Consider the following 57,671-nt stretch of genomic DNA (forward strand, 5'->3'; position numbering starts at 1 on the left):
TCGAGGCATAGCGTTTGAGTGGGTGCTGCGGGTCATTCGGGATATAGGCGATCACGGGCGATGCCTGGCGACTGACTTCCAGGTCGGCGGCAATCAGTACCACGCCGGTCAAGGTGGCATCCATCAGGCTCAGGTCATGACAGTGCGCGGCCTTGCCGTCGAGCGTGAGGTTTTGCTGGCCCCTGACCAAGCCTGTGATCAACGCATGATCCAACGCCTGGATATCGCCCCTGATTAATGCCATGCGCGCAGCCACCTTGAGGGCGGCCTGCTGATTGAGCATCACCCGGGCTCGCAGCACGCCTTCGACCACCGGGGCGGTGCGGCCGAGATAGTTCTCAAGGTGCTGTTGGTACTGGGCGCCGATGTCCAGGCCGCGAACCAGCGTTTTGAACTGCTGGATCGACAGCCGGGCTTTCAGAGGGATGACATCGAAATGGCCCCGGGCGTCGGGCTGGGTGATGAATTGCGAATCGGCGGTAAACGCCTCGCTGTCGGCAAAGTTGTGCAGTGCCGCGTCCAGCAGCGACACCGTGCGGCTTTGCACACCACCGCTAAAATCTCCGACCCACCATGCCTGGTTGGCTGGGGCATAGAGCCGCAGGCAAGTGCTGCGGACATCGACGTCGAGGTTGTATTGCTGTTTCAGCGCGGCTTTCAACAACGGCTCGGCAAAGCCTTTGAGGTCGGTGACCGCGGCGAGTTTCTGGTCGACAAGGGTTTGGGTTTGCCAATGTTCGGCAATCGCGGTTTTCAATAATTGATGCTGGTGGGGCGAGGCACTTTTATACCAGGGCGCAATAGTTTTGCGGCTGGACTTCAAGGCGCTGGCGCGTGACGTCGACAGCGTTTTGACCCAGTTGGGGAGCGCGTCTCGGATGAGTGAGTAGTGTTGGCCTTTATCTTCGGGGGCAGAGGAAGCAGTCGCGGTCATGGTGGTTTTTGGGTGTAGTCAATCGGGCCCTCAGACTGGCCTGCGCCGGGGCTGTCCTGGCAGTAATTGTCTATCGTTGCCTATCAGTGCGTACTGACCACGGGCTGGCACAGCGTGTGGCTGCCTGGGTTTAGGTACGGCAGCAGAATTGGCGCCATGCCTTTGAGCACCTGCACTGGCAGCGCCGAGGTGAACTTGAAGGTTTGTGCCGAACTGCCTGGGACGAAGGCAGTGAGCGTGCCGAAGTGCCGGTCACCGATATAGAACACAAAGGTGGCAGTGCGGTTGATCGCCTTGGAACTGAGTACCCGGCCGCCGGCGCCGATGGCTTCGATACGGTTGTCACCGGTGCCGGTCTTGCCGCCCATGGCCAGCGGTGTACCGTCGTCCAGCTTGAAACTGCCGGCCACGCGTTTGGCCGTACCGGCATCCACCACTTGGGACAAGGCCCCGCGCAGTGCTCGCGCCACTTCGAGCGGCATCACCCGTTTGCCTTCGGCGGGGTCGTTGATCACTTGGGTTTCATACGGTGTATCAGCGGCAAAGTGCAGACTGTCGATACGCACCACCCGCGCACGCACGCCATCGTTGAGGATGATCCCCATCAATTCCGCGAGCGCCGCCGGGCGATCGCCGGAGCTGCCGATGGCCGTGGCCAGGGAGGGCACCAGATGGTCGAACGGATAGCCCACCGCCTGCCAGCGCTGATGAATATCGAGGAAGGCTTCGACCTCGAGCATGGTCCGGATACGACTGTCGCGGGCGCTCTGATGACGGCTCTTGAACAGCCAGCTGTAGACTTCCTGGCGCTCGAACTGGCTGGCTTTGACCACCTGACTGAAGGTTGCCTCGGGATGATTGAGCAGGTAGCCCATCAGCCACAGGTCCAGAGGGTGCACCTTGGCGATATAGCCCTGGTCGGGCAGGTTATAGTTGCCGGGGCCGTAAGCTTCGTAGAGATTTTGCAGGCGCTCATCGGTGAGTTTCTCATTGGTTTTGATGCCGTTCAGGTGCGCACGCACGAACAGGTCGAAGCTGCCTTGGCTGGCGTTGGGCAACAAGTAACGGTGCACGGCGGCCAGGCGGATCGGCGTGGGGCGCAGGCCGTCGAGAAAGGTGTCGAGGCGGTCCTGGGTGTCTTTCTTCTGGTACTTCTTCCAGAACTTGCGCAGGAACGTCGTACCCTCGCGGTCGGCGAAGTCGGCAAGGTATTCCTGGCGGCGCGGGTCACTGTCGTCCTTGAGCAACTCGGCGCTGTTGTTGGCGCCCGCATAGGTGCTGAAACGCACCAGGTCACGCATCAGGCGAATGAACGGCAGGTTGATCGACTCGCGCAGGGCGTCGCGCAGGGTCGGGCTGCGGCCGTTGTCTTCGTTGCGAAAATTGTGGAAGCGATGCATACCGCCGCCGGTGAAAAAACCTTCGTTGGGGCTGGCCGAGTAAGTGCGGTCGAGGGCGGCGTCGAGCATGTTGGCCAAGGATTTATCCGGTGTCTGGATCAGATAGTCGACGGCCCAGCGGCTGATGCGGTCCTGTTCGGCGATGTCGACTTTCTTCAGTGCGGCGCTCGTTTGGGTGGCGTACTTGTCGTGCAGCTCGGTGATGATTTGCAGGTAGGTGGTCAGCACTCGCAGCTTGGCCGTGGAGCCTAGCTCGAGTTTGCTGCCTTCGTTGATATCGAAGGGCTGGTCGGTATTGTCGGTTTGTACACGTACCCGTGAGCCGTCCGGTGTCAGCTCGAACAGGGTGAAGCTGTAACGTACTTGCGCGGTACTGGTTGGGGTCAGCAGGCGATCGCCGAGCAGGCCGACCTGGCGTGCGTAGTCCGGCTCGGCGAGGCGTTTGAGGTAATCGCTGACCTGGGCCTGCAACGGCGCTTGCAGAGTGCTGGTGGCCGAGAGATCGAGGCGGTCCAGATCGTACAGGGGGCGGTCGAGCAGGGCGGCGAGGCGGGCGCGGGCCATGCTGATGCCTTTGGTCGTCTCGATGGGTTGCATTGTGGGTTGTTGCACCCAGTCGCGATAACTGACCTTGGACGTCAGTGCTGCCTGCAACAGCGCAGGGGCAATCACACCGTTGTGGGCCAGCAGCCGCAGATGGCTGTCGGTGAGTTGGGCCAGCTCTTCCCGACCTTTGGCCAGGTAGTAAGAAGGGCGGCGCTGGGCAATGATCAACGACAACACCTGACGCAGGGCCAGACCTTGCTCGCTATTCACCGGGCCGACCAGCGCCTGATTGACCTGGTTGAAGTCGGCGCCGTACCACACTCGCAGCCCCTCGGCCAAACCGTGCACTTCGCCATGGCCGGGCACTGCCGACAGCGGCACGCTGTTGAGGTAGTCACGCAGGATATTCTGCCGCGCCGGTAAGGTTTGTGGCCCATTGCGATAGGCCCGCACGGCGGCAGAAAACATCTGTCGCAATTTCTCGGTGCCCGACACGGTCAGGCCATCCGGAGAGTGGCGGTATTTTTCCAGCTGCGTGGCCAAGGTGCTGCCACCGGCACTCTGTCCCGGCAGATGCAGCGCCTTTGCCACTTGCGACCACGCGGCGTTGGCAAAGCGCGGCCAGTCAACGGCAGGGTTCGCCTGGGGTTGACTGGGGTCGAGCAAGTCGCGGTTTTCAATGAACAGCAGGCTGCTGATCACCAGAGGCGGAATGGCGTCGAAGCTCTCATACAACTGTTGCGGGTACTTGTACTGGTAGAGCGGCACGGCTCGGCAATCGGTGATGGACAGCCCGGCCTGGATCTTTTCCGTGTAGGGCACGAACAGGCCCTTGGCGCTGTAGTCCATCAATTGGGGCGAAAAGCGTGCCTGGGCCTCGATTACATAGCCGCGTTTGAGCAAGCGCGGCAGGAAGGTGCCGAGGTCGCTGTAACCCAGGCGCCGGTCGAAAGGGCCGGCACCGGGATAGGCGATGGCATCGCTGGGGCCGGGTTGTACCTGGTAGGTGAGGGTACGGGCCAGGCGGCTGAGTTCCTGGGCCTGCAGGCGTGACGTGCGCATCTCTTTGGTGGCGGCAAACCCCAAGGCCACCAGCGCCATCAGCACGATCAGCCAGAACAGCCGCCGTACATAACGGGGCTGGGGTTTATTTTTAGGTAAAGGCGCTGGGTCCGGACTGCCTTGTAGTTTCGCAGCCTTGCTTGATTCGGTTTGCCACAGTGCGCCCATAGTCGATTGACCCCTGCACGCAGATTGATCGGACTTGCCTGAAGCTTAGTCGCGGGTAGCCGGTTGGGGGAAAAATGTGTTCATGGCATCGGATATTTAATGCTGGTCTCCAGTATGTTCAGCCAGGTCGGGTCATTGGCCGGTGCCCAGCGACGGCTCACGCCATCATGGAAAAACACCATCTTGTCCTCCAGGTACCAGACGGTCATTTTTATCTTCAGTTGCCGTATATAGTCCTGCGCCGGACACGTAATGGATGCCCAGGGGTCGCAGATAGACAGGTTCGCCCAGTCGGCACCCTGGAAATCCAGAGTCTGGGTCAAGCCCGAAGGGACCGTACCCACCACCACAAAGGTATGACCCCGGCAGTACCACACGTGAGCGACGCCACCATTGGTTCGGATCATTTCACACGCCACATGGGTCATCTGGTCACAATTGCCCGCACCGGTCTTGAGAATGACCTCGGTGTAGTTCGGGTGGCCGATCTTGCTGTATTCCCACATCACAACGGGTTCAGCTTCTTGCAGTCGCAGGATTTCAGCCGGGGTCGCCCCGACGACGTTGTTTGATCTCAGGCCGGTTCTATCCACCACCGCCTGGGTGCTGACGTTGGCTTGCTCTGCGAGGTATTTATTGAGCGGGCTACCCGTGGCGGAGCTGGGTGGCCAGATGTCCAGTTGCACCGGCCGCGAGACCACATTGATATCCAGGCGCCTTCCCTCGTCCGAGGCGTTAAGCAGCAGTTCCCGCTGCTTGATGACCCTCAGGGTGCTGGCCTTTTTGCGGATATTTTCGATTTTTTTCGGCAAAAACCCGCGCTTGCTCAACTGTCGGTACAGGACTTCGAGGGTCGGCAGTGTGACCAGCGGTTGGTCGGGAATCATCCCGCCGGCTTGCAAGAACTGCATTTTGGTGTCGCAGTAGGCCCTGATCAGCGCTGTATCGTCGCCGCCTTGGCTGAAATCCAATTGATGGAATTGCAAGGTGTCGGCGCCGCTGGGCGTTGCGTTTGTCCGGTAAAAAACACCCACATCGGGCTCGGCCACCCAGTAAGGTGTTGTCGTGTTGGGTAGGGTGATCTCCAGCGCCCGAAGGGTTCTGCGGTCATTGATGAGGTTCACCAGCCCATCGATTTCAACGACTTGGGTTTTACGGGTGAGCAGGTTGTCCAGGTCGTCTTCGGGCAAGCCGAACTGCGGCTCGCTGTCAATGCGCCTGCCGCTGACCTGCTGTTGGTAGATCAACGCTGAAGGTTGGGGGTGAGGGGTCAGCTCGAAGCCGTCGAAGTCCGGGGTGACATCATGCACGTTTCGGTAATAAACCAACTGGCGTTTGTTGCCGCCGATCATCGGCGCCGGCTGGATGCGAATATGGTCGAGCGCCTGGACTCGACGTTTATGAATCGAATCCTTAAAGGCGTACAGCCTTTTGGTGAAACAGATGAGGGGCACCCCCGGGCTGCGCTTTGCTCTGCCGACGGGGCAGACCGAGTCGAAGTGGTCGGTGAGCTTGGCATGGGCCTCTGAGGTGAGTTCGTCCAGCTGGCTGGGGTGTTTATGGGACAAACGCCAGACGCGGCCTTGGTCCAACATGTCGGTCGCGTCGACGCGTTGAATGAGCAAGGGCGCCGTGTCAAAAAAGGGCTCTACAACGAGCACCTTGTAGCCGTCGGCGAAGCTGACCGGTGTGACGGCCATCGTGGTGTCCAGTTGCAAACCTTTCAGCGCGGGACCGTACGGCCTTGCACTGAAGGGGTCAAAGGCATGCCAGGCGTTGGCGCGCCTGATCGCCAACAGAGGCGTCAGCCCCTCAGGGTGCATCAGAACGCCAGGCCTGACGTCGGCGCGGTTGATCAGCCGGGCGTAATCCATCGGCGTCCCATGGGCCAGACGTTGCTGGGCATGACGCAGTGCGCCCGCCAGTGCCCGCTGGCCTGAGTGGTTTAACCTGGCCAGGCCATAGGCCGTCAGGCGCACCAACGATGGCACCGCCTCCAGTGGGTTGAGCAACTCATTGATAAAGGTGGCGCTGAGTCTGGTCAGTTGCAGCAGTTTCAAGTAGGCCGGTGCGGGCTTGATCAGGCGGCCCCAGCCGCTGGTAATGAAGCCTTTGGTCGGCATGATCAGGCCAAGCATGTCGAAGAAACAGCCCAGTGTGCCATCGAGCACGCGTTTGATTTCCCCGGAGGCGAGGTCATGGCCGCAGGTCCAGAAGGGTATGAAGCCCAGCAGCGCCTCTAACAACTGCTCGCTGTTTTTTTTTCGCTCTTCAAGGGTGGTCAAGCCTTTGGCCTGGGCCACCCAGGTATCGATATCGATGAAAAAGTGGTGATTGACGATGGTGCTCGCCAATGTGAGGTTTCTTGGCGAGTCGAACACCAGCGGACTAGCAATGGCCGGGAGCCCCTCGAAATGCCAGAGTTGATCCACGATAACGGTGCAATACCTTCCAGATGTGGGTGGGGTGCCTTTGAAGTAGGCATCCTCATCAATGGCCAGGCGACTGCCCTCATGCAAATACGCGATCGGTCGTGTGCTGTGGGGGGAACCGGTGGTGACTTTGAGCGGGCGGCCTCCCAGTTCCAGGATGGCGGTAAGGCGGGTGTTTTGTTGCACTTGATTGAGCAGGGGAAACAGTTCGTAGTCATGGACGGTGTTGACTGCCGTACTACGCAGGATGAAGCCGAACCGGCCGGTACGGGCCATTTTCTCTCCGGGCCCTTCCTCGATCTGCGGCTTGCTGGCTGCTTGCCTCACCACGAGCAGTTGTACCGCCCCCTCGTGCAAGCGCTTGCGGTCGGCCAGTGGTAACTGCGACAGCAGGTAACTGATCGCTCGGATAAACGCCTCCTTGAGTCTTTGCGTGTAAGCACCAGCGGCCTCGCTGAACAGCGCGTTGACATCGCGCAACTGGCCAAAGTTTTTTTTCAGCAGGGCGAGGTCGAGTTCGGGGTCGGTTGAGCGCCATTTATCGTCAATGGGTTGCAGGTGGCCGCCCATATGCAGATCCGCCAACGACTGAAGCTTTACGCCCGTGGTCGGTCTGTAGGAGGGGAGCCGAAAGGGGCCTTGTCCTTCTTGCAGGCATTTTTTCTTCAGCCAGCGGTGGTTGGGGAAGACGCGTTTAAGGTCCCTCAAGGCCAGGCTGCGGCGCGTGATGAGCCTGCTGCGCAAGGTTTCGGCTGCGTCGTGCAAAGTCTTTATACGGGCCTTCAGGCGTTCTTTGATGGCGTCGAGTTCATCGGTTCGATAGGTCTGTGCAGGTCGCAGTTCGCCGTGGACGATTGCCCAGTCGATCAGAGTGGCGGTGGCGTAATGCTCGCGCCACAAGCGTTCCTGGTCCGTCGCCGGCTCCTGGATGGCAAGCGCGATGATGTCGCTGAACGCCAGCTGTCGTGTTGACCCGCAGGCGAGCTCTTCTGCCAGCATCACGCCTTGTTTGAACAGCATCCAGGCGTGGGAAGTCATGAAGTACAGCGAATCAGGGATGCCTTGCACCAAAAACTCCGGTGCGACACCCGCCAGCAACAGGTGTGCGGCCAACCCCGTGGTTTGGGGAGTAGCAACACCAGCCGCAATCAGGTGCAGCTCAAGTGAGCGGCGCAGGTCTGCATAACGATGCCCATGGTAATCGCTGTGGTTCAGGTTCAGGCCGGCGAGGGTGTATCGCGCTTGTGCGGCCTGCGGGTCGAGACTGAGGATCAGCGCGGCAAGGACCAATGTGTCTCGACTGGCGTTGCTGGTCGTTTCACCGGGGGCGTGTCCAAACCAGCCCACGGCGCCGAGCAACGAATCGGCCAGCTTCTGCGCACGGGGAGCGGCAAGCAGTTGTTGCAGTTGTTCATCCGGTGGCCCGGGCGGCAGATCGGCAGCCAGCAGGTTGAACAAACCGGAGCTGGGTTGTGGGACAAACGTGGCGCTGATATGGATCACCTTGGCGCGTTGTTCGGTTGAAAGGGTCAGCGCACCCGGTAGTGGCATACCCAAGGCTTCCCAGTAATTGCCCTGCTGGGGGCTAGCGAGCCGGGTGGTTTCGAGGCGTTGTCGATACTGGCGCAAGGCGACGTCGGAATGCGCCAGATCACTCACGGGCGGCACCGTCACCGGTTCGCTGCGCTGCAGTTGTTCCATCAGCTCCCAGGCCGCCTCGCGATTATCCGGCAACGGCAGGTCGTGCAAGCTGAGCAACTGTGCGAGGCTGAATTGGCCGTCCTGATGGACGAACAGGTTCATGGCCGCAGCGCAGGCTTGCAAGCGTTCAAGGCGATCGCCCAGCGGCAGCTGCGACAGTTGTTCATGGCTGATGTCTACCCGTTGACCCCAGGGGCCGGCGCCTCTGATCGAGTGTTGCTGGTGGTCAAATTCGTACAGGCCTTGGGTCAGTGCATCGGGGCGAGTCAAGGCGAGAAACTGCGGATGCTCAGTGATCTCCCCGAGTAACGTTGCGGCGGTCTGCATGGTCACGGCCCAGAACGAGCCGCCAGCCAGGGGGAAACGGCAGCGGTACACACTCAACAGGTTGAATGTGTGTTCGTTCAGGTCGTCTTCGATGATCTGTGCATGCAGTGCATTGGCTGCCGCGTGCAGATCCTGATTCAGTCGCTCGAACGCGTCCGCGAGCGCAGGTTCGGTCCTACCCAGTGCGTCAATCAGCACGCCGCGTTGGGCAAGCGTAGTCGGTTGGGGGTAGCCGTGGAACCGCAGCACCTGACGGGCGCTCAGTGACAGGTTTGCGGCAGGGTAGGCCAGGCCGATGGCATCCGGGTCGATGATCAGGGCGATGGCCCGAATGGGCGGCGCGAGCTGCTGCCAGCCGCTGGCGTCCTCATAGGTGAAGGTGGCACCGTTGGCATACAGAGTGCCGTTGCGCACGTTCACTTCCATCGGGTTGAAACGCCGCTGCCCGGCCCAGGCCACGAAAGAGGGGTGGCCGAGGGCTTGGCGATAGAGCACAAGCCAGCAGCCGAGTGCACAGTGGGTCGGCACCGGGAGTGAGTCTGCGGCAGCGTAGGGTTCGGTCTTGAGGTGTGCAATTAGGGTGTCCAGCATTTGCCGATCGCCGTCCTGACGCTGGGATGGAGTCGGCTGCTCATGCCGGGTGGTCAATTCAGTCATCCATGAAGTCTCGTTGAAGGTAATGACAGAGCGTGCCGGTTGCGGGCGCAGTCTTCACCGGGACCTTTCGCCTTTTTCCATGGTTTGTATCGCTATGGCGTGAAAGCCTTGAGATAGAGCCCCTCGCAGTGACCATTGGGCGATGGTAGGGGCATGACGATGCACCCTGGCTGTGCAATACTCGCCGCCGTTTCGCCCCGTGGCCTTTCACGCGGGATCAGCTAATGCCCCTCCATAAACCGGCTTTTTCCCGCGAGGTACCGCTGAAATTGGCGTGTTTTATAGTGAAAGGCCCTGTGTCGAGGTTTTTATACTGCACGGCCCGCTGATCTTGCCCGGCAAGAAGGGTCCGTCCATGAGGCGGCCCCGGTTTCGACAAGGGCACAGGCTTACCGGCCTGCACCCCGCAAACTCGACGGACAATCCAATAACAAAATGAGGTTGTACCTTTATGCCAGTCGGCAACCCACTGCCCCATGGCGAGACCGCTCAAGGCGGCCCGCTCAAACGCGAACTCGGTGAGCGGCATATTCGCCTGATGGCCCTTGGCGCCTGTATCGGTGTCGGCCTGTTCCTTGGTTCGGCCAAGGCCATTGAAATGGCCGGCCCGGCGATCATGCTCTCGTACATCATTGGCGGCCTGGCGATCCTGGTGATCATGCGCGCCCTCGGCGAAATGGCGGTGCACAACCCTGTCGCCGGCTCGTTCAGTCGTTACGCCCAAGACTATCTCGGTCCCTTGGCGGGCTTTCTCACCGGCTGGAACTATTGGTTCCTGTGGCTGGTGACCTGCGTGGCGGAAATCACCGCCGTGGCCGTGTACATGGGCGTCTGGTTTCCCGACACCCCACGCTGGATCTGGGCCCTGGCGGCGTTGATCAGCATGGGCACGATCAACCTGATCGCGGTCAAGGCGTTCGGTGAGTTCGAGTTCTGGTTCGCGCTGATCAAGATCGTCACCATCATTGCCATGGTCATCGGCGGCGTCGGCATCATCGCGTTTGGTTTTGGCAATGACGGCGTGGCGCTGGGCATTTCCAACCTGTGGGCCCACGGCGGCTTTATGCCCAATGGCATCACGGGAGTGTTGATGTCCTTGCAGATGGTGATGTTCGCCTACCTGGGCGTGGAGATGATCGGCCTGACCGCTGGTGAAGCGAAGAACCCGCAGAAGACCATTCCCAGTGCCATCGGCTCGGTGTTCTGGCGCATCCTGCTGTTCTACGTGGGGGCGTTGTTTGTGATCCTGTCGATCTACCCATGGAATGAAATCGGCACCCAGGGCAGCCCATTCGTGATGACCTTCGAGCGTCTGGGTATCAAGACCGCTGCGGGCATCATCAACTTCGTGGTGATCACCGCCGCGCTGTCGTCCTGCAACGGCGGCATCTTCAGCACCGGGCGTATGCTCTACAGCCTGGCGCAGAACGGCCAGGCACCTGCCACCTTCGGCACCACGTCGAGCAACGGCGTACCGCGCAAGGCGTTGCTGTTGTCGATCTTCGTACTGTTGCTGGGTGTGCTGCTCAATTACATGGTCCCGGAAAAAGTCTTTGTGTGGGTCACTTCCATTGCCACGTTCGGCGCGATCTGGACCTGGCTGATGATCCTGCTGGCCCAGCTCAAGTTCCGCAAAAGCCTGAGCCCGGCCGAGGCGGCTAGCCTCAAGTACCGCATGTGGTTGTACCCGGTCAGTTCCTACCTGGCGCTGGCGTTCCTGGTGATGGTGGTGGGGCTGATGGCGTACTTCCCCGATACCCGTGTGGCACTGTATGTGGGCCCGGTGTTCCTGGTGGTGTTGACCGTGCTGTTCTACGTGTTCAGGTTGCAGCCAAAGACCGTCGCTCAAGGGACGGTGCGTTCCGCGTCCTGATGTGTGTCTTGTGACAAAAAGCCCCACCCCGCTCTACCGCGGGGTGGGGCTTTTGACCGCCGTATTCTCTGCACGATCCTCTATTTGCGGTGAGGTGCTTGCCGCCCCTGGGGCCTGATATCGCGAGCACTGTGGCTGTGTATAACGCGGGGCATCCGGTTACGCGCGTTATCGCTTTGCCCTTATCTATCTACCCCTCCAACGATAATTCATTCCCTAGGCTGGCTGCTTCGACAGCAACCTTTGAAGAGTGACTTCATGCCTGAAAGAAACCCTCTGCTACTGCCCTACGACTTGCCACCGTTCTCTGCCATCAGAGCAGAACACTTGGTTCCCGCCATTGAGCAAATCATCGCTGATAGCCGCAACACCACCGCCACGATCATTGCCAGCCAGTCGTTATTCCCCACGTGGGACGACCTGGTGCAAGTAGTGGAAGAGCTGGAGGCACGCCTGGACGGCTTTCTCAAAATCATTGAGTTGCTTGACTCCGTTCCCCAGGAGCCGACATGGAAGCTGGCATCACATCGCAGTTATGAGCTTGCAAGGCAGTACTGCGCCGAGCTGGCCGCGAACAATGATCTGTACCAGCTTCACCGACAACTTGCCGATAGCCCGCCCGCAGCCCTTTTCAATCAACAGCGCCACAGTGCATTGCATAAAATACTGCGCAAGTACCAGTTGGCGGGTCTTGATCTTTCGCCTGAGAATCAACGACGGCTCAAAACGTTGAACCTGCAAATCGAGGAGTTCAGCCAAGAGTTCCTGCGGCGTGTGAAAGACTCCGGCGACGCATGGCGTAAGCACATTCAAGATAAGGCGATGCTCAGTGGGTTGCCTGGCGCGACCCTGGCACGCATGGAGGCTGCGGCTCGGGACGCAGGCCTGGATGGCTGGTTATTAACCCTTTCCGAGCAGTCCTTTCAGGAGGTGATGAGCTACGCCGACCATCGAGCCTTGCGCCAGGAAATGATGGTGGCTTACTACAGCCGTGCCGTGAGCACCGGTCGCGACGACATTGCCACCGACAATGAACCGGTTCTGACAGTGTTGCTCGACAGCCGTCACCAGAAAGCACAATTGCTCGGCTATGACAACTTTGCCGAACTGGCGTTGGTGGAGCAAATGGCGCAGACGACCGATGAGGTCACTGCATTTCTTTATCAGCAGATTGATCGGGCACGCACGACATTTGCCCATGAGGCACAACAACTGCAACGCTATGCCGCGCAACGTGGAATCGATGCGCTCGAACCCTGGGATTACAACTATTATGCGGAAAAGATTCGCCAGGACGTGGCGGGTGTCTCCCAAGACGCCGTGCGCAAATACTTCCCGTTGGAAACGGTGCTGCAACGCTTGTGCGCGTTCACCAAAACGCTGTTCGGCGTTGAGCTGATTGAACAAACCACCGTCGATACCTGGCACCCGGATGTGCGGGTATTCGAACTCAGGGAGTACGCCGAGCCCATTGGGTATTTGTTCATTGACCCTTATCGCCGCATGGCGGGCGGCGAGATTGGCGCCGCCTCAGGTTTGCGCAATCACCGGATGACCGCCGAGGGGCGTCCACAACGGCCTATAGCCGTGCTGCGCAGCCAGTTGCCGCGACCGACAGCGACCCAGCCTTGCTTGCTGGATCACTTGCAATTGAGGGTCTTATTGCATGAATTCGGCCACTGCCTGCAGCACCTGTTGACCGCCGCTCCCTACCGGGCGATTTCCGGTATGGGCCAATTAGGCCATGATACGACGGAGTTTTTCGGCCAGGTGCTGGAGCAATTCTGCTTTACTGCGTCGTTCCTGGTCTGGCTATCCGGCCATTTCCAGACAGGAGATCCCTTGCCTGACGATATGGCCACTCAAATGAGCCGATTTGCTCACACCCAGACCAGTCAGGAAACCGCCAGTATTTTGCTCACGGGTCTCGTCGACTTTGAGCTGCACCGTACCTACGGCGACGGGCGTACACCTCATGAGGTTTTCACCCATGCCAACAGTGAAATCGGGCATTTGCAGTGGCCTGATGGCACCCGCCCGATCAACAGTTTCGAACAACCGATGGGTAGCTATGGGGCCAAGATGTATTCCTACAAGTGGTTTGGTGTCTTGGCCCGCCAGGCTTTTGAACGGTTTGAGCGTGATGGCCTGTTCAACCCGGAGACCGGGAAAGCCTTCCGAGACGCGTTCATTACTGAGGGCGATACCGGTACGCTGTCGAGCGCACTTGCGCTTTTTCGGGGGGACGGCGTGGGATGTGTCGGGCATTCCACCGGGGCATGAAGCGCTGGTGCATATGTAGCCCCTCGGCTGAAACTTGAAACGCCAGAGTGATCTTCAGCAGCCAATCCGGCACGGAGAGCACTCGATGAGCACTGACACCCCATCGTATTTTTTCAGCGAAACCCAAACAGATCGCACGCAGCTAAGCGAGCGCCAACGCTCACGCAACTTTACCCTGAAGGACCTTGACTGGTTCGACTCGGTCTATCTGGCCACCGATGCTTTGCGGCGGGCGCACAAAGCGCCGATGCACGTCCAAACCCTGCAACTGAATGTGCTTGGTCAACCGGCTATTGAATTGGCGGGTGCATTCGTCATGAGCCCCGCCCCAGAAGGCGGGGTTGTTCTCTATACACCCGCTCGTGGTCTGGAAAAGCTGGAAAGCCATGAAATCCTCAAGACGCAACTGAAGTCGTGGCTCAAAGACTCGTCGCAGCGCCAAGCGTTGCTTGATTACCTTTCCATCTCCCAGCAAGTCACCCTGACGCCTACTGCAACCCTGACGATTACCGAACATACCGTGGCTGGCGCTGTCTTCGAAGCACAACATGCGACCCTCTCCAATAACCTGCTCGAAAATGCTCGTTTGATGCGCGAGGAGCTGCTCAAGCTGCCCAGTTTCACTTCTCTGCTGGATGAATACATTTCCTCTAAGTTGGCGCAGTCTTTTACGGGGGGCGATCAGCGCCAAATCCAAGTGCAGAGTTATGTCATCGACGCATCCAGCGAATCAGGCAATTCTGATTCGCCAACGTCCCGACACACGACCACCCGCTCCTTGAGCGAAACTGTCCTCAGGTATTTTGTCGCCAATGGCTGGCCTGTGGGTGAAACCCGGCGCTACCACAACCCCCAGCAGCCTACTCAGGAAGCTGATGATCAGTTGCGTTGGGACGTATCAGTCCAGGGATTGGCCCAGGGCTTGAAAGCATATATGAAGCAACAGCCCAAGACATTTTGGACGCTGCCGGCCGCCGCTGGGTTCTCACGGCTACAACTTTTTACCAACGCCATGGCCAATGCCTTTTTCACGGTGGCGCTGGAGCAACAACAGCAAACTACGATTACGGTTGAGCAGCGTCTGCAACTACAGGCCTTGCCGCTCAAGGCTGCGCTGCCTGCGACAACGCTTGCTCCTGCGATCGATGTTGAAAAGGCACTGCTGAGTGAGCCCGGACAGACCCCCGCCGAGCTGGCAGGCACACTTATCATCAGTAGTAACAAAAGCGACAATGGCTCGCCCTGGCTGCTCTATACCCCCCTCCAGGGCCTGCGATCGTTTACCGATCTGAGCGCCCTGAAAACCCACCTTCTCGATAGTCTCAACCCCCGGCAGCATGCCGATGCCTGGAGAAAGCATCTGTCCAGGCCGGAACGCTATAACGAAGTCGACCTGCTGGCCTGCGAAGTCACCAAAGGCCCCATCACCGGGGTTATTTTCCAACGCATCATGGAGGGCATCATTGAAAAACAAGGTCGCAACCTTGAATACGCCCTCGATCAGTATCGCCTGAGCCAGGGCACGATGGACCTCGATGCCCTGGTTGATCATGTGCTGGATGTACGTGGAATGATTGATCCAACATTACTGACCTTCGAACCCATGGGGCGTTGGAGTACCCAGTTGACAGAGACCTGGACGGCGACGGTGACTGAACCCAGGATTCCACCAACGCTTGCTGCAATGCGCACAACGGTGCATTTACTTGAAAACGTCACTGCCGAAATCGAACAACACCTATCGTTTCGCCCCTCGCTGGAGCGTTCCGTTATCACCTATCTCAATACCAAACTGTACGCTATCAAGCAGCAAGAGTTGCAGGCCGCGTGCCTCTCGGTACGCCAATACAGCAACCCTTCAAATGGCACTGACAAACCTCAACTGCTCTCATCGAGCAGTATGGTTGACTATTTTCTGGCGCGCTTATGTGGCGAAGTGGGTCCACTCATCGATCCGCTTAACACTCACGTCTATTCAACCCCTCCTGGCAAACCCGCCACCAAGGTCTCAGGTATGGACGCCGCTACGTTCAATACGCTGATCAACAGTGCAGTCGGTGGGTTTAAACAGTACCTGCGTAGAACCCACAGCGTGTCCCCCAACATGCAGCCCTTGCTGAGAAAGGCAATGGAGATGGGCTTGACAGGGGAAGTGCAAGTCAGGCTTTGGAACAACGCTTTATTGCCCCTCGACTACGAAGTGCTTTTGACCGTGTTAGGTATTTACGCCAGAGACTTACGCCCTGGCGTCAATGGGTTCCGCCCTGATGCGTTTTCTTTGCAGGTCGTACCGACTGGGCAGAATACCCCGCTGGTACTCAATAACTGTTTCGTGCTGACCGAGCGCGGCGGGCTTGATCTTCGATATTCGGGCCGCACGCTGCTGTGGACGCCCGCGTTGGGCCTGGAAAGCTTCTGCTCATTGAATGACTTCAAAGCAGAGATGGATCGACGCCTGGCAATCCCGAACGAGCGACAGGCTTTCCTGGCGAACCTGGCGCCACCGGACTGGGAGGCACAACCGAGCTATGCATTCAGTTCCCTTGAACTGATCGAAGACAACCTCGTTGAGCACTTGCAACGAACCTACGCTCAACAAAAAGACCGTGAACTGGCGCAAATCCTGTCCATGCAGCTATCGGTCGATCAGTTGCGTAAGCTCTGGCAGGTTCAAGCCACACAAAGCCTGGCGCCCACCAACGTGCAGCGTGCCAAGGACATGGTCCAGGCCATGATCCAGCAACAGGGTTTGCAATGGTTGGGCAAAGCCCATGCTGTGGATCAACAGCTGTACGTCGAATTGCTGGAGCAGTATCGAAACAACGTCACCGACCATCAGGATTACCTGCACGGGGTCGACTCACTGGCTCAGTTCACGCTCAAGAAACTCAGCACGTTACTCAAGGACCTTGACGTTCAGGACAGCGTCACACCTGATGAAGTCGAAGTCGGGCTACCGGCGCAGGGCAGTACACCTGCCCGCAACCAGTCGCTGCTGGACTATGCCTTGAGTCATCAGTCGTACTGGAAGGATGAGGTGCCCCTCTTCGCCAGCACCGGTACAACGCCGTTGCCATCCACCCTGGATGCGCAGACGCTGAAAACGCGGATACAGGCGTTGAACATCAACGTGGCTTACCAAACATACATCAAGTCCTTCCTGGGCCCTGCCAGCCCGGGCTTCGAGCAACGCTATACGCGATTCGCCAAGCAACTGCCGTGGCAATTGATGCAATACGCTCACGGCATGAGGTTGCAAGACCAGCTTTCACCAACGGCCTTCGGGCTCATTCAACAGATCATGGATATGCCCGATGCGATCGCCCGTGCGACAGTAGTGAATGCCAACGCCATGATCCGCCCTCTGGAACTGCTGGTGGATGACGGGAAGAAAACCATCAAGATTCCCGGGGCTTATTTGATCGGCTCCGCCTCCGGTGACGAGGGGCCTCAAATCCTTTATGCCCCCTATAGTCCAGGCTACACCCTCAAGGAATACACCGTTGAGGCCGCACTCCGTGCCGAACTGACAGCCGCCGGCGCATTACAGCGTTGGGTTCGGCTGGGGGTCTCGACCGTTGACCAAGCGGCACTGACAAGCGCACTGGAGCAACCCCTGGCCAGCACCACCCTGCAGCTGGCAAGCAACCCCATCAACACGCCGCTGTTCAAACAGCTGTTCACCGACAATGTCGAGCTGCTGACAACGCTGTTGGGCTGCCAAAAAGCCGCTGATGCAGGCACTGCCTGGGATACGGCCAAGGCCGTGTTCTCTGAGGGCGTGCAGGCGGCCACTGTATTTTTTGCCGGCAAACTGGCCTACCCCCTGGTGGTCTGGCAGAGCTATAAACTGTTCAAGGCTTCTGCCGAGGAGCTGCAAAGCCACCAATGGCATGAGGCACTGGGTCATTTCATCGGAGGTGTCGCCGCGCTGGCCGGTTTGAGCGATTCCATGCCTCCCGTATCAGAGGGCGGCATGCCCCCGGCACCCGAGCCAATCCCGCCGCCTTCCACACCTGCGACCTCTGTGGTGTCCTGGCCCGCGCTGGACATTACCGCTGCTTCCCGCACCCGGCTCCAGCGTTTCGAAGTCCTTGAGCCGAGCTTGGCCAGCCTGATCAAAGACACCTCACTCAACCTTTATCGATCGACCTCCAACCATTACTACGCGGCGGTGGCAGGGAAGGTGTTCGAAGTCATCAAGCATGGCCAGGGTTGGCGCATCATCGGTGATGGCGAAGTCGGTCCTGAGGTACAGCGCAACCCTCGACAACAGTGGATGCTCAGTAGCGCTGGCCCAGTGCTGACGGGGCGACGGACAATTGCGCGATTGCTTAATCGCTTCTACTCCGAGCCATTTGCGCGCTCGAGTATGAATGTATTGGCCAGCGGGATGCGCGAGATACGAGCGCTTTACGCTCGGGAATCCTGGCTTATCATCGATGCACTTGCCTTGGCGACGTTTTATGCAAAGAACGCCCAGGAAAATTTGCGCCTGATCACACAAACTCCCCTTGCTGCCCCTGAGCTGGTCAAACAGATCAAAATGTTTTTCGGCTTGCAGACGCTCGAGGTCGAACACCTTGAAAAAATTCAGGAGATCGTCGATACGGTCTGCACTGCGTTGATGGAGCCCTCACTGACCTCCTCGGACTCAACGCGATTTGTCATTGGCCGATCGCGGTTGCCGGCTCCTCAGGGTGGACACACGTTGATGGCCTTTACGATTGTCCCCGACCCCCTTCAACTGGTGTACTTGACCGAGACGTTTTTCAACCCGGGTCTGAAATACAGTCATTTGTTGACCAAGCCGTTCTATGTCAGCGCCCACGCCCGTGCGACCACCCTCATTCACGAAGTCACTCATCATGTCTGTGCGACGTTGGACTTGGCTTACGTGCATTCAGGCCATCCGTTTGATGACCTGATTGATCCGCAAACCCCTGAGGGCAGTAACACAAAAGCAGCCCTGGAAAAGCGCCATATTTCAAGACTGTCGCTCAATACTCCGACCCGTGAGTTGTTCCAGGTTGTCGATGTTGCAACCGGCCTCAAATCAGACCCTGCCCAGGGCACGTCAACACAGCATGTGCTCGACAGGCTGCTCAGCGTCACAGGCACCCAGACCCTCGTCGATGCCCGGCGAGTTTTCCGTACCGATCCGCTTAAACGCATCCTTACGGTGCTTAACAACGCCGACTCCGTCGCCTACCTGATTGCACAATTGGGGCGTCGAAAAGAGAAACCTGTTGGCTTATGACTACAACGTCAGATCATCGCCCGGGCCGTTTGCTCCTGCGCAGCGAGGCGGGCATTAACTATTTGGCTTGTCTCGCTTCAAGGGGCGTGGCGTCTGGTTGAGGTGTTTGTTGAACTCCATCCAGGCCGCGAGGGCTGACATCAGCACCACACCGAGCAAGGCGGTGAGTAGTTGCATGAACACGGCGTCATCCGCCTGGGCATTGAGCATGTCCGCCAGTGGCGCCAGCACCACGCCCAGGCAGAACACTTCCAGGGAATAACGGCCCATCTGGCAAATCCGTTCAGCCAGACGGTTTTGCGTCCATTGCGGGTTTGGTAACAGCTTGGCGGTGATATAGGCCAGCGCCAGAAAGTGCACGAGACGCACCGGTGACAGGTTGGTCTTGCTGATGGGGTACAGCAGGTTGCTGAGCGTGGTGGGCATCACCGCATCATGGATTTCAGGCCAGAGCCACGACAGCGTGATCACGCCGGCTACCACCACATACAGCGCCGCCGCGACGAACAGCGGCTGGCGCTGTAAGGGGCGTGTCTCGGGCGCGCTGGGCCGCTGGCTGTAAATCGCCGCGGCGCCCCCCAGCACAAACAGCAATTGCCAGGTAACAGGGTTGAAATACCACACGCCATCGGCAATGGCGCGCAGGTTCCAGCCCATCCACGGCGCCATCAGGTATACCACCAGCGAGACACTCACCACGGCCCAGGGCGCGCGAACCATCAGCGGCAGCACCACGGACAAACCAGCCAGCAAGACGATGTACAACGGCAACGGATCCATCAGGTTGGGCTTGAAGCGCAACAGCAGTTCGTCGGTCAGTGCCTGTTGCGGGTGGGTGACGAAGTGCGTCAGGCCCATCTCCGCCACCAGGTCGCGAGTTTCTACATGGTTGTTGGCGAAGAACACGATACCCATCAGCATGGCCAGCAGGAAAATATGCACCACATACAACACCCAGGTGCGGCGCAGGATTTTCAGGCAGGCCATCCAATAACCTTCTCGCTGCATGACCTTGCCGTAGGCCAGCACCGAGGCGAACCCGGCGAGAAACACGAAGACCTCCGCCGCGTCGCTGAAGCCGAAGTTGCGCAGAGTGATCAGGCCAAGAGGGTTGTGGGGGACGTGATCCCAGAAAATGAAGATCAACGCCAGGCCCCGAAAAAAATCGATGCGCGGGTCGCGTCCGTTCAGCATGGCAGCGGGCTCTTGAACAAGTAGTTGAATGACGATAGGTGAGCGCGCGCGTTGTCGTACGCGGCACGTCGAGCGGGCGCAGGTTGGCGGTATTTGTAAGCAATTGCAAAGGTTGGATATTACTGAATGTCTCAGTTGTAGATAAGGGCACCTGTCAACCTTGACAGTAGACGCAAAAGGCGCGCCGTGGCTTGCTAACACGCAACCGCAAAGGACGACGGTATGGCCCGGCTATGGAAAGGTTTCACTCGTTACACAGTGATCGGTGTCGCCAATACGGTGATCCATTGGCAGTTGTTTTTTATGCTGCGGGCAGGGTTTGAGTTCAGCCAGGCGCTGAGCAATCTTCTGGCATTCTGTGTGGCGGCATCCTTCTCGTTTTATGTGAATGCCTTGTTCACCTTTGACATGCCGGTTTCCCTGGGCCGCTACCTGCTGTTCATGACGTGCATGGGAGTGCTAAGCCTGGGGGTAGGTTGGTTGGGTGATCATCTGCACATGCCAGGGCTTATCACTGTGCTGGTGTTTTCACTGGTCAGCTTGCTGTGCGGTTTTCTGCTGTCACGGTGGGTGGTGTTTCGCGAGCGTGGCCAATGAAGATCTCGTTGGTGGTACCGGTGTTCAACGAGGAACAGACGGTGGCCGATTTCTACCGTGCGGTTCGGCAAGAACCGTCGTTGCAGGCCCACACCGTTGAAATCGTATTTATCAACGATGGCAGCACCGACGGTACTGCCGAAGCCGCCGAGACGCTGGCGTTGGTTGATCACGACGTGATGCTGATCAACTTCTCACGCAATTTCGGTAAGGAAGCTGCCTTGTTCGCCGGGCTGGAATACGCCACGGGCGACGCGGTGGTACCGATGGATGTGGACCTGCAGGACCCGGTGGACGTCGTCCCACGGCTGATCGCCGAGTGGCAGCGGGGCGCCGATATGGTGCTGGCCAAACGGCGCGACCGCTCCAGCGACGGTTACCTCAAGCGTAACACCGCGTCGCTGTTCTACCGTTTGCTCAACCTTATCGCCTATACCCATATCGAAGAAAACGTGGGTGACTTCCGGTTGATGGACCGCAAGGTCGTGGACGTGATCAAGGCGCTGCCGGAACAGCAACTGTTCATGAAAGGCGTGCTGTCGTGGGCGGGGTTCACGGTGGCCATCGTTGAATACGATCGTGCTCCCAGAGCTGCGGGGCAGAGCAAGTTCAACGGCTGGAAACTGTGGAACCTGGCGCTGGACGGGATTACCTCGTTCAGTACCTTGCCGTTGCGGTTGTGGAGTTATATCGGCGGCGCAATTTCGTTATTGGCGTTGGTGTATGCCGGGTTTTTGATTGTGGACAAGGTGTTGTTTGGCAATGACGTGCCGGGGTATCCGTCGTTGATGACTGCGATTTTGTTTTTGGGCGGGGTGCAACTGATTGGGATTGGGATATTGGGGGAATATATAGGGCGGATTTATATAGAGGCGAAGCATCGGCCGCGGTATGTGGTCAAAAATACCGTGCGCAGTTTGAACTTTCAGGATGCGTCAGTGCAACGGGAAAGGAACCATGAAATCCGCTAGTGCGAGTGTGCAATATGTAGGCAATATAACGTACAGGGCATTGCTTCTGTTTACGGTTCTGTGTGTCGCTGGGTTGGTTCGGTTTTATCATCTTACGGACGCCTCTATTTGGTCAGATGAAGGGTTTAGCTTGATTTTGGCTACATGCTCGTTGTCGGATATTTGGTTGTTGAGCGGATTTGACGTTCATCCGCCACTTTATCATTTGATCTTGCATGGATGGATCATGTTGGTGGGGGGGGATGAGTTGGTCTGGATGCGTGGTCTAAGTGCTTCATTAGGGGTCTTGAATGTAGCGTTGGGGATCTGGTTGGTGCGCTTGGTTTCTAATGGGCGAGCCGCAATTGTTGCCGGTTTGTTATTAGCACTTTTGCCAATAGCTGTACGTTATAGTCAGGACGTCCGGATGTATAGTCTGTTGGGCGTGGAGCTGACGAGTGCCACGCTGGCCTTGGTTTACTGGGTGCGTAATCCAGAGCGAGCACGTTATTTGATTGTTTATGTATTGGCCGTAGTGGCCGCATTTTATACTCATTATTTTTCCATATTTTGTGTCGGGTCCCACTGGTTATATCTCCTTCTAGTACGCTGCCGTATTTTTGGAGGACAGCGCTACGTTTTTCGCCTCGATTGGTGGATGGCGAATATAGCGATCGTATTGCTTTACATGCCGTGGGTACCCTCATTAACGAAACATATCGCCAAGGGAACGCTGGGCTGGATTCAACCGGTGACGGTTTATAGTCTGCCGTCTGCGTTCTGGCGATTTATCACCCTGAATGATGGGTTGACGTATAGTTCATTAGTTTATTGGTTGTTGCCGATAATCATAGTTTTTTTGGGGGGAGTGGTCGTGCGAGGGGATAGCAGTCATCATAAATTTGGTCTATTGATGGTGCTATGTCTGTTTTCGACCTTGTTGGGGGCAATTGGAATATCTTTGTGGACCCCACTATTTGTTGAGCGCTACCTGTTTTTTGCTGCGCTGATGTTGCCGATGGTTATCGCTATTGCTCTAGTGGGAATAAAAAATAAATTAGTCTTTTCTGTGGTTTTAGGGGTGTGTGTTTGTTTGGAAATTGCAGGGTTGAGGAATAATTATAATGGTTTTCATACGATGAATAACCCCTCGCGTGTGGCGGATAATAGGGTAGCTGAACTAATGGCAGATTTTAATAGTGGTGTCGCCGCTGGTGACATCTTAGTCGCAAGCGATGTCTACCTGTTTTATGCCGCTGAATATTATAGCGGGAAGTCAGTAACGGTACTGTTTTACACGCCACCGCTCAAGGAAGGTCGCTCAGGCCGTCCTGGCTTTAATGATTTTCACGCGCCCTTAATGAAGTTTAGTGATGAAATTTATCTCGATAACCTGCAAACATTGAAGAGCGCGCAACGAGTATGGTGGTTGGCTTTTGACCATGCATTTGAATCAGATGCAGCTCGTATTCCTGCAGATTGGCGCCTCCTCTGGAGTAAGGCTGCCGGAGATAATGTGCTTGCGCTCTATGTGATTTGTAGTGGCGAGCAAGCACAGTCCCAAGAGCGCTGTCGGTGAGTGATGAGAGGGTAAGGAAACAACCTGTGGGCATATTCAGTTTGGCACCGCCGGTGGGACTGATTGGCCTCGGATAGGCAACTGACGCGTATCGCTCACCTCGAAATGCGCCTGGTTGGCAGTAGTCGAATCCGGCCCGACGAAGACGGTAAAACCGCCAGCTTCGACCTTCGGTGAAAAATGCTCGTCGAGCAAGGCAAAGTCCTGTTGGCCCAGGGAGAAACTGACGCTGCGACTTTCGCCCGGTGCCAAATGAATTTTGCGAAAACCCCGTAGTCGGCGCACTGGGCGGGTGACGCTGGCAACGTCATCGCGCAGGTATAACTGGACGATTTCATCGCCTGCCCGTTTGCCGGTGTTGGTGACGGTGACCTCAACCCCCAGCGTTTGTGTGGACGCCAGTCGAGTGTGACTAAGGCGAGGGGAGGAGTAGCTGAACGAGGTGTAGCTCAGGCCGAAGCCAAATGGATAGAGCGGTGTCCAGGGCACATCGATATAGGCGGATGCGTAACTGCCATCACCGCTGGGTGGGCGGCCTGTATTTTTATGCGCGTAGTAAATGGGTATCTGCCCCACATGGCGAGGGAAGGTCATTGGCAGCTTGCCGCTGGGGTTGACGTCACCAAACAGCACATCGGCCACGGCATTTCCGGTTTCGCTGCCCAAAAACCAGGTTTCGAGCAATGCATGGGCTTGTTGCACTGAAGCATCGAGCACTAGGGGGCGGCCGTTCATGAGGACGATGACCAAGGGTTTCCCTGTCTCCAGTAATGAGTTTAGTAGCGCATTTTGCCCGCCCGGTAGACCGAGTTCGGCGCGGCTATGGGCTTCGCCGCTCTGTTCTGCGGTTTCTCCGAGTACGGCGATTATCAGGTCGCTGTCACGCGCGATTGTTTCGACCCGCGTGATGTCCTGGAGGTGCGGGCTGACGGGCGAAGCGCCGGGCAGGTAAGTAATCTCGGTGCCAGGGGCTACCGCATTGCGCAGGCCTTGCAAGACCGTGACGGAGTCTTCGGGGTTGGCAGCCCCGGCCCAAGGGCCGATGGTGGCGCTGGCGTCCGAAGCGAGGCTGCCGACCACCAGGACCTTGCCCGGTTGTTTGGAGAGCGGCAGCAGCGCGTCGTTGTTTTTTAGTAAGACGATAGATTTCTGTGCCGATTCTCGAGCCAGGGCACGGTGCTGTGGCGTTAGCTGGCTGGCCTGCTCGCGGGCTTCGTCGCTGTACCGGTAGGGATCATCGAACAGTCCCAGACGCTGCTTGGCTTTGAGGACGCGACGCACAGCGTCATCCAGGTTTTTACGCGACACCTGGCCGTTGCGCACCAGTGTCGGCAGGTGCAGGCGATAGGATTGACTGGCCATCTCGATATCCACCCCGGCATTGAACGCCAGTCGTGCGGTGTCGGCTGGCGTGCCGGCGATACCTTGTGGCCCCAGTTCCCAGACAGCATTGAAATCACTGACCAGCAAGCCGGCGAACCCCCACTGCTTGCGCAACAGACCGGTCAGCAGGGCGGTATGGCTGTGCATGGGAACGCCGGCCAGCTCGTTGAACGACGGCATGATTGCATCGACGCCGGCCGCGACGGCTGCCTGGAAGGGAGGCAAGTAAACCTCTCTCAGTGTCCGCTCCGACAGATCGGCGACGTTGTAGTCTCGACCGCCTTCGGCAGCCCCGTAGGCGACAAAGTGTTTTGCCGTAGCGAGCATGGATGAGATGTCAGGTGCACCTGCACCCTGGAACCCGTGCACAAGTGCGGCGGCCAATGCAGAGCCAAGGAACGGATCTTCGCCAGCACCTTCCACCACGCGGCCCCAACGTGGGTCACGGCTAATATCGACCATGGGCGCAAAGGTCCAATGCACGCCACTGGCGGTGGCCTCAACGGCCGCCACGCGAGCGGTTCGTTGGGCCAAGTCCGGGTCCCAGGCTGAGGCTAGCGCCAGGGGGACCGGGAACACTGTACGAAAACCGTGCACGACGTCATAAGCGAATAACAAGGGGATATGCAGCCGGGAACCGTTAACCACCTGCTCCTGCAACTGACGGGTAGCTTGCGCGCTGCTGGCCCCCAGTACCGAGCCCACGAGGGCCACTGGCATCTGCGTCTGTTCGCCTTGATCAATGACGGGGCCGGTAGGCGTGCTCTGGATACTGAGTTGGCTGAGCTGGCCGATTTTTTCTTCAAGGCTCATTTTCGCTAGTAGGTCCTCGACCGGATCATTCTGGGCTACGGCCACTAGCGGGAGGGAGACGAGTAGTAATGAGGCTAAACTTAAAGGCATGGTTGCGCCGTCCATGGGCAGGGTGTATGCCTTCAAGTATTTTGCATCCGAGCAGGATCATCTACTGTCAGAGTTGACAGTGCGGGGCTGTTTTCAGACAGGGGCCATCAGCAAAACCCGGCACGGCTTGGCCTGATACGCGTTGATCTGCGGCACCAACCGTTTGAAGTGCTCGGTCTGGCAGTGCGCATCCAGCGCCGCCTGATCAGGCCATTGTTCGATAAAGATAAAATGCCCTGGGTCTTTTTGATCGACAAACAGATCGTAGGCAACGCACAGCGGTTCCTGGCGGGTTTTTTCCACCAGTTCGGCGTACCACGGGCGCACGGTTTCCAGGTGCTCGGGCTTGATAAAGTCTTCAGCGATGACTTTCAACATGGTAGGCGTCCTTCAGGCAGCAGCGGTTTCATGGGGCTCAAAACTGTCTGCTCGCGCCATCTGCCACATGCGCGAATAGAACTCGCCGTTCACGTCTCCCGTGAGCAATTCGCCGGGCTTCAAGAACACATGCAGCTGCGAGAACAGTTTGATCTCTGTTGCCGACATGCGTCGCACCAAGTGCTTGGCCGACAACTGCGACGGATGATCCAGGCCCGCGGCGGCAAGCATTTCGGCCAGGGCGTGCAGCGTGTTGCGGTGGAAGTTGAACACACGCTGGGCCTTGTCCGGCACGACCAAGGCACGTTGGCGCAGTGGGTCTTGCGTGGCCACGCCGGTCGGGCATTTGTTGGTGTGGCATGACTGGGACTGGATGCAGCCAATGGCGAACATGAAGCCACGTGCCGAGTTGGCCCAGTCGGCGCCGATGGCCAGGACGCTGGCGATATCGAACGCACTGACAATCTTGCCGCTGGCGCCGAGTTTGATTTTGTCGCGCAGGTTCAGGCCCACCAGGGTGTTGTGCACAAACAGCAAACCCTCACGCAGCGGCACGCCGATATGGTCGGTGAACTCCACGGGGGCTGCGCCGGTGCCACCTTCCTTGCCATCGACCACGATAAAGTCGGGGAGGATGCCGGTTTCGAGCATGGCCTTGGCGATGCCCATGAATTCCCACGGGTGGCCCAGACAGAACTTGAAACCCACGGGTTTGCCGCCGGACAGTTCACGCAATTGGGCGATGAAGTGCATCAGTTCGATGGGCGTGGAAAACGCACTGTGGCGCGACGGCGAGATGCAGTCTTCGCCCATCATGATGCCGCGGGTGTCGGCGATTTCCTGGGTGACCTTGTGCTTGGGCAGGATCCCGCCATGGCCGGGCTTGGCACCCTGGCTCATCTTGATTTCAATCATGCGCACTTGCGGGTTTTGCGCCTGCGTGGCGAAGCGCTCCGGGTCGAAACGGCCGTCGCTGGTGCGGCAGCCGAAGTAGCCGCTGCCCAGTTCCCAGGTCAGGTCGCCACCGTTTTCACGGTGGTAGGGGCTGATGCTGCCTTCACCGGTGTCGTGGGCAAAGTTGCCGAGCTTGGCGCCTTGGTTGAGCGCGCGAATCGCGTTGGCGCTCAACGAGCCGAAGCTCATGGCCGAGATGTTGAACACCGACGCCGAGTACGGTTGTGTGCACTGCGGGCCGCCGACCATCACGCGAAATGCGCTGGGGTCGCTCAACGGTGCCGGGCGCATGGAGTGGCCGATAAATTCGAAGCCCGACTGGTATACATCGATCAAGGTGCCGAAGGGCTTGTCTGCGGTTTCGTTCTTGGCGCGCGAATACACCAGCGAACGCTGGGCCCGAGAGAAGGGCAGGGCGTCGCTGTCGGATTCGAGCAGGTATTGGCGGATTTCCGGGCGGATGCCTTCCACCAGGTAACGGATATTGCCCAGGATCGGGTAGTTGCGGCGCACCGCGTGGGGGCTTTGCAGCAGGTCGAAAATGCCGATCAGGCTGAGGATGCCGGTGACCAGAGTAATGGGCCACAACCATTCGTGTTCGATAAAGGGCAGGCTGGCGAGGGTGAAAATGACGCACACAGCAAAGAAGGCGTAGCGGCTTAACAAGGACAGGCTCATACGGTTTCCTTGGGTTCGGACTCTTCAGGTCGATCACCCATTCTGCACCTCTGGATTAAGCACGGACAAGGATTGATCGCTCAGTCGCGTATTTGTGCGTCTATGTATCAGTCCAGACAAAAAAAGCTATCAGCCTCATAGAGGAACTTATGACTGCCCAATCACCATTCATCGAATGTAAGACTAAGGACGCTGTTACTCAGAAGGAATGTATAACAACAGAGCAAGAGACTTACCTATATCGATATCGGCATCGAACAATACTCATCATGCCTCGATTTACATCCCGATCATTCCCAACTGGGATAAAAGCCAATTAACCGGCTCCCAACGAGAGCAAGTCGCCCAAGAACATCAACGAATGGAAGGTATCGAGAAACCTGAGCGGAATGTGAGTCGCAAGCCGGAAATCTCCACTGGCCGTCCACCGGGTGATACCCGCACTGCGGACGAAATCATCAACGACAATCCGATCCTCAAAAACCTCGGCCATCAAAAAGATATTAATCGTCCATTGGCTTACAAACTTCTGGGTGATTGGACGAGCAACAATAAAGACCCTGAGTCACGAGCGGATGCCGCATTCAACGCTGCGCGGGTGCTTAACTATATCGATACGTCTTTATCGACTACAGGCGAACACCGAGGCAAAGCCCATGACAATGGCGACCTTGAAGGCATCACCCGTAGCGGTGATGCGCGGCACGGCACGCCGGCAGGCATGTGGAAGGACTTTACGGAGCAAGGTTATTCAGCCCTACGGCACCATCATCGCTTGGACAGTACCAACGACCGCCATGTCACCCAGGGCGGCGCCAACAAAGATAACCTGCAGCATGTTTCCGGTAAGATCGGCAAGAGAACCTGGTTTATCCCGGGGCTGAGCAATATTCTCCTGGGCATCAGCGACTCAAATGCGGGGTTGGCGGAGGCTGTGAAGGGGGCCAAGAAGGGGTTCGATAAAACTCGGGCTGATGGTTTTGACCAGGCACTTTTCAGTGCTGCGAGGGGGAATTTGGTGGGGGTCGTTCAAGGCTATGTCAACGCAGTGAAGCACAACGAAGCCACGCCTGATTTGGTTAAGTCAAAACTCGGGGCGACCGGCAGTTGAGTCGGATTGGTTTGAACCGATGAGCTCAATCATGGATTAGCTCGATTTCCTGGAAAGGGACCTCCAGGAAACGGCTAGAACTTTTCCTGCTGGTATTATTGCAATCGGTTCTCGTTTGTAGGTGTTTTTAGTGTTACTGTATAACATGTCTAATGCACCCAAACGCCCCGGAGGCCTTATGAAAGCTGGTATCCACCCCGACTACCGCACCGTACTGTTCCACGACACCGCCGCCGACGTGTACTTCCTCATCGGCTCCACTGCCGACAGCGACCGCACCCACACACACAGCGACGGCAACACCTATCCCTATATCCCGTTGGATGTTTCAAGTGCTTCGCACCCGGTCTACACCGGCCAACAGCGCAAGACCCAAGCCGAAGGCCGCATTGCCGGCTTCAACAAGCGCTTTGCCTCGTTTGGGTCGACCCCGAAAAAAGCCGACGCGTGAGGATGATTCGGCGGCGTGCCCTACGCCGCCTTCTGGCGAATCGGCAACACCACGCGAAATGTCGTGCCCCTGCCCAGTTCGCTGCTGACGGAGATATCCCCGCCGTGTTTCTTGATGATGCCGTAGGACAGTGACAATCCCAGTCCAGTCCCTTCGCCCACAGGCTTGGTGGTAAAGAACGGGTCGAAAATCTTCTGTAAGCTTTCAGGGGCAATTCCGCAGCCGTTATCGGCCACTTCCAGCCAGATATTCTCGCCTTCCACGCCGTTGCTGATGGTAATGGTGCCACGCTGGGGCCCCATGGCCTGGGCCGCATTGATCACCAGGTTCATCACTACCTGATTGAGCTGCGAGGCCAGGCATTCGATGTCCGGCAGGGGCGTGTAGTGCTTGACCACGTCGGCCTTGTACTTGAGTTCGCTGGCGACGATGTTCAGGGTCGAATCGATGCCTTGCTGCAGGTCAGCCAATTGCCAGGTCTGATCGTTATCCACGCGTGAGAAGTTCTTCAGGTCTTTGACGATCTGCACGACACGGCCAATCCCTTCCTTGGATTCGCGGATCAGGATCGGTATGTCTTCCTTGAGGAAATCCAGTTCCAGGTCGGTGCGCAAAACCTTTAGCTGATCCCGCTGTTCTGGCGCCGCGAGGTGTTCCTCACTGCGTTGATAGGCGTCGAGCATCTGTTGCAGCTGCGTGAAGTAGCTGTCGAGCGTGCTGAGGTTGGAGGAAATAAACCCCACCGGGTTGTTGATTTCATGGGCGACGCCGGCGGCGAGCTGCCCAAGGGAGGCGAGCTTTTCCGACTGCACCAGTTGGCTTTCCAGATGCTTGCGCTCGTTGATTTCCAATTGCAGCGCCTGGGTGCGTTCTTCAACCAGTTGTTCCAGCAGAGATGTTTGCAGCGACGCACGCCGGGCCATGTCCCATTTATTAGCCAGGGTATTGGCCATCTGTTGCACTTCAATATTGTCGAACGGTTTTTTCAGGATCAGCAAACGGTCATGGGCCTGCAGGCGCAACAGCAGGTCTTCCCAGGAGTAATCCGAGTACGCGGTGCACACCACCACTTGCAACTCGGGCGCGACCTGCCATAACGCCTCGATCGTCTTCGCGCCGTCCCAGCCTTGGGGCATGCGCATATCAACGAACGCCAGTGCATAAGGACGCTGCTGCGCCATGGCGCTGGTGAGCAAGCCCAGACCCTCTTCGCCGCCATAGGCCGAATGCAGTTCGAACGCCTGGGCCTGGGGCTTGGCCGCGTCACCAAACAGTGCCGACTCCATGTCATCCAGCGCCTGGTTGGGCGCAGTATCCGGCATCAGGATCTTGCGAAAATCCTCATGAATGGACGGTGTGTCATCGATCAGCAGGACGCGCCGGTTGGGAGGTTGGTTCATGAGCTGCTTCCGGCAAGGGTCAGGGGAATGGTCAAGGTGAATACCGCGCCGAGGCCCGGCCCGTCGCTGTGAGCACTGAGCTGGCCGTGCATTTGCACCGCGGCCAGGGCGCAGCTGTGCAGGCCGAAGCCATGACCTTCTTTGCGCGTGGTAAAACCATGGGTGAAGATCCGTGTCATGTTCTCGGGTGGTATGCCTTCGCCATCGTCCTTCACACTGATCTTCAAGGTATCTTCACCCTGGGCCTCGACCTTCAGCGTGATTTGCCGTGGCCTCTCGGAAAGGTTGGACATGGCGTACTTGGCGTTGCTGATCAGGTTGACCATGATCAGCAGCAGGCGATGCTTGTCGCCGAGGATCTGCGGTACCTGTGCGTATTCCTTGACCACAGTGACGTGGTGACGGCTCAGCGCGCCGGCGTTCATGCGCAGGGCATCGTCCATCAAGGCGCCGATATTGATCGGCTCCAGCAATGTGGCGGCGCCGGCATAGGATTGCTGGGTCGAGACGATGTCCTTGATGTGATCGATGCTTTTGCTCAGTTGCGCCAGCTCATCGCTCATGCCCTGTTGCTCCACGGCGATCGCTTCCACCAGTTGGTTGAGGTAGCCGGGCAGCAATTTGCCCTTTGCATCTTCGGTGAGAAAGGTGCCCAGGTCGCCCTGGTGTGCGTTGATCAATTGCATCGCTTTACCCAGGCCCAGCGCTTTGCTGCCGCGCAGTTTACGGCTGACCAGCTCGGCAGAAATATTCACGCTGTTGAGCACGTTGCCGACGTTGTGCAGCACGTTGGTGGCGATCTCTGCCATGCCTGCCTGGCGGGCGCTGTCCAGCAGTTCGCTCTGGGCATCCTTGAGTTGTTGGGTGCGCCGTTCTACCCGTTGCTCCAGGGTTTCGTTGGCCGATTGCAAGGCGCGATTGACGCGGTTGATCTCGGCGAAACTGCGCAGCAGACGCACCGCCAGGTAGAGCAACAGCACCACCAGCAGCGTCGAGAAGATCAGCAGGTAGCGATGATATTGATGGTCAACGAGGTCCGCGGTCTGCTGGTCCTGATTGAGGTGGGTGGTCAGGTCATCGAGGCGCTCGGCCACCGGCACGGCGGCAATGCGTTCGAGGAGGCTGTTGACCAGCGGCTGCTCGCGCAGGATCAGCGAAATATGGTTGCTGAGGATATCCACCGGCGCCTGGAACTCACTGGGCAGGCTCTGTTTGTTGATCGCCAGTTTGCCCAGGCCCACCAGGATATCGGCGGCGCGTTCATCGCTGGTGACCTGGGCAAACTCCAGGCTGCTGAGCAGCAGGTCGTAAGTGTCGGTGGCCACGCCTTGCAGTTGCAGCCGGCCTTGATCGTCAATCTGGTTGAATTGGGCTTGAATGTCGTCTTCGGCGGTCGGCAAAAACGCCAGCGAGTTGCGCAACACGGCGTTGTGGGACTTGAACTGATCCACCAGTCGGGCTTTTTCCTGGATGGCGGCCACATACGCTGCCTGGCTGGCTTGCCAACTCGGCAGGTCGGCAGGGTTGTGGTAGGTGTCGCGGCCTTGTAGTTCAGACCAGATACGGGTCATGTCCGAGAGGGGCGTGACCAGCGGATCGTAGTTGTGGGTAATCGCGATCCGGGCCTTGAGCACTTCACTGTCCCATTGGGCATTGAGTTGCTGAAGCTGGCGGATCAGGTCCCGGGACTGGGTATAAGTGGCTGTTTGGTCGCGGGAAGATTTGAGGTACAAAAACACCAGTGTAGAGGCCAATAACAAGGCTATCAGGCCCAGCAGCATCTGGCTGGCACGACGGCGCGAGAAACGTCTCATAGCGGCTTGCCCGCCCATTCGCCGGTCAAGGTTCTGAGAAACTGGATAATCAGCTCCTTGTCTTCCTGAGAAGGATTGCGCCCCAACTGATACTTGAACATCACGTCAACCGCCTCTTCAAGCGTCTTGGCCGAGGCGTCGTGGAAGTAAGGTGCGGTGACGGCCACATTGCGCAGGCTGGGCACCTTGAACACGTGGCGGTCCTCTTCATCGCCGGTCAGCAGGTAGCGGCCCAGGTCCGATTCGACCGGGTTGCCTCGTGCCTTGAAGTAATCGTCCATCACGCCGAATTTCTGCAACATATTGCCGCCGATATTCACGCCCTGATGGCAGGCAATACAGCCGTACTCCTTGAAACGCTGGTAGCCGTATTTTTCCTTGATCGTCAGTATCTCGGTGTTGCCCAGCAGGTACTGGTCGAACCGCGAGTTGGGCGTCAGCAGCGTGCGCTCGTAACTCGCCAGCGCATCCTGCACGTTAGCGGCACTGACGCCATCGGCATACACCTGCGCGAAGGCGCGCTGGTAATCAGGGTAGGCGGACAGGTTGTATTCCACAGCTTTCCAGTCGCTGCCCATTTCCACCGGGCTGATGACCGCGTGCTCGATCTGCGCTTGAAGGGTGTCGACCCGGCCATTCCAGAACTGCTTGAAGTTCAGGCTGGCGTTGAACACGGTGGGCGTATTGAGTGGCACCGGCTTGCCATCCAGGCCAAGGGAGAAAGATTTGTTGTCGGCGCCGCCGGTTTCCAGGTGATGGCAGCTGGCGCAGGACAAGCTGTTATTGGCCGATAAGCGCGGATCATTGAACAGCCGACGGCCCAGCTCAACCTTGGCCGGATCCTGTAGGGGAACACTCGGCAACGGCTTTAGGGCTTCGTCCAGCGGTGCGGCCGCGAGTACTGCGCCGGTGCACAGGCCCAACGCGAGCACAAGGCTGAATCGGGTAGTTGAAACGTTGCTCAAGCGAGCACTCCTTGCAGGCCTAGGGCTATGGATGGGGCATCAGTGTCGCGCAACCCACTTGCAGCAACTGCACGAAATCCTTGGGGGGCAAGGCCTTGCTGAAGAGAAAACCCTGGCCCTCTTCACACTTGTGGGCCTTGAGGAAATTGAGTTGCTCGACGGTTTCCACGCCTTCGGCAATGATGTTCAGCTCCAGGCTCTTGCCCATGCCGATGATAGCGCTGATCAGTTGTTCGTCCTGGTTATTTACGCTGAGGCCGCGCACGAAGGACTGGTCTATTTTCAGCACATCGATGGGAAAGCGCCGCAGGTAGCTCAGACTCGAATAGCCGGTGCCGAAATCGTCCAGCGCCAGACGCACGCCCATGGCCTTGATTCTGCGCAGGGTGTCTACGGTCTCGTCGACATTCTGCATCAGTACGCTTTCGGTGATTTCCAGCTCCAGCTGGGCGGGCGGCAGGCCGGTTTGCTTGAGGATGGCGGCCAGGTTGTCGACGAAGTCCCGTTGGCGAAAGTCGATCGCCGAGATGTTCACCGACATGCGCAGCGGCGCCAGGCCCAGATCCCGCCAGGCTTGGGCTTGCTCGCAGGCCTGGCGCAACACCCACTGGGTCAGGCGCACGATCAGCCCGCTGTCTTCGGCCACCGGAATGAACTGCGCCGGGCTGATCCAGCCTGACTGCGGTTCAAACCAGCGGGTCAACGCCTCGGCGCCGACGATCCGCCCGGACGCCAGATCCAGCTTGGGTTGGTAATGCAGGACGAACTCATGACGTTCCAGGGCCTGGCGCATCGCGCTCTCCAGGTTTTGCTGGTGCTGGGCGCGGCGGTTCATGTCTTCGGTGTAAAAGCTGAAGTCGTTGGGGCCACGTTCCTTGCTGGTGCGCATGGCGGTTTCGGCGTGCTTGATCAGTTGCACCGCATTGGTACTGTCATTGGGGTAAATGCTGATACCCAGGCTTGCGGTGACGTTCAGGTCGTGCCCCGCAATATGACGCGTTGCGCTGACGGCGCTGAGCAGTTTTTGCGCAATGTGTTGGGTTTGCTGAGGGTGTTGGATATCGTTGAGCAGGATCACGAACTCATCGGCGCCGTAGCGAAACGTTGAATCCGAAGCGCGTACCGTCGCCACCAGGCTGCGACTGACGTGCTGCAGCACTTCATCGCCCACCGGATAGCCGAGGGCGTTGTTGATGCGTTTGAAGCGGTCCAGCCCGATAAACATCACCGCCAGTTGCGAGTCATGCCGCCGGCCCAGGGCGATGGCCTGGGTCAGCCGGTCGCCGAGTAACGTGCTGTTGGGCAACTCGGTGAGGGCATCGTATTGCAACAGGTGCGAGACCTTGAGCAGTTCCTGCACGCGTTCCTCAATGATGCGTTCCAGGCCGAGCACCTTGTGGGCCACGTCCTGGGCCAGTTGCCATTTCCAGGTCAGTGCGCTGGCCATCTGGCGGATTTCCAAGGGGTCGAAAGGTTTTTTCAGGATCAGCAACTGATCGCTGTATTTCAGTCGCGCTTCGATGGCCTCAAAGGAATAGTCGGAGTAGGCGGTGCACAGGGCGATTTGCAGGTTGGGGTCGACGTTCCATAGCTGTTCGATGGTTTGCAGCCCGTCCCAGCCGGGCGGCATGCGCATGTCGATAAACACCATGGCGTAGGGGGCGTTGTCCGCCAGCGCCTTGTTCACCAGCGCCAGCGCTTCCTGACCCTGGTAGGCGGAATCCAGCTCGAACGCTTGGCGCAACGGTGCAGTGGTACCGAACAGGGTCGACTCCAGGGTGTCGAGGGAGGGCTTGCCGTCTTCATCGGCGCAGAGGATCTTGCGAAAGTCCTGATGGATCGAGGCGGTGTCATCGACGATGAGGATGCGACGGTTGGCCCGTTCACCTTGGGTGTTCATGGCGCGTCTGGCCTAGGCAAAAGATTTGATTGCATAGCGATTCCTTCCCTGGCTGGACTGCGTAGCTCGGTGCCAACTGGCAGTGACAGCATAGTCGAACTCCTTGATATCGACGGCCACTTGGCGTCAAATCAACAGCGCTGTGCGCCGGGAGCCGGTACGGCACGCCCCCGCGTCAATCTAGCTTAACTTCGTTCAATTTGAAGGCAGAGTCACCATGGATGAACAACTCGCTACGAAGTGTGCCGTTTTGCTGGTTGACGATGAGGAATCGATCCTCAATAGCCTGCGCCGCTTGCTGCGCGGCCAGCCTTACGAGGTGTTATTGGCCACCAGCGGCACCCAGGCGCTGGAGATCATGGCCAGTCGGCCCGTGGATTTGGTGATGAGCGATGCGCGTATGCCCGGTATGGACGGGGCCACGCTTCTGGCGCAGGTTCACCGCCTGTATCCCGCCACCGGCCGCATCCTGCTCACCGGTTACGCAGACCATGACACCATCATCAAGGCAATCAATGATGGGCAGATCCACCGCTACATCAGCAAGCCCTGGAATGACGCAGAGCTGATACTGGTGCTGCAGCAGTGCCTCGAACACCAGCGGCTCCAACACCTGACCCGCGAGCAGAACGAGCAGCTCAAAGCGCTCAACGCCACCCTGGAAAAACGCGTGACCGCGCGCACCGCCGAGTTGCAGCAGACCGCCGATATGCTCGACCTGGCCTATGACGAGCTCAAGCGCAGCTACGTGACCGGCACTGAAGTGTTTTCGCTGTTGGCCAACCTGCGTTTGCCCAAGAACAAGCAGACCAACCGCGCGTTGATCGAGCTGATCCGCGTGTGCTGTTCCGCCCAGTCCCTGGACGAAGCCAGCACCCGCGACCTGACCATGGCCGCCGCGCTGTACAACATCGGCAAGCTGAGCTGGAGCGACAGCATGATGGTGTCGCCGGCGGACAAGCTGCACAGCACCGACCGCGCGCAGTATCGCGAGTACCCGACGCAAAGCGAATCACTGTTGATGACCCTGGAGCCGATGAAGGATGCAGCGCGGATCATTCGTCATCATCAGGAACGGTGGGACGGCTCGGGGTTTCCCGACCACCTCAAGGGCGAGGCCATTCCGGCGGGGGCGCGGTTGTTGAAGCTGGCGGTGGATTTCATCGAGCTGCAAAAGGGCTTGATCCTGGAGCGGCACCTGAACAGCGACGAAGCGCTGCTGTATATCCGCAAATACGCCGGGCGTTTGTATGACCCGACGCTGGTGGAAGACTTTGTGCTGGCCTGCGCGGCTTTCCTCAGTGACGTGACCCTGGGCGACCCCACGGTCAAAGTCCTCACTACCCGCGAACTTGAAGCCGGGATGGTGCTGGCCCGCAACCTCAATGCCGACAACGGCATGTTGCTGCTCAACGCCGGCAAGGTGTTGAACCTGCCGCTGGTAGACAAGCTGATTGCCTTCGAAGCCATGGAGGGTGCCAAATACAGCATATTCATCAAACAACCGGACGAGACCTCGATTCCTTCATGAGCCATTCAACTATCCGCATCGCCGCCGCCGTCCTGATCGATAAAAACGGCCAAACCCTGCTGGTACGCAAGCGCGGCACCCGGGCCTTCATGCAGCCTGGCGGCAAGATCGACGCTGACGAAACCCCGCTCCAGGCGTTGGCTCGTGAGCTGCACGAAGAGCTGAACCTGCACATCAATCCGCAAGAAGCCGTGTACCTCGGCCAATTCTCGAGCCGGGCCGCAAACGAGCCGGGTTTTATGGTTCAGGCCGATATGTACCAGCTGCATATCGACGTGGCGGTCGAACCGGCGGCTGAAATAGAAGAAATATGCTGGATCGACCCCATGGGCGACGGTGGCCTGGAGTTGGCGCCGCTGACGCGTGAGTTCATCCTGCCGCATTATCGTGCTTCCTTGCTCAGTGCATGATGATTCGCCCGCTGCAGGCTAGCGATGCCCTGGCGTATCGGGCGTTGATGCTTGAGGCTTATGGCGCTTATCCCCAGGCGTTTACCTCCAGTGTTGCCGAGCGCGCCGCGATGCCCCTCAGCTGGTGGGAAAAACGCGTGAGCAGCGCGCTGGATCACCTGCTTGGCGCATTCGAGGGCGACCAATTGGCGGGTATCGTCGGCCTGGCGTTCGAACCGCGGGAGAAGGCGTGGCACAAGGCGACATTATTCGGCATGTATGTGAGCGCGGCTTATCAACAGCGAGGCTTGGGCCGGCAACTGGTAGAGGCCGCGCTGGAGGAGGCCCGCAGGCACCCGCGGCTGGAGCTGATCCAACTGACTGTCACTGCCGGGAATGAGGCAGCGTTTGCGCTGTACCAGCGTTGCGGCTTCATTCAGTACGGCTTGGAGCCGTTGGCGGTGCGGGTAGGTGAGGAGTATTTCGACAAGATCCACATGTGGCGTGAGTTAAAAGATCAGTGATATCCAATGTGGGAGGGGCGGTGCGACGGTTCGACTTGCCCCCGATGGCGGCCTCAGGGTTGGTTGGGATGCTGGATCAGACTGAGTACATATCCGTTATTTGGGTAACGGCTGCTATTGGTTCCGCTCTTACAGCGGGTCACTTTGGAAAAGAGCCCCAAAGTAACCAAAGGGCTCTTGCCCCACCACTCGGCACCTCGCCCAGGCTCGGTGTGCCCGTAATCCGCCAGGGATTAGGGGGGCCGCCGCCACGCGCCATCCATGGCGCGGGGCGGCTAAACCGGCATCCCTGCCGGTTTACCCCCCAAATCCCTGTCGAATTCCGGCCAGCGTGGTTTAACGGGGCGCCTGAGATCAAAAGCAGATCAAGAGCGGCTCGCTTCGCATCGTGGTTAGGGGGGCTGCGAAGTCGCTTAACGCACTGCGCTGACCCCATCCAGGGTGGAAAACGACGTGTCCTTGGCCGTCAGCAAGAAGTCGCGCATGTACGGCGCGTCCAACATGTCCGCCCGAATGCCCGCGTACAGCGTGGCGAACAGACCTTTCTCGCCCAGGCGCTTGGCCTTCACATACCCGCGTGAGCTGTACTCATGCAGCGCCCAGTGGGGCATACCGCAGACGCCTCGGCCGCTGGCCACCAGTTGCATCATCATCACCGTCAGCTCCGAGGTGCGTACCAGGGCGGGTTCCACGTCGGCCGGTTCCAGGAAGCGGGTGAAGATGTCCAGGCGGTCTCTTTCCACCGGGTAGGTGATCAGGGTTTCCGTCAGCAGATCTTCCGGCACGATGTATGACTTGTTCGCCAGCGGGTGCTGGTTGGCCACGGCCAACATGGCTTCGTAGGTGAACAGCGGCACATAGGTGATACCCGGCAGCTCCAGCGGGTCGGAAGTCACCACCAGGTCCAGGTCGCCACGGGCCAGGGCCGGCAGGGGGGCGAAGGCAAAGCCGGAGGCCAGGTCGAGCTCGACCTCCGGCCACGCATCGCGGAACTGGTCGATAGTGGGCATCAGCCACTGGAAGCAGCTGTGGCATTCGATGGCCATGTGCAGGCGCCCGGCGGTGCCGCCTGCCAGCCGTGCGATGTCGCGTTCGGCGCCACGCAGCAAGGGCAGGGTGGCGTCCGCCAGTTGCAGCAGACGCAGTCCTGCGCTGGTGAAGCGCACAGGCTTGGTCTTGCGCGCGAACAGCGGCATGCCCAGGCGCTCTTCCAGTTCCTTGAACTGGTGGGACAAGGCGGACTGTGTCAGGTGCAGGCGCTCGGCTGCCTCTACCAGGCTGTCGGCTTCACGCAGGGCATGCAGTGTTTTTAGATGACGGATTTCCAGCACTGTCGCCTCCATGAATAGTATTTGCGCACAATGATAATTCATTGAAAGCTCTTCATGTTGGCCGCCCACCTATTGGGCTTACTTCAGCGCCTGGAAGTGCATTCTGGCGAAGGGCTTTTCGATAGATCCACGCCAGATTTTAGTGTCTGCAAATGCCAGTCCCTCTGCTGCGGCTTGCCATTTCATTCCCAGGTAGCGTTGTTCAAAGCGCTTTAAATGCGCCTTGGGGAAACTGTCGAACGAGGACTGCAGCGCGTCATAGTGAAAGTGCGCGTACCAGATCGGTTGGTCAGCCTTAGCCTGCCGGTTCGAGTCGTAGATCTCGTATTCCTGCAGGTAGTCGTCTTTGCCGTCAGGGCGTTTGTCCCTGAGCTTTTTACGCGCGCCGATTTTTCGAATCACCACTCGGCCTTTACCGGCCAGATAGTCCAGGTAGCCTTCAGTCGGCGTTGGGCTTTCCAGGCTGCGTTGGATCCGTAAGGCTTCGCCTGCCTGTTCAAGCGCAGTTGCACGAGTGCGTAATTGATCGACAATCGGGTTGCCCGCGTCCAGGCTTTGCACGTTGTTGGCGCGAATCCTGAGTTGTTTGGCTTCGGTGACCAGCCTGTGTTCGAGGTTGATCGGCTCCATGGTTTTGTACCCTCGCACCTGCTTTTCAAAAGCATCCACTGCGTCCAGGCGGGTACGGGCATCCGCAAGCGTGGCGCGGCGGTCGGTGGGCAGCGCAGGCGGGGCGGCGGCAGGTTGGCTCTGGGTCGGGTTCAAACGGTAGGTGTTGCTGTCGCCAACCCTATCCCATACCTCAGTGGGATTGCCGTCGGCGTCGCTGATGATGAATTGTCGCGGTGATTGTTGCCCGGCGGGTTTTTCGGTGCCTATCAATAGTTGCCCGTCCTCGGTTTCAAAGGCCTTCCGAGTAGCGTTTGGATTGGGCTCGGAGGCGGGTTTCTTGATGGCCCGTTCGGCTTTTCGAATCAAGCGGTCAAGGTCTTTTTGCATGAGTTGGAAAAAGTTCGGATCGAAATGATCTGGTGACCTCTCGTTCCAGGCACTCAGATCACGTGAAAATTCTTCATAGACCTTGATGCAGTTCTGCAATATTCGATTGCGTTCGACCCGGCTGATATTGGCTTCGGGTAGGGTCATGTGCGCGGTTAGAGCGCGGCTGACGTTGTGCCTGGCCTGATTCACCGCAGTTTCCTGGTAGATCCAGTCAATGCCCACGGTTTGCTGTCGGCGGGTGATGGGGTGCAACAGTTGGCCGCTGCGCATACTGGTAATGCGCAGGTCGGTAAATTTCTGCTTCCAATGAGCCAGGTTGGCCGCGACCTCTGTGCGCGCCGCTCTGGCGGTAATGCGTTTGCTCCAGGTGCCCATGTCCTTCATCGAGCGCTCTATCACGTTAAGATCATCAAGTATGTTCAGGCGGCATTGCCTCACTTCATTGAGCAGTGTTTGAGTGATGGGGGAGGCTGGAGACAGGTTATCCAGTTGCTGGGTGATCGCGATGGATCGGTCAAGTGACGCCACGGAACGGTTGCTGGCATGGTGAATCAGGTGATTGAGTCGGTCCGACACAATGTGGGCTGTTTTACTCAGTTCTGCTGCATAGTTGAAGTCGGGTAGGCGGACTTGCTGTTGCTGGGCCAGTTCGAGCGACGTATACATCTTCTTGGCGCTTTCGATGTCCCTGGCCAGGTCGACATCCAGGGCTTTGCTGTCTGTTGTTCTTTGAGTGGACGTGGTTGAGGGGGTTGGATAGTCGCTTGCGTATTTTCTTAACTTTGCGGTGCTGGCATCGACTTGGGTCTTAAGGTTGTTGTATTGGGTTGTCACATCGTTACCGAGCGTAGCGCGCTGCGTATTGACCTCCAGCGCGGGTGCCGGGAGTTGCCGATTGACCGCCGGTGGAACGCTGCCCGGCTGGGCTTCCCCACGCCCTCTGCGCCGGCTGCCACCGCCATAAACGGTGTTGCGACCACCATGCAGCGCTCCGTAAGTGTCCCATTGCAGGGCAGGGTCCAGCTCAACGACCACACTGTCGTACCTGTTTCTGGCAATCAGGCGCATTTCTCCGGTGCCGGCGTCGTACCTGACTCTGTAATAACGCCCTTCACTGAAGATGAAGTAATCGCCGGACACGTTATGGCGCAAGGTGTGGCGATAGGGCCCGGTCAACACCGGTTGCAGGCTGCCGCTTGCAAGGGGGTCGGGGTGTTCGAAGCCAGCGAAGCGCTGGCGAGTGGTGGTGCCCTGGCGGCGTTTCAAGGATCGCCAGAAGCTTGGGCTTGGCGCCTGTTTGCCTTGGCGTGCTGCGGTCAGTTGGCGGGCGGTGCTGGCGCGTGCGCTGGGCACCGCGGCCATGGCCAGGGCATCCATGGCCGCATACAACAGGCTTTCGAACACCGAGGCCAGCAGGTCGATGCCATCGTCGATATCACCGCGCCGGAACGCAGCAACCGCCTGATGTAGGCTGATGCGAGCGTCTACCAGGGATACGGCGGTACCAACCACCGGGACAATACTCAGGGCAATTTTGATGCCGTTGAACACCTTGGCGCTTTGAAGATGGTACCTCTCATTGGCCAGATCATCGTTGGAGCGCGAATCATTACGATGGGCTTCGAGCAGGCGGCCCCTATGGGCATTCAACTGATGGACAGCCAGCGAAGTGGTGGCCGGCCAAGCAAAGCCTGCCTGGATCATCGCGTTTTGGTCTTTGTCGATGGCCTGGCCGATGCGGCTGATGTGTGCCCGTACGTCCCCCTTGATTGCACGGCCCGCGACATACTCCAACATGCTGTCGAGCCGGCACAGTTCAAACAGAGCAAGGCGCGCCTTTTCAAGGCTGGCATAACCGCGCAGGTAGCGTTGGTCGGGGGCGTCGGGTAGGTAGAGCACGATGCTCCCGCTGTTCTGTTCCTCAATGAATGTGATACCCGATAGTGTGATCGGGCTTTCCTGGTTTGTGTCCTTGCCGCCTATGCTCAGGTGGGCCGGCAACAGGCGGATGCGCTTGCCATCGACATCCCAGGCGCTCTGGGTATCGGCATCGATCGCTGTATTGAGGGTACTCAGTTCGTCGCTGTTGATATGGTTTTGCATGACCGCCAGCAGGCCTTGGGCCTTGAGCATCAGACGCAGGGGTTCGACCAGGCATTCGCGGCGGTACTGTTTTTGGAATGTAGACTCCTCCGGTGAACCATCGAAGGCCCTGATAATCCGCGTTTCATAGCGTTGCGCCAGATTGAGGTCCTTGACCATGGCCGCCAGATAGTGGCTGGTGACACCCGCCTTCAGGGTGTTGCCTTCGAGGGGATCATCGGCCGTCACTTCGACGCTCACGAACCCCAGGCGCAGACTTATATCAGAGCCGATGTTGAGTAAGGCCAGGGTATCCAGGGGCATCTTGCTGCGTTTAGCGCTGGGGACATCGATCATTTTGATTGGCGAGCCCGGCGCGGCACCGGCAACGATATCGCGCTTTTGCGCCACCGAGTCGGGCAGCTCCAGCTCCAGGGTAAAACCTTTTTTAATGCCGAAATCCTTGCGCAAGCGTGCATCCAGCTGTTGGCTGACAAACACGTCACGTGCTGGCAGCGAGCGTCCAAACAAGGCCTGTGAACGGGTCAGCGCGGGGATATAGGCGCTCAGCAGTTTCTTTAGGGTTTCGTGTTTTTCTGTGGACTGTAGGCGCATCCACGGTTGCATGTCGTTGGCCAGCACCTGGGCATTGTACTGCTCGATGAGTTGCAGGTACGCGGCCTCGCGTGCCGCGTTATCCGGGATCAGCAAGCTCGGCAGCGTTTGTGCACGCAGTCTTTCCAACTCACCGGCTAGCGTTGCGGCGTCTTCCGGGGCGGACCAGGTTTGGCGCAGTCTCGCGGCTTTTTCTTCGAAGGCGGTTTGTTGACTGCTCAGGCTGTACTCGAAGGGATCTTGGGCCAATGGCTTGAACTGCAGGGCCAGTACCTCATCTTGGGGATGGATGGCGAACAAAGCTTCTTCCAGCGCCTGTCGGGAGGCGAAGCGTTGCAAGCCGCCGTCGTTACCGGGCCAGTAGACGAAATGCGTGCCGCTGCCGGTGGTTGGGGTTTGCGGGTCCTGGGGGGGAAGCAAGACCAGCGGCCCGTTGAGTTCGGTGTGTGTCGGCTGGAGATCGCCGGGCCGCTTGACCGACAACACCAACGTCATGACGTCAGGCTCAGGCGTATCCAGGGCACTGGTGATCTGTAGCAGTTCGGCTTCGGTGATCTGGTCCAGGGCCCGCTGAATGTTCGCCTCGATCCGCAGCCCCTGCAGGCGCGCCTGGTAGAGCGCGGAGTAGTGGGTGTTGAGTGCGGCGAAATCCAAGTGTCTACGGTTCAGCATGGCGCGTGCCGCGTCTTCAGCGGCGCGTTGCTGCACTTTCAGGTTGTCCAGTTGCTGTTTGAACGATTGCCAGACTGGGCTCGTCGGCGTGTTGCTGCCGAACAGTTTTTCCAGGGCGCGGCGGTGCTGTCGTATCAGGACCTTGCGTTGGCTGGCCTGTATGCCGTTATGCAGCAGGCCGAACTGTGGCAGGTTACTGTCGACCTGTGCATCGACGGTCGTCCCCGGTTGGTCGGGCGCTTGCGCAAAGAGTGCCTGGGCCCGGCGCTGAACATCGCGTTGGTCAATATGCTGGCTGGCCTGGAAGGCATCGTGGAGCTTGACGTGGGCCAACGGCTTGATCGCGTCCTGGTATTGCTGGTTGGCCAACTGCTTGAGCCAAAGGTTGAGGCCGGCTTCCAGCGGGTTGTTGTTGATCTTGTACTCGATACTGGCCAGGGGATCGATGTCGCTGGCTGCGAACAATGTGGTTTGCCGGTCGAGCAACCAACGTTCCAGGTCCAGGCGCCGGCTAAAGGTATGCCAGGCAGGCGCCTGTGTCGGCAGGTACACCAGTTGGCTGACCGGTTGTTCTGTATCCAGGGTCAGGACCCAGGCGCCGGGCAGCGCGATGGCATTGGCCCCGGTGCGCTTGAGCAACAGCTGCTCGGCGCAGAATTTTGGCGCGTCGGCCGTGGGCGCTACCGGGTTGATCAGCGAGAACAACGGTGTGAGCACTTCGGGATGGATCTTTTTTTCGGCCAGCAAGTGTTCACCACTGGCTTCGAAGTGGATCCGGTAGAGTTCGATCGCCCGGTTGAGGCAGGTCAGAGGCGTATTGGGGGCCCGCTCCGTGCGCCAATAGCGCAACCAGTTGTCCTCGATCGCTTGCTCCAGATCCAGGGTTTTAAGCTCATCGAGCAGTTGGGCAACGGTGTGTTGCGCCAGGGGCGGTTGCGCCGGCAGGTAAAGCAGGTTGCATTCCGGTATTTGCGTCGTGTCCAGGTTTGGGTGTTGTTGCAGGTAGAGGCAGGCATCGGTCAGGCTGATCAGGCTGCGGCCGCGTTGTTCGGTAGCGGGGAATTGCAGCATCACGCGCTCGCCGTCCAGTTGCAGATCGGTTTGGAGCAGGCGGTTGATCGAACTGCGAACCGTCGGAATGCCGGCCATCAGCGTGAGCATATCGCGGCGGCAGTCTTGCCAGCGTTGGGTGGCGTCGACCAACAGGTCTTCGTCAATGCTCGGTAGCGGCAGTGGAGACCAGACGCCGAAATCGGTGGGGCCTGTAGTGTGGGTCATGGTTTCAATCCTTGAAGTAGGGCGTTGGAGCGCACAGGCCGCTACGTTGCGGACTGTGCTGAAGTGAACAAGCTTTATTCGCTGGCGACCCAAAGGGGACGGTGCTCACGAAAAAAGAGAGCCTCATTAACGTTGAGCAAGAGGAAGGTTGTGGCCTACATAGTTAGAGGCCGATGACCGCTCGGCGTCATTCATCAAATTGTCACGCAACTGTGGCAGCGCGCTTGAACAAACTTCATCAGACTCGCGCTCTACTGGGGTTCTGCGTTTCGGTGTTTTTCATGCGTGTGTTGCTTTTACTGGCCGCTCTGCTATTCGGCCTGCCGTCCTTTGCGGCTTCTCGATGTGATGTCAATGTCCCGACCCAAACCGTCGACCTGGAACAGGTGAGCATCGCCTACCAAAGTATCGGGCGGGCGTCGGACCCTGCCTTGCTGCTGGTGATGGGCCTGGGTGGGCAGTTGATCCATTGGCCGGATGAAGTGGTGGTCGCCCTGTGCGAGCAAGGGTTTCGGGTGATCCGTTACGACAACCGTGACGTCGGCCTGTCCACCTGGCGGCAAGCGCCGGCCAGTGCCAACCTGACCTTCGAGGTGCTGCGCTACAAGCTCGGTTTGCCGGTGGCTGCGCCGTATACATTGACCGACATGGCCGACGACGCGCTGGGCTTGATGGATGCGTTGCAGGTGCAGCAATTCCATGTCCTTGGCGCAAGCATGGGCGGCATGATCGCCCAGCACCTGGCGGCAATGGCGCCGCAGCGGGTGGAAAGCCTCACGTTGATCATGACCAGCTCCGGCGCCGAGGGCCTGCCCGCCCCGAACGCGGCGCTGGTGCAATTATTGTCACGGCGCAGCGCGCCCAATCGTGAGGTGGCCCTGGAGCAGCAAGCCGATTTGCTTGCGGCGCTGGGCAGCCCGAATGTGAAGGATGATCGTCAGGCGTTGCTACATCAGGCGGCGCTGTCCTACGACCGTGCGTTCAACCCCGAGGGCGTCAAGCGCCAGATCATGGCGATCCTCGCCGAGCCCAGCCGCGTGCCGTTGCTCAACCAACTGCGCGTGCCGACCCTGGTGGTGCACGGCACGGCCGATCCGTTGTTGCCGGTGATGCACGGCGTGCACCTGGCCGCGCATATCCAGGGTAGCCAGTTGAAACTGATACCCGGCTTGGCCCACCGTTTCCAGGAAGCGTTCAAGGCGCCGTTGCTGGCGGCGGTGTTGCCCTACCTGCAGTCTCATCGTGAAGATACCGCGCACTGGGCGCAGATCGACTTGGGTGAGCCTTCGAAGGTGTTGTGAAGTTGGTGTATCGTGCAACCTTTGCGGCGCATTCAAGCCAGCGAGGTTGCCTACCATGAGTACTCCCCTGAAAATCGATTTCGTCAGCGACGTGTCCTGCCCCTGGTGCATCATCGGCCTGCGCGGCCTGACCGAAGCCCTCGACCAGCTTGGTGCCGAGGTGCAGGCCGAGATTCATTTCCAGCCGTTCGAGCTGAACCCGAACATGCCCGCCGAAGGTCAGAACATCGTCGAGCACATCACTGAAAAATACGGCTCCACCGCCGAAGAATCCCAGGCCAACCGTGCGCGCATCCGCGACATGGGCGCAGCGTTGGGCTTCGCTTTTCGCACCGACGGCCAGAGCCGCATCTACAACACCTTCGATGCGCATCGCCTGTTGCATTGGGCCGGGTTGGAAGGCTTGCAGTACAACCTCAAGGAAGCACTCTTCAAGGCGTACTTCAGCGATGGCCAGGACCCGTCCGACCACGCGACCCTGGCGATCATTGCCGAAAGCGTCGGCCTGGACTTGAAGCGCGCCGCCGAAATTCTCGCCTCTGATGAATATGCCGCCGAAGTGCGCGAGCAGGAAAAACTGTGGATCACCCGCGGAGTGACCTCGGTGCCGACCATTGTGTTCAACGACCAGTACGCTGTCAGCGGCGGCCAGCCGGCTGAAGCCTTTGTGGGCGCGATTCGCCAGATCATTGCCGAAGCGCGATCCTGACGCCGCTCTAATGTGGGAGCTGGCTTGCCAGCTCCCACACTTGATACTCATTGTTTTCAAAAACGGCGCTCATCCAAACGCTGGCCCATCCCTTGCATTACCCCCCTAAAGCCCGGCCGGCCTGCGGTTGGGCGCTGCCATTAGGGGTGAAACACTACCTTGAATATACTTGACCTCGACCACAGCCTTACCGGCCAGGCACCCATTGCCCGACGGTTGGCCAACGGCCGGGCCACGCGTCTGGACCTGCTCGATCTGGGGCCGAAACTGCGCCTGTGGTCCACAGAAAAAACCTGGAAACGATTCACCGAACGCCTGGCCCAACGGCCTCGGCCCAGGGATGCGCGCCCGGAAATCCTGTTTGTCGGCTCCGGTGACTATCACCACCTTACGCCGGCCTTTTTGGCTGATTTGAAAGAGCCCGTCAGCCTGATCCACTTCGACAACCACCCCGACTGGGTACGCTTTGCGCCCAAGCGCCACTGTGGTTCTTGGGTCAACCGCGCACTGAAGATGCCGGCGATCAAGCGCATCGTCACCCTCGGCCCGTGCAGCGATGACCTGCATAACCCACAACTGCGTGGCGGCAACCTTGGCGCGCTCAAACGCGGGCAATTGCAGCTGTTTCCCTGGCAGCACCCGCCGTCGAAGGTCTGGGGTCGGGTCGGTGATGGAGCGGGTCACCAGCAGCAGGAAAACCACCTGCACTGGCGCAACCTGGCAGAGCTCGATTGGGCGAAATTCCTCGACCAGATGATCGCCAGCCTGCCCACCGAAGCGATCTGGATCACCATCGACAAGGATGTGCTGGCCAGCGAAGACGCCGCCACCAATTGGGATCAGGGCGGTATGCGCCTGACCCATCTGCTCCAGGCCCTGCGGGCGTTGGCGGCGCACAAACGCATCATTGGCATCGACGTGTGCGGTGAGTTCGCCACGCCGGAGTTCAGCAACGCGTTCAAGCGCTGGGAAGCCAAGTCCGACCAGCCGCCGCCGCAGCGCTGGAGCGTGCAAGATTTGCAGCGCAATGCCGCGACCAATGAGGCCTTGATCAACCTGTTTGAGGAGCTGTTCCCGTGACCCTGACCGTGGTGTTGCTGCTGGCGTTTTCCATTGTTCTCGATGTGATTGGCCAGCTGTGTTTCAAACTGGGCGTGGACCGCTTACCGCAACTCGATGGCGGGTTCAGCCTGCGCGCATTCTGGGGCCAGGTGTTCAATGCACCGTTGCTCTGGGCCGGTGTGGGCGCCTATGTCATCGAGTTTTTCGTCTGGCTCGAAGCCCTGTCCCGTGCGCCATTGAGTCTGCTGTTTCCGTTGGCGGCTTTGGCCTATTGCCTGGTGGTTCTGGCGGGCAGGGTGGTGCTCAAGGAAAGGGTCAGCCCAAGGCGTTGGTTGGGCACGCTGGTGATTACCTTGGGTGTGATGTTGGTCGCGATTGCGGGGAGCCAGGCATGACGACGCAGACAGTCGATAGCGGTTGGTTACATGGGCGCCTGGGCACCCTGGTGCTGTGGGCGCTGCTGATTGCCACCGAAAGCGCCGGGCAATTGTTTACCAAGGTGGCCGGTGATCAATTGGGGCAGATGGATTTCACTTGGCAGTGGCTGGCCGACGTGGCGCGTAACCCGGGGATCCTGGCGGCGATTGCCAGTTACCTGGGGGCGTTTTTTGTGTGGATGCTGATCTTGCGGCGCAGCAGTTTGTCGCTGGCGTTTCCCCTGAGTTCACTGGTGTTTGTGGCGGTGCTGCTGGGGTCGTGGTTGGGGTTGGGTGAGCACATCAGCCTGTTGCATTGGGTGGGGGTGGGGGTGATTATCGGTGGTATCGCGCTTTTGGCTGAGGGCGAAGAGCACTGAAAACTGTGCTGCGAATCACAGGCAAAATGTGGGAGGGGCGGTGCGACGATTCGACTTGCCCCTCCCACATTTTGGATGTGCTTACTTAAGGCAGAACTGCATCGGGTTCTAATCGAAGGTGTAGCTGATCGCCGTCTGCACCTGCCCCTGATTCACCTCGCCGGCCTGCTTGACGATGCTGCTTCGGGCCGCCGAGCCAACCAGATGCACCCAGCTTGCGCTGGTCAGCAGCGACCAGTGGGGCGCCAGGGGAAAGGCGAAGCTTTGGCTCAACGTCACGTTCTGGAAGCCGCCGCTGGCGTTGTAGGGCCGAAAGCCGGTGGCGGCGGCTTCGTTGTTGTCTACGCCAAAGAAGGTATTGGCCTGGCGTGCATCGGCAAAATGCGCCACCAGCCCACTGCTGCCGATAATCCCGCCGCCCAACGGGTAGCCCAGTTCGCCGCCGATCTTACCCAGGGTGCCGCTCTGGGAATGCCCGCCGCCCACGGCCTGGCCCAGTTGCGCGTAGACCCGCCAGAAGTTGGCCGGGGCGTACTGGATGAAACCGCCGACCTCAGCCATGTCCGACACATTGCGCAAGCCCTGCAACTCACCGTTGGAGGTACGCCCTGCCAGGTAATTGATATAGGGGCCGGCGGTGATGCCGTGGGTGTTCAGCGCGCTCCAGGTCAGGCCGTCGTCGGTGCTCAGGCTGACGTCGCCCCAATCCAGGTCCAGGTAGGGCACGGGTCGGGTTTCGTAGCGGCTGCCGGTGGGGTCATGGGGCTGATAGCTCAGGCCCGCGCCCACGTCGCCGCTGATGCCGTCTGCCCAGGCGGCACTGGAGCAGCCCCATAGGCCGAGCAAACCTGCGAATACGGCAGAAGTGATGTTGGTCATGGTGTACGTTCCTGAGGTGACAGGCGCGCATGAACGCGCAAACCCTCGCGCCTGCGCAAGCACTCATGTTGTTTGTAGCAAGCTACAAAAATTGTAGCTTGCAGCACGTCTATCACTGCGACTCTGCCGGCAAACCCCCAGCCCCACTGGGTTTTGACTAGTTGGCACACTCCCTGCTCTATCCCTGTTGCAAGCGCATACAGCGCGCTCTCTCAGGTACAGGTAGATGATCCACTGGCATATCGTGTGTGACTTCGATGGGACCATTACCCCCACGGATGTCATCGACAACGTCCTCCAACGCTTCGCCGGCCCCGAGTGGGAAACCATTGAACAGCAATGGCTGGACGGGCATATCGGTTCACGCGAATGCCTGAGCCGCCAACTGGCGCTGATCAAGGCCACCCCAAGCGAACTGCTGGCGTATTTCGACAGCGTCGAGATCGACCCGGACTTCCCGGATTTCGTTGATCACGTCATGGACCTGGGCGCCTCTATCGAGGTGGTCAGCGACGGCATCGAGCAGGGCATCGCGCGCATCCTGTCGCGCAATTACGTGACCTTGTTGCCGATCCTCGCCAACCGCCTGCGCCAGGTCGACCAGAACAGCTGGCGTATCGACTTCCCCTACGCCAGCGATGCTTGCCGCGCCGCTTCCGGCAACTGCAAGTGCAAATCCACCCCGCGCAACAAGCGCGTACTGGTGATAGGTGACGGCAAGTCCGACATGTGCGTGGCTTCCACCGCCGACTTCGTGTTCGCCAAGGGCAGCCTCGCCGAGTACTGCGTCGCCAACCAGATTCCTCACGCGCGCTTCGACACCTTTGCGCAAGTGACCGCACTGCTGGCCAAGCTGCCCCAAGGCATCGCCGCCAACGCCACCACCTTCAACACCTCTTCTGACACTCAGGAACTCTTCCATCATGTCTGATATCCGTATCGCTACCGCCGAAGACCAGATCCTTCTGGATAAAGAAGCCAAGTATTGCTCCTACGGCGACACCGTTCACTACATCGAGCCTCCGCGTATTTTCAGCCGTTGCGAAGGCTCCTACGTGTGGGACACCGAAGACCAGGCTTACCTCGACCTGCAAATGTGGTACTCGGCGGTCAACTTCGGCTACGCCAACCCGCGTCTGAACAATGCGCTGAAACAACAGATCGACACCCTGCCGCAAATTGCCAGCCAGTACCTGCACAAAGGCAAGATCGAGCTCTCGGAAATGATCGCGGTCGATGCCAAGAAGAAGTTCGGTCTCGACGGCCGCGTGCACTTCAACGTCGGCGGTTCGCAGTCCATCGAAGACTCGTTGAAGGTGGTACGCAACGCCAGCAACGGCAAAAGCCTGATGTTCGCCTTTGAAGGCGGCTACCACGGCCGCACCCTCGGCGCCTCGTCGATCACCTCCAGCTTCCGCTATCGTCGTCGCTACGGCCACTTTGGTGAACGCGCCAACTTCATCCCATTCCCTTACCACTTCCGTGGCCCGAAGGGCATGACCAAGGAAGAATATGGCAGCCATTGCGTGCAGCAGTTCGCCCGTTTGTTCGAGACCGAATACAACGGCGTCTGGGACCCCAAAACCAACCAGTGCGAATACGCAGCTTTCTATGTCGAGCCGATCCAGGGCACCGGCGGCTACGTGATCCCACCGATGAACTTCTACCGCGAGCTCAAGCACGTCCTGGACCAGCACGGCATCCTGATGGTGTCCGACGAAATCCAGATGGGCTTCTACCGCACCGGCAAGCTCTGGTCGATCGAGCACTTCGATGTGCAGCCGGACGTGATCGTGTTCGGCAAGGCCCTGACCAATGGCCTCAACCCATTGGGCGGTATCTGGGCCCGTGAAGAGTTGATCAACCCGAAGGTGTTCCCGCCAGGTTCGACTCACTCCACCTTCGCCTCCAACCCGTTGGGCACCGCCGTCGGCCTGGAAATGTTCAAGATGACCAACGAAGTCGATTACGGCGCGATGGTCATGGCCAAGGGCAAGTTCTTCCTGGAAGGCTTGCAGGACCTGCAAAAACGCTTCCCGATCATCGGCGATGTCGACGGCCTGGGCCTGGCGCTGCGCTGCGAAATCTGCGGCCCGGACGGCTTCACCCCAGACAAGGCGACCCTGGACTACATGGTCGAGGAAGGCATGAAAGGCGACATGGTGGTGGACGGCCAGAAGCTGGGTCTGATCCTCGACGTGGGCGGTTACTACAAGAACGTGATCACCCTGGCACCGTCCCTGGAAATCAGCTACCCGGAAATCGAATTGGGTCTCAAGCTGCTTGAGCAACTGCTGGTGCGAGCGACCAATCGGTGAATGCGCAAGGGATCGACCTCGGTGAAGGTACCGCCGGCTTCGTTCTCGGTGAAGGTCCGGTCGGGATCCTGTTGATCCACGGCCTGACCGGCACACCGACCGAGTTGCGCCAGGTCGCCAAGGGCCTGGCCAAGACAGGCAATTGCACGGTGTATGTGCCCACGTTGGCCGGGCACTGCGGCGATAACAGCGACTTGCAGGCTACCGGCTGGCGTGACTGGTACGAAGGCGTACGCAAGACCTTCCTGCAGGTCAAGCAACGCCACGGGCAGGTGTTTGTCGGCGGCTTGTCCATGGGCGCGGTGATGTCCATGTATGTGGCCGCCGAACACCCAGGCCAGGTCGCCGGGCTGCTGATGTACTCCACCACCCTGAAGTACGACGGCTGGAGCATCAACAAGCTGGCGTTCCTCACGCCGTTGCTGATGAAGATTCCATTCGGCGTGCACGTTTGCAGCTTCGAAGAAAAGCCGCCCTACGGCATCAAGAATGAGCGCCTGCGGGCCATCGTCGAGCGACAGATGAAGGAAGGCGAAAGCAGCGAGGCCGGTTTACTGACCATGGAAGGCATTACCGTGCGCGAATTGCACCGCATGAACGCGGTGGTCAAAAAGCGCATGCCCGACATCAAGGTGCCGGCGCTGGTGCTGCATTCGATCGAAGACGACATCACCAGCCGCTGGAACGCCGACTACGTGGAACGCCACCTCGGCGGCCCGGTGACCAAGATTTTGCTGGATAACTGCTACCACATGATCACGGTCGACCTGCAATACCGACGGGTGATCGAGTTGAGTGCCGAGTTTGTCGAGCAGCACACAGCCTTCAGGTCAACGCCGGTCAAGGTGGGCGCTGGCTTGCCAGCCATGGCATCACTGCGGTCTGCCTGACGCACCGAGGCCAGCTCTCACATTTGATCGGCGTTCGCCATAGAAATAAGGGCAATCTGTGATAACCACCCAAGCCTTCCCGACCATCCGGGCGATCCAGCGCGATGCCTGGAATGATTGTTTTCCCGGTGCCCTGGAGGATTGGGACTATTACCTGGCTGTAGAAAACGCCGCTATCGATGATTTTCAGTGGCGTTACCTGGCGGTCTACGAAGATGAAACGTTAGTGGCTGTGGCTGCTGCGTTCATTACCCATTATCGCCTAGACACCACGGTGTCGGGGGCGGGCAAGCGCGTGACCGAACGCCTGGCTCGCCTGTGGCCGCAGGCTTTGCAATTGGCGCTGTACGCCATTGGTTCGCCGGTGGCTGAGCGTTGTGATGCGGGGGTCGCCAGCCATGTGCCCGAGGCCCGCCGCGCGTTGTTGTTGCGCCAGTTACTGGCGGCTGCGCGTCGGGATGCCGACCATTTCGGTATTGGGCTGGTGGCGGTCAAGGACGCGCCGACCAACGACCCGCATTGGGCCGACAGTTGTCGTGCGGCCGGCTTTCAGACCATGCCGAGCTTGCCGACCGGGGTGTTGCCGTTGCCCTATGGGTCGGTGGATGCGTACCTGGGCTCGCTGGGCAAATCCACGCGCAAGGACCTGCGTCGCAAGCTACGGGCACCCGGGCCGCGCATCGAGTGGCGGCACAACGTCGATGATGTGCTGCCCCAGATCATGCGCCTGTACGAGGCCACGCTTGCGCGCGCAGATCTACAGTTCGAGCGCCTGCCTGCCGCTTACTTCACCGGCGTGCTTGAACACCTTCACGAACGGGCGGTCTGTGTTCTTTACTGGGTGGACGAACGCCTGGTGGCGTTCAACCTGATCCTGCTGGATGAGCAGCGGCTGGTGGATAAGTTCTTTGGCCACGACATCGAATTCAGCCGTGAGTACAACCTGTACTTTCGCAGTTGGCTGACCAATGTCGACTATTGTATTGAGCACAATATCCCGGTGTACGAGTGCGGCCAGGCCGGGTATGCCAGTAAACTGCGGCTGGGGTGCGAGTTCGAGGGCAACAGCCTGTTCTTCCGCCACCGCAACCGGCTGGTCAACGGCCTGCTCAAGCTTGTAAAACTGTTTATTCGACCGGATCGTTCCGACCCTGCCATGGCTGCTGCGATAAGCGAAACCTGATGATCACCAAGACCCGCCAGAAAGCCCGCCCCTTTGCCATTTCGCGTTGGAGCGTCCAGCGCAAGCTGGTGCTGGCGTTCTGGCTGGTCAGCGTTATTCCGACCATGATTGCCGCTGAGCTGGCCGCCACCACGCTGTCGCAGATTTTCGACAGCAACGTGCGTATCTGGCTGCAAGAATCGACCAAGATCGTCAAGGATGAGATCGGTGACATCCTTCATGACAACGCGCGCATGGCCAAGCTGTTCTTGCGCTATACCAGCCCACCGTCGTCCAAACAGGCGGCCAAGCATGACCGGCTGACCGCCGACATTGCCGATGCCACCGATATCGACGTGGTCGCGCTGATTCGCACCAGCGACCACAAAGTGGTGTTCAGCACAGCCGCCGATGACATCGTCAGGCAGATCAACCTGACCAGCAATGCCGTGCTGCAGACCGTGCAAGTCGCGGGGGTGAGCACGGGGCTGGTGGTGTCAACCTTCGAGACCAGCCGCGATGGCGTTGATTACCTGTTGTTGGTGGCGACCTACCTGGACAGCAGTTTCCTCACCAGCGTGGCCGATGTGCACTCCCTGGACCTGCGTTTGTACCTGGCCAACCCGGCGGGTTTTTCCGAGATATTTTCCACCCAGCGTTTCGAGAATCACCCTTCGCGCATCCCGAAGAACGTCGAGGCCGCGCTGCGCAGCACCAAGCAGCCCAGCGAGCAATTCACTAACCAGTACAGCGGTTTGTACTGGCCGATCTTCAATGATGCCGGCGAACTGCAAGGCGTTATATTCAGCGGCCTGTTGCGTCACACCAGCCTGGTAGGGCTGGTGAACCAGAGCAACCTGTTCGTTCTGATCTTCCTGCTCAGCTCGGCGCTGTCACTGGCGGCCGGGGTGCTGGTGTCGCAGCGCCTGACCAAACCGCTGCGCGACTTGTCCCAAGGTGTGAACGCGGTGATTTCCGGTAGTTACGCGCATCGCGTGGTGGTCAGTGGCGGTGATGAACTGGCGCAGTTGAGCAGCACCTTCAACCACATGACCGAGCGCCTCGGCGAACTGCACCACCTGGAAGCCCAACTGCGTCGGCGTGATCGGCTGCATGCCCTGGGTGAAGTCGCCATGGGCCTGGCCCATGAAATCCGCAACCCGCTGGGCATCATCAAGACCGCCACCCAATTGTTGCACCGGCGGGCCGACCTCGCGGAAACCGATAAGCGTCACCTGGAGTATGTCATCAGCGAGGTCAGCCGCATCAACGAGCTGATTACCGAGTTTCTCGATTTCGCCAAACCCAATCCACCGATACGCGTGCTGCAGCCGGCACGTGCCCTGGTGGAAGAAATCCTCGGTTTCTGCGGCCCGGAGCTGAGCACTCACAATATTGATGCACAGATTGACGATCAGGCGCCCGACGCCACGATCTATGCCGATGCCAAGCAGCTCAAGCAGGCTTGCCTCAATCTGATACTCAACGCCATCGACGCGATGCCCGAAGGCGGGCGCCTGATCCTGGGCATCCGCAACGTGGGCGACAACACGGTGATCAGCATCGCTGATACGGGCCAGGGTATCCCGGCGGATATGGTCGAGCGTATCTTCACGCCGTTTGTCACCACCAAGGCATCGGGCACCGGACTGGGCCTGGCCAAAGTCTATTCGATCATGGAAAGTCACGACGGCAGCATCGAATGCGCCAGTGAGAAAGATGCCGGCGCCACCTTCAGCCTGTACATTCCGGCTAACGGTGAAGATGACGGCGAGGATGAGGACGGGCATGACGCATAACGTATTGGTGGTGGACGACGAGCCCAAGCTCTGTGATTTGCTGACCCAGGCCCTGAGCCAGAACGGTATCCAGGTGTTCAGCGCGGGCAACGGCCTGCATGCGCTCAAGGTGCTGGGCGAGGAGGACATCGACCTGGTGATCAGCGACTGGCGTATGCCGGGCATGGACGGGCCGGCATTGCTGGCCGAGATCAAGGTGCGCTATCCACAGGTGCCGGTGATTGTGATGACCGCCTACAGCACGGTAAAAAATGCCGTGCAGTCGATGCGCAACGGTGCCTATGACTACATCGCCAAGCCGTTCGATATCGACGAGCTGGACATCACCGTGGCCAAGGCCCTGCAATTTCGCGACATCATGCGCGATAACGCGCGGATGCGCGCCGAGCTGGATGAACATGCGCAGTTCGACAGCCTGGTGGGCGACAGCCCGGCGTTTCGCAAGGTGCTGCAAGCCGTAGATTCGGTGCGTGACAGCAGCGCAACCATCCTGCTGACCGGCGAAAGCGGCACCGGCAAGGAAATGGTCGCCCGCGCCATCCACAAGCATGGCAGCCGCGCCGACAAACCTTTTGTAGCCGTCAATTGCGCGGCGATTCCCGAAGGTTTGCTGGAAAGCGAGATGTTCGGCCATCGCAAAGGCGCCTTCACCGGCGCTGTGGCCGACCGGGTAGGGCGCTTCATGCAGGCCGACAAGGGCACGTTGTTCCTCGATGAAGTGGGGGATATGCCCCTGGCGTTGCAGGCCAAGATTTTGCGCGCCTTGCAAGAGCGGGTCATCGAGCCGGTGGGCGACCCACGCGAGCGCAAGGTGGATGTGCGGGTCATTGCCGCCACCAACAAGAACCTGCTGGACGCAGTGGCGAACAAAGAGTTTCGCGAAGACCTTTACTACCGCCTCAATGTCTTCCCGATTCCATTGCCGGCCCTGCGTGAGCGCGTGGAAGATATCGCGCCCCTGGCCCGGCATTTCGCCCAGACCTTGAGCGCCACCGCCGGTAAGCGCATTACCGGCTTCAGCCCCGAGGCATTGCAGGCGATGGCGGCGTATCACTGGCCGGGCAATATCCGCGAGCTGCAAAACTGCGTGGAGCGCGCAACCATCGTGGCAGCGTCGCCGGTGATCGAGGATATTGATTTGCCGGGTTATCTGTTTGCTTCAAAACCGAGCGAGGGCGATGTGACGGCGATCCTCAGCGACGGCCCGGGCGTGCCGCAGGATCTGGATGCGGCGCTGGCCGAGGTGGAGAAAGCCTACATTCTGGCGGCGTTGCAGGAGAGCAACGGGGTGCAGGCCGCGGCGGCGCAGCGGATCGGGATTTCCGAGCGCAGTTTCTGGTATCGCCTGAAAAAACTCGGGATTCAAGTCGACAAAATCGTCCGCTGACACACGGCGGGCAAAAAATGTGGGAGGGGGCTTTCTCCCACATTTTTGACCGAGTTGAGTCAGGAGTGGAGGCGAACCCAGATGCTGACCAGGATCGTCGCGGCCATCAACCAGGCCACGGCAGCCACTGCCAGTGATGCCTCCAGCCGCATCCGATCGACCATCACATACAAGGTCGCCAGGTACACGAAGTACGGAATGATCGACCACATCCCGAACACGATGGTGGTCTTCAAATCCTCCACCGAACGCCCTTTGCCGACGATGTAGTGGGCGATCAGCGCGAAGGTCGGAAACAGTGGCACCAAGCCTGCGATGTAATAGTTTTTGGTCTTGGCCAGTGCCGCCAGGATCAGCACCACCGCCGCGCCAAGTGCGGCCTTCAAGAACAGATCCATCAGTGGCTCAACCCGTATTTCTTGACCTTGTCGAACAGCGTGGTCTTGGCCATGCCCAATTCCTGGCTGGCCTGGGTCAGGTTGCCGCCGCTACGCTGCAGGGCGTCCACCAGCAGGTTGCGCTCAAAGGCTTCTACCGCTTCGGTAAAGGCCAGGCCATGGTTGCCGCTGCTGGCGCCGCTTTTCTTGAAGGCGGGCAGCCCCAGGGCAAAACGTTCGGCGACGTTGCGCAGTTCACGCACGTTGCCCGGCCAGTCGTGGCTCATCAGGCTCGACAAGGTCTGGTTGTCCAGCTCCGGCACCGCCCGGTCGAAGCGCAGCGACGATTGCTGCAGGAAGTGTTCGAACAGTTGCAGGATGTCTTCGCGCCGCTCGCGCAAAGGCGGCAGTTCCAGGGTGACCACGTTGAGGCGGTAGTACAGGTCGCTGCGGAACTGGTTGGCGCGGCTCAGTTCGTCGAGGTCGGACTTGGTGGCAGCGATTACCCGGCAATCCACTGCCACGCTCTGGTTCGAACCCAGGCGCTCCAGGGTGCGTTCCTGCAGCACCCGCAGCAGTTTGATCTGCAGGTTGATCGGCATACTTTCCACTTCATCGAGGAACAGCGTGCCTTGGTGGGCGTGTTCGATCTTGCCGATGCGGCGTT

The 57,671-nt window shown here is 59.0% G+C and carries 38 protein-coding genes (2 of these 38 cut by a window edge); 22 read left to right on the forward strand and 16 right to left on the reverse strand.

Annotated elements, in window-relative coordinates; translation table 11 throughout:
• The 3 genes from J1G33_RS02105 to J1G33_RS02115 all read right to left on the reverse strand — a co-directional run.
• Positions 1-934 carry the start of a DUF6543 domain-containing protein gene (locus J1G33_RS02105; protein ID WP_223017633.1) on the reverse strand. The gene continues 4,145 nt to the left of window position 1, outside the view, so only the first 934 of its 5,079 coding nucleotides appear in the window; the start codon lies at positions 932-934; its stop codon lies off the left edge, out of view.
• A gap of 83 nt (positions 935-1,017) precedes the next feature.
• Complete coding sequence (locus tag J1G33_RS02110; protein WP_223017634.1) at positions 1,018-4,110, reverse strand: transglycosylase domain-containing protein; 3,093 nt, start codon at positions 4,108-4,110, stop codon at positions 1,018-1,020.
• A gap of 80 nt (positions 4,111-4,190) precedes the next feature.
• Positions 4,191-9,227, reverse strand: coding sequence for a hypothetical protein (locus J1G33_RS02115; RefSeq protein ID WP_223017635.1), 5,037 nt, complete (start codon positions 9,225-9,227; stop codon positions 4,191-4,193).
• 451 nt (positions 9,228-9,678) lie between these two features.
• On the opposite strand from J1G33_RS02115, the gene J1G33_RS02120 reads away from it, so the two are divergent.
• The 3 genes from J1G33_RS02120 (at position 9,679) to J1G33_RS02130 (ending at position 18,643) form a co-directional block, all read left to right on the forward strand.
• Positions 9,679-11,100 (forward strand): amino acid permease, encoded by a 1,422-nt coding sequence (locus tag J1G33_RS02120; RefSeq protein WP_032877579.1) that lies wholly within the window; start codon positions 9,679-9,681, stop codon positions 11,098-11,100.
• A gap of 258 nt (positions 11,101-11,358) precedes the next feature.
• Positions 11,359-13,383: a M3 family metallopeptidase gene (locus J1G33_RS02125; RefSeq protein ID WP_223017636.1), complete on the forward strand. Its 2,025-nt coding sequence runs from the start codon at positions 11,359-11,361 to the stop codon at positions 13,381-13,383.
• Between the two features lie 85 nt (positions 13,384-13,468).
• Positions 13,469-18,643 (forward strand): DUF6543 domain-containing protein, encoded by a 5,175-nt coding sequence (locus tag J1G33_RS02130; RefSeq protein ID WP_223017637.1) that lies wholly within the window; start codon positions 13,469-13,471, stop codon positions 18,641-18,643.
• Positions 18,644-18,697: 54 nt separating this feature from the next.
• Here the strand turns inward: J1G33_RS02130 and J1G33_RS02135 are convergent, their stop codons facing one another.
• Entirely contained in the window at positions 18,698-19,837 is a 1,140-nt protein-coding gene (locus tag J1G33_RS02135; RefSeq protein WP_223017638.1) for an OpgC domain-containing protein, read from the reverse strand.
• A 222-nt stretch (positions 19,838-20,059) separates the two neighbouring features.
• Here J1G33_RS02135 and J1G33_RS02140 point away from each other — a divergent pair, with 222 nt between their 5' ends.
• From J1G33_RS02140 to J1G33_RS02150, 3 genes are read left to right on the forward strand one after another with little or no spacing between them, the layout of a single operon-like run.
• Positions 20,060-20,434 (forward strand): GtrA family protein, encoded by a 375-nt coding sequence (locus J1G33_RS02140; protein ID WP_103733397.1) that lies wholly within the window; start codon positions 20,060-20,062, stop codon positions 20,432-20,434.
• Positions 20,431-21,405: a glycosyltransferase family 2 protein gene (locus tag J1G33_RS02145; protein WP_032877569.1), complete on the forward strand. Its 975-nt coding sequence runs from the start codon at positions 20,431-20,433 to the stop codon at positions 21,403-21,405. Before J1G33_RS02140 ends, J1G33_RS02145 begins: the two co-directional genes overlap by 4 nt.
• Positions 21,392-22,963, forward strand: coding sequence for a glycosyltransferase family 39 protein (locus tag J1G33_RS02150; protein WP_164699509.1), 1,572 nt, complete (start codon positions 21,392-21,394; stop codon positions 22,961-22,963). The genes J1G33_RS02145 and J1G33_RS02150 overlap by 14 nt, the downstream gene beginning before the upstream one ends.
• A gap of 36 nt (positions 22,964-22,999) precedes the next feature.
• Here the strand turns inward: J1G33_RS02150 and J1G33_RS02155 are convergent, their stop codons facing one another.
• The 3 genes from J1G33_RS02155 to J1G33_RS02165 all read right to left on the reverse strand — a co-directional run bounded on the left by J1G33_RS02155 (position 23,000) and on the right by J1G33_RS02165 (position 27,259).
• On the reverse strand, positions 23,000-25,264 hold the full coding sequence (locus tag J1G33_RS02155; protein ID WP_347709527.1) for a glycoside hydrolase family 3 N-terminal domain-containing protein: 2,265 nt from the start codon (positions 25,262-25,264) through the stop codon (positions 23,000-23,002).
• A gap of 78 nt (positions 25,265-25,342) precedes the next feature.
• Positions 25,343-25,627: a putative quinol monooxygenase gene (locus J1G33_RS02160; protein WP_032877566.1), complete on the reverse strand. Its 285-nt coding sequence runs from the start codon at positions 25,625-25,627 to the stop codon at positions 25,343-25,345.
• Positions 25,628-25,639: 12 nt separating this feature from the next.
• On the reverse strand, positions 25,640-27,259 hold the full coding sequence (locus J1G33_RS02165) for an FMN-binding glutamate synthase family protein (RefSeq protein ID WP_078820385.1): 1,620 nt from the start codon (positions 27,257-27,259) through the stop codon (positions 25,640-25,642).
• Positions 27,260-27,620: 361 nt separating this feature from the next.
• On the opposite strand from J1G33_RS02165, the gene J1G33_RS02170 reads away from it, so the two are divergent.
• Both J1G33_RS02170 and J1G33_RS02175 read left to right on the forward strand, forming a co-directional pair.
• Complete coding sequence (locus J1G33_RS02170; protein WP_262416687.1) at positions 27,621-28,370, forward strand: hypothetical protein; 750 nt, start codon at positions 27,621-27,623, stop codon at positions 28,368-28,370.
• Positions 28,371-28,548: 178 nt separating this feature from the next.
• The gene (locus tag J1G33_RS02175) at positions 28,549-28,821 is read left to right on the forward strand and encodes a type B 50S ribosomal protein L31 (RefSeq protein ID WP_032877562.1); all 273 of its coding nucleotides are present in this window, start codon (positions 28,549-28,551) and stop codon (positions 28,819-28,821) included.
• Positions 28,822-28,841: 20 nt separating this feature from the next.
• Here the strand turns inward: J1G33_RS02175 and J1G33_RS02180 are convergent, their stop codons facing one another.
• From J1G33_RS02180 to J1G33_RS02195, 4 genes are read right to left on the reverse strand one after another with little or no spacing between them, the layout of a single operon-like run.
• Positions 28,842-30,221, reverse strand: a complete 1,380-nt coding sequence (locus J1G33_RS02180; RefSeq protein WP_032877560.1) for an ATP-binding protein — start codon at positions 30,219-30,221, stop codon at positions 28,842-28,844.
• The gene (locus J1G33_RS02185) at positions 30,218-32,035 is read right to left on the reverse strand and encodes a DAHL domain-containing protein (RefSeq protein WP_032881082.1); all 1,818 of its coding nucleotides are present in this window, start codon (positions 32,033-32,035) and stop codon (positions 30,218-30,220) included. The genes J1G33_RS02180 and J1G33_RS02185 overlap by 4 nt, the downstream gene beginning before the upstream one ends.
• Complete coding sequence (locus J1G33_RS02190; protein WP_236648086.1) at positions 32,032-32,967, reverse strand: cytochrome c peroxidase; 936 nt, start codon at positions 32,965-32,967, stop codon at positions 32,032-32,034. Before J1G33_RS02190 ends, J1G33_RS02185 begins: the two co-directional genes overlap by 4 nt.
• A 58-nt stretch (positions 32,968-33,025) precedes the next feature.
• Positions 33,026-34,900 carry a GGDEF and EAL domain-containing protein gene (locus J1G33_RS02195; protein WP_032877557.1) on the reverse strand — a complete coding sequence of 625 codons (1,875 nt, stop codon included), beginning with the start codon at positions 34,898-34,900 and terminating at the stop codon, positions 33,026-33,028.
• Positions 34,901-35,117: 217 nt separating this feature from the next.
• On the opposite strand from J1G33_RS02195, the gene J1G33_RS02200 reads away from it, so the two are divergent.
• The 3 genes from J1G33_RS02200 to J1G33_RS02210 are packed head-to-tail and all read left to right on the forward strand — an operon-like array spanning position 35,118 to position 37,344.
• Positions 35,118-36,431 carry an HD domain-containing phosphohydrolase gene (locus J1G33_RS02200; RefSeq protein WP_223017640.1) on the forward strand — a complete coding sequence of 438 codons (1,314 nt, stop codon included), beginning with the start codon at positions 35,118-35,120 and terminating at the stop codon, positions 36,429-36,431.
• Complete coding sequence (locus tag J1G33_RS02205; protein ID WP_032877555.1) at positions 36,428-36,841, forward strand: NUDIX domain-containing protein; 414 nt, start codon at positions 36,428-36,430, stop codon at positions 36,839-36,841. The genes J1G33_RS02200 and J1G33_RS02205 overlap by 4 nt, the downstream gene beginning before the upstream one ends.
• Positions 36,838-37,344 (forward strand): GNAT family N-acetyltransferase, encoded by a 507-nt coding sequence (locus tag J1G33_RS02210; RefSeq protein ID WP_032877554.1) that lies wholly within the window; start codon positions 36,838-36,840, stop codon positions 37,342-37,344. The genes J1G33_RS02205 and J1G33_RS02210 overlap by 4 nt, the downstream gene beginning before the upstream one ends.
• Positions 37,345-37,757: 413 nt before the next feature.
• Here the strand turns inward: J1G33_RS02210 and metR are convergent, their stop codons facing one another.
• Positions 37,758-38,675 carry a transcriptional regulator MetR gene (gene metR, locus J1G33_RS02215; RefSeq protein WP_005785216.1) on the reverse strand — a complete coding sequence of 306 codons (918 nt, stop codon included), beginning with the start codon at positions 38,673-38,675 and terminating at the stop codon, positions 37,758-37,760.
• A 78-nt stretch (positions 38,676-38,753) separates the two neighbouring features.
• Positions 38,754-44,324, reverse strand: a complete 5,571-nt coding sequence (locus J1G33_RS02220) for a DUF6543 domain-containing protein (RefSeq protein ID WP_223017641.1) — start codon at positions 44,322-44,324, stop codon at positions 38,754-38,756.
• Between the two features lie 281 nt (positions 44,325-44,605).
• Here J1G33_RS02220 and J1G33_RS02225 point away from each other — a divergent pair, with 281 nt between their 5' ends.
• The 5 genes from J1G33_RS02225 (at position 44,606) to J1G33_RS02245 (ending at position 48,192) form a co-directional block, all read left to right on the forward strand.
• A complete protein-coding gene (locus J1G33_RS02225; RefSeq protein WP_032877553.1) occupies positions 44,606-45,625 on the forward strand; it encodes an alpha/beta hydrolase in 1,020 nt (339 codons plus the stop codon).
• Between the two features lie 55 nt (positions 45,626-45,680).
• The gene (locus J1G33_RS02230) at positions 45,681-46,334 is read left to right on the forward strand and encodes a DsbA family oxidoreductase (protein WP_032877552.1); all 654 of its coding nucleotides are present in this window, start codon (positions 45,681-45,683) and stop codon (positions 46,332-46,334) included.
• A 159-nt stretch (positions 46,335-46,493) separates the two neighbouring features.
• The gene (locus J1G33_RS02235) at positions 46,494-47,414 is read left to right on the forward strand and encodes an arginase (protein WP_032877551.1); all 921 of its coding nucleotides are present in this window, start codon (positions 46,494-46,496) and stop codon (positions 47,412-47,414) included.
• Positions 47,411-47,791: an EamA family transporter gene (locus J1G33_RS02240; protein ID WP_032877549.1), complete on the forward strand. Its 381-nt coding sequence runs from the start codon at positions 47,411-47,413 to the stop codon at positions 47,789-47,791. Before J1G33_RS02235 ends, J1G33_RS02240 begins: the two co-directional genes overlap by 4 nt.
• Entirely contained in the window at positions 47,788-48,192 is a 405-nt protein-coding gene (locus tag J1G33_RS02245) for an EamA family transporter (protein WP_078820405.1), read from the forward strand. Before J1G33_RS02240 ends, J1G33_RS02245 begins: the two co-directional genes overlap by 4 nt.
• Before the next feature lie 108 nt (positions 48,193-48,300).
• On the opposite strand, the gene J1G33_RS02250 is transcribed toward J1G33_RS02245, so the two are convergent.
• On the reverse strand, positions 48,301-49,071 hold the full coding sequence (locus tag J1G33_RS02250) for a MipA/OmpV family protein (RefSeq protein WP_005785228.1): 771 nt from the start codon (positions 49,069-49,071) through the stop codon (positions 48,301-48,303).
• A gap of 226 nt (positions 49,072-49,297) precedes the next feature.
• Here J1G33_RS02250 and J1G33_RS02255 point away from each other — a divergent pair, with 226 nt between their 5' ends.
• From J1G33_RS02255 to J1G33_RS02280, 6 genes are read left to right on the forward strand one after another with little or no spacing between them, the layout of a single operon-like run.
• Positions 49,298-50,002 (forward strand): MtnX-like HAD-IB family phosphatase, encoded by a 705-nt coding sequence (locus J1G33_RS02255; RefSeq protein WP_032877547.1) that lies wholly within the window; start codon positions 49,298-49,300, stop codon positions 50,000-50,002.
• Positions 49,995-51,389, forward strand: a complete 1,395-nt coding sequence (locus J1G33_RS02260) for an aminotransferase class III-fold pyridoxal phosphate-dependent enzyme (protein WP_005785231.1) — start codon at positions 49,995-49,997, stop codon at positions 51,387-51,389. Before J1G33_RS02255 ends, J1G33_RS02260 begins: the two co-directional genes overlap by 8 nt.
• The gene (locus J1G33_RS02265) at positions 51,386-52,279 is read left to right on the forward strand and encodes an alpha/beta fold hydrolase (RefSeq protein WP_005785233.1); all 894 of its coding nucleotides are present in this window, start codon (positions 51,386-51,388) and stop codon (positions 52,277-52,279) included. The genes J1G33_RS02260 and J1G33_RS02265 overlap by 4 nt, the downstream gene beginning before the upstream one ends.
• A 58-nt stretch (positions 52,280-52,337) precedes the next feature.
• A complete protein-coding gene (locus J1G33_RS02270; RefSeq protein ID WP_032877545.1) occupies positions 52,338-53,462 on the forward strand; it encodes a GNAT family N-acetyltransferase in 1,125 nt (374 codons plus the stop codon).
• Positions 53,462-55,240, forward strand: a complete 1,779-nt coding sequence (locus J1G33_RS02275; protein ID WP_223017642.1) for a HAMP domain-containing sensor histidine kinase — start codon at positions 53,462-53,464, stop codon at positions 55,238-55,240. Before J1G33_RS02270 ends, J1G33_RS02275 begins: the two co-directional genes overlap by 1 nt.
• Entirely contained in the window at positions 55,230-56,627 is a 1,398-nt protein-coding gene (locus J1G33_RS02280; protein ID WP_005785239.1) for a sigma-54 dependent transcriptional regulator, read from the forward strand. Before J1G33_RS02275 ends, J1G33_RS02280 begins: the two co-directional genes overlap by 11 nt.
• 59 nt (positions 56,628-56,686) lie before the next feature.
• Here J1G33_RS02280 and J1G33_RS02285 read toward each other — a convergent pair whose 3' ends face one another.
• Both J1G33_RS02285 and J1G33_RS02290 read right to left on the reverse strand, forming a co-directional pair.
• Complete coding sequence (locus J1G33_RS02285; RefSeq protein ID WP_005785241.1) at positions 56,687-57,025, reverse strand: GlpM family protein; 339 nt, start codon at positions 57,023-57,025, stop codon at positions 56,687-56,689.
• Positions 57,025-57,671, reverse strand: the 3' portion of a protein-coding gene (locus J1G33_RS02290) for a sigma-54 dependent transcriptional regulator (protein WP_032877540.1). It continues 691 nt past the right edge of the window; the window shows 647 of its 1,338 coding nt (coding positions 692-1,338); its start codon lies beyond the right edge, outside the window — the gene reads right to left on this strand; it ends in the stop codon at positions 57,025-57,027. Before J1G33_RS02290 ends, J1G33_RS02285 begins: the two co-directional genes overlap by 1 nt.

Source organism: Pseudomonas sp. P867 (genome assembly GCF_019891455.1).
Classification (GTDB): Bacteria; Pseudomonadota; Gammaproteobacteria; order Pseudomonadales; family Pseudomonadaceae; genus Aquipseudomonas; species Aquipseudomonas synxantha_A.

What these genes read in the sequence shown, in the direction of transcription:
- J1G33_RS02110 (WP_223017634.1), bottom strand. Translation starts at nt 4,110, where the DNA reads ATGGGCGCACTGTGGCAAACCGAATCAAGCAAGGCTGCGAAACTACAA.
- J1G33_RS02115 (WP_223017635.1), bottom strand. Translation starts at nt 9,227, where the DNA reads ATGACTGAATTGACCACCCGGCATGAGCAGCCGACTCCATCCCAGCGT.
- J1G33_RS02120 (WP_032877579.1), top strand. Translation starts at nt 9,679, where the DNA reads ATGCCAGTCGGCAACCCACTGCCCCATGGCGAGACCGCTCAAGGCGGC.
- J1G33_RS02125 (WP_223017636.1), top strand. Translation starts at nt 11,359, where the DNA reads ATGCCTGAAAGAAACCCTCTGCTACTGCCCTACGACTTGCCACCGTTC.
- J1G33_RS02130 (WP_223017637.1), top strand. Translation starts at nt 13,469, where the DNA reads ATGAGCACTGACACCCCATCGTATTTTTTCAGCGAAACCCAAACAGAT.
- J1G33_RS02135 (WP_223017638.1), bottom strand. Translation starts at nt 19,837, where the DNA reads ATGCTGAACGGACGCGACCCGCGCATCGATTTTTTTCGGGGCCTGGCG.
- J1G33_RS02140 (WP_103733397.1), top strand. Translation starts at nt 20,060, where the DNA reads ATGGCCCGGCTATGGAAAGGTTTCACTCGTTACACAGTGATCGGTGTC.
- J1G33_RS02145 (WP_032877569.1), top strand. Translation starts at nt 20,431, where the DNA reads ATGAAGATCTCGTTGGTGGTACCGGTGTTCAACGAGGAACAGACGGTG.
- J1G33_RS02150 (WP_164699509.1), top strand. Translation starts at nt 21,392, where the DNA reads ATGAAATCCGCTAGTGCGAGTGTGCAATATGTAGGCAATATAACGTAC.
- J1G33_RS02155 (WP_347709527.1), bottom strand. Translation starts at nt 25,264, where the DNA reads ATGGACGGCGCAACCATGCCTTTAAGTTTAGCCTCATTACTACTCGTC.
- J1G33_RS02160 (WP_032877566.1), bottom strand. Translation starts at nt 25,627, where the DNA reads ATGTTGAAAGTCATCGCTGAAGACTTTATCAAGCCCGAGCACCTGGAA.
- J1G33_RS02165 (WP_078820385.1), bottom strand. Translation starts at nt 27,259, where the DNA reads ATGAGCCTGTCCTTGTTAAGCCGCTACGCCTTCTTTGCTGTGTGCGTC.
- J1G33_RS02170 (WP_262416687.1), top strand. Translation starts at nt 27,621, where the DNA reads ATGGAAGGTATCGAGAAACCTGAGCGGAATGTGAGTCGCAAGCCGGAA.
- J1G33_RS02175 (WP_032877562.1), top strand. Translation starts at nt 28,549, where the DNA reads ATGAAAGCTGGTATCCACCCCGACTACCGCACCGTACTGTTCCACGAC.
- J1G33_RS02180 (WP_032877560.1), bottom strand. Translation starts at nt 30,221, where the DNA reads ATGAACCAACCTCCCAACCGGCGCGTCCTGCTGATCGATGACACACCG.
- J1G33_RS02185 (WP_032881082.1), bottom strand. Translation starts at nt 32,035, where the DNA reads ATGAGACGTTTCTCGCGCCGTCGTGCCAGCCAGATGCTGCTGGGCCTG.
- J1G33_RS02195 (WP_032877557.1), bottom strand. Translation starts at nt 34,900, where the DNA reads ATGAACACCCAAGGTGAACGGGCCAACCGTCGCATCCTCATCGTCGAT.
- J1G33_RS02200 (WP_223017640.1), top strand. Translation starts at nt 35,118, where the DNA reads ATGGATGAACAACTCGCTACGAAGTGTGCCGTTTTGCTGGTTGACGAT.
- J1G33_RS02205 (WP_032877555.1), top strand. Translation starts at nt 36,428, where the DNA reads ATGAGCCATTCAACTATCCGCATCGCCGCCGCCGTCCTGATCGATAAA.
- J1G33_RS02210 (WP_032877554.1), top strand. Translation starts at nt 36,838, where the DNA reads ATGATGATTCGCCCGCTGCAGGCTAGCGATGCCCTGGCGTATCGGGCG.
- J1G33_RS02220 (WP_223017641.1), bottom strand. Translation starts at nt 44,324, where the DNA reads ATGACCCACACTACAGGCCCCACCGATTTCGGCGTCTGGTCTCCACTG.
- J1G33_RS02225 (WP_032877553.1), top strand. Translation starts at nt 44,606, where the DNA reads ATGCGTGTGTTGCTTTTACTGGCCGCTCTGCTATTCGGCCTGCCGTCC.
- J1G33_RS02230 (WP_032877552.1), top strand. Translation starts at nt 45,681, where the DNA reads ATGAGTACTCCCCTGAAAATCGATTTCGTCAGCGACGTGTCCTGCCCC.
- J1G33_RS02245 (WP_078820405.1), top strand. Translation starts at nt 47,788, where the DNA reads ATGACGACGCAGACAGTCGATAGCGGTTGGTTACATGGGCGCCTGGGC.
- J1G33_RS02250 (WP_005785228.1), bottom strand. Translation starts at nt 49,071, where the DNA reads ATGACCAACATCACTTCTGCCGTATTCGCAGGTTTGCTCGGCCTATGG.
- J1G33_RS02255 (WP_032877547.1), top strand. Translation starts at nt 49,298, where the DNA reads ATGATCCACTGGCATATCGTGTGTGACTTCGATGGGACCATTACCCCC.
- J1G33_RS02260 (WP_005785231.1), top strand. Translation starts at nt 49,995, where the DNA reads ATGTCTGATATCCGTATCGCTACCGCCGAAGACCAGATCCTTCTGGAT.
- J1G33_RS02275 (WP_223017642.1), top strand. Translation starts at nt 53,462, where the DNA reads ATGATCACCAAGACCCGCCAGAAAGCCCGCCCCTTTGCCATTTCGCGT.
- J1G33_RS02280 (WP_005785239.1), top strand. Translation starts at nt 55,230, where the DNA reads ATGACGCATAACGTATTGGTGGTGGACGACGAGCCCAAGCTCTGTGAT.
- J1G33_RS02285 (WP_005785241.1), bottom strand. Translation starts at nt 57,025, where the DNA reads ATGGATCTGTTCTTGAAGGCCGCACTTGGCGCGGCGGTGGTGCTGATC.